Here is a 54,385-nt window from a genome sequence, read left to right as displayed (position 1 = left end):
GGCCGCCTGCTCGGCGAGGGCACGGGCTTCGAACTGGTGCTGCCCGACGCGGCCCAGCGCCGCACCCTCGATGCCGCGATCTTCGGGCCGCTGGCACGCGGCGAGGCCGGCCGCGACGAGGGCCTGATGGTCTCGACCTTGTGCAACGCGCTGGTGGCGCGCGGCGCCGAGGGCGTGGTACTGGGCTGCTCCGAACTGAGCTACGCCAGGCCGTGGCTGCGCTGCTGCGCACCGATCTTCGATGCGACCGAGATCCATGCGCGCGCCATCGTGCGCGAGATGCTGTGCGCCTGATTTTTTTCTTCCCTTCGTTCATTCCATCGCCAGAAAGAGAGACACTGCATGCAGACCGCCGAGTTCCCGCTGCCCTTCGTCAATGCACCGTACAGCCGCGCGATGTTCGACGACGACTGGATCTTCGTGTCGGGCACCATCGGCATGGACTACGACACGCAGCAGCTCGCCGAGAGCGCCGAGGACCAGACCCGGCTGATGATGCGCAACATCGAGCGCTACCTCGCGGCGTGTGGCGGACGGCTCGACCAGATCGTCAACTACACCTTGATCATCGCGGGCGCCGAGCACCTGGGCGCGGTGGTGCGTACGTTGTCCGAGGTGCTGCCGACCAAGCCCACCGGTACCGCGATGCTGGCCGGCATCGCGGTGCCCAAGGCCTGGGTCGAGATGCAGGTGATCGCGCGCAAGAGCCACGGCGCCGGCGGAGGCGTGCGGTGAAGGGGACGCTGCTGCGTGCGCTGGCATGCGGTGCCGTGGTGGCAGGCGCGATCGTGGCCTGCGGTGGTGACGGGGGCGGCGGCGGTTTTCTGCCCGGCCCCGTCGGCGGCAATCCGCCCGCAACGCCGGACAAGTACAGCGCGGAGGTTCGCTGGACGCAGTACGGCCTGCCGCACGTGAAGGCCGCCGACTACGCCGGTCTCGGCTATGGCTACGGTTATGCGGTCGCGCGCGACCACCTGTGCCTGTTGGCCGACCGCGTGGTCACGCTGCGTGGCGAGCGTTCGGAACGCTTCGGGCCCGACGGGGCATCGCTGGTTGCCTTCCTGCAGACCTCGAACCTCAACAGCGACCTGTTCTACCGCGTGCAACTGTCCGACGAAGAAGTCGATGCCGCATGGCGCGATCTCTCGGCCGATGCGCGCGGCCTCGCCGAGGGCTATGCGGCCGGTTTCAACCGCCGGCTGCGCGACATCGGCGCCGAGGCCGCCACCACTGCCTGCCAGGGCGCGGCGCCGCCGCAGATGCGCGCCAGCGACGTGGTGCGCGCCACCATGCAGGTCAACTCGCTGTGGAAGGCGCTGGCCGTCGCGCCCTATGCCGCCGCCTCGACCTGGGACCAGCTGGGCGCCCCGGCCGTTGCCAAGGCCGCCGAAGACCGTCCGCCCGCGCAGCGCATGGCGAGCAATGCCTGGGCCTACGGTTCCGAAGCCACGGGCACGGGCGCGTCGATCATGGTCGCGAATCCGCACACGCTGTGGCAGGGCCACTGGCTGCTGATGCACCAGATGCACCTGAGCATCCCCGGCGAGATCGACGTGATGGGCGCCGACTTCCTCGGCCTGCCGTTGCCGCTCTCGGGTTTCACGCAGCACCTGGCGTGGAGCATCGAGGCGCCGTCGACCGTGACCTATCCGTTGCTGATCGCGCTCGACGTGCGCAACGGCGGCAAGCCCTCGTACACGGTCGACGGCCAGCGCCGCGAACTGAGCACGAAGCGCGTGGCGCTGCGCGTGCGCCAGGCCGACGGCAGCGTGGCCACGCAACAGCACGAGTTGCCCGTGTCGCACCTGGGCCCGCTGTACCGATTGCCGGCCGAGGGCGATCGCGCCGCGGGCTGGTATGCGATCACCGACCCGAGCGTCGCGAACGCGCGCGCGCTCGACCAGATCCTCGCGGTCGCGAAGGCGCGCGACATCGCGGGCTTCGAGCAGGCGGTGGCCGGCCACCGCGGCATCACCGCCCACCTGATCGCGGGCGACAGCCAGGGCCGCGCGATGTACATCGAGTCGGGGCCGCTGCTGGACATCGCCGACGCGGCACTGCGCGACTGCGCGACCGTGCCGCCGCCCGACGACATGACGGTGCCGGCCGCGCTCGATGGCCGCCGCGGCGCCTGCGCCGTGCGCGATGCGCAGGGCCGGCCGAAGCTCGCGCCCGCGAGCCGCATTCCCGCGCTCGCCACGCGCGGCATCGTGCAGAACGCGAACGACAGCTACAGCCTGTCGCTGGTGGGGCAGCAGCTCGACGGCTATTCGCTGCTGCTCGGCAGCCCGAAGGCACCGCCCGGCATGCGCACGCTGATGTCGCAGCGCCAGATCCATGAGGGCCTGCGCGACGGCCGCATCGACAGCGCCGAGGCGCTCGGCATGGTGTTCGACAACCGCAACTACCTGGCGGAAACCACGCTCGACGCGGTGCTCGGGGCCTGCGCGGGCGCGAAGGGCGATGCGCAAGTGCAGGCGGCCTGCGCCATCCTCTCGGCCTGGGACCGGCGGCATGACGTGGAGAGTCGCGGCGCACTCCTATTCCATGAGCTGGGCCCGCGGCTCGCCTCGGTGCCCGGTCTCTACGCCGAGCCCTATGACAGCGCGCGGCCCTACCGCGTGCGGGCGGTCTCCACCGCGCCGGCCGTGAGCGCGGCCCTCGTCGCCGCAGTGCGCGACACGGCGCAGGCGCTGGCGGCGCTGGGCCTGCGTGGCGACGAGCGCTGGGGCGACATGCTCGCGCGTCCCACGCCGCAAGGCCGCGTGCCGCTGCACGGCGGTTCGGGCGAGCAGGGCGTGCTCAACGCGCTCGACGGCGCGCCGCTCGGTCGCGAGGGCTTCGGCGACATCATCGCCGGCACCTCCTACGTGCACCTCGTGACCTGGGACCAGGGCCGGCTGGTGGCCAGGCTGATGATGGCGGCCGGCCAGTCCACCGACCCGGCCTCGCCGCACCACGACGACCAGCTGCCGCTGTTCTCGCGCAAGCAGCTCGTGACGCCGCCGTTCACCGAGGCGGAGATCGCGGCTGATCCGAAGCTCGAGCGGCTGGTGCTGCGCGAGTGAGGCGTCGTTAGACTGGCGGGCGTCGTCTCTTCGTTTCGATCGCCCCGCCCATGGCAGCACCCCGCCCCGAGAACATCTTCGATCTGCTGCAGGTGGCGCAAGCCGGCCTGAAGGAAGCGCGCGCCGACGACGCCGCGCTGCTGCTGATGCATTTCGCGTTCCGCGGCCTGGTCGCGAAGGCCGACGTGTTCCTGGCCGGCCATGGCCTGTCGCGCGTCCATCACCGCATGCTCTATGCGATCGCGCGCACCGACGGCATCGCGGTCGGCCAGCTGATCGCGCTGCTGGGCGTGTCGAAGCAGGCGATGCATCGGCCGCTCAAGCATCTGCAGGAACAGGGGCTGGTGCTGGCCGAACGCAGCCCGCACGAGCATCGCAGCAAGCTGCTGCGGCTCACGCGCGAGGGCGCGCGCATCGAGCGCCAGGCTTCCGCGCACGAGGCGGCGGCGATGGAGCGCGCGCTGAAGTCGGTCGGCGAAAGCGAACGCCAGGCCTGGCGCACGGTCATGCTCGAATTGGCGCGGCAGATCTAGGCCTTTCTTTCAGCCCTTCACCATCAGCGTGGCGGAAGCCATCGCATGCAGCTTGCCATCCGCACCGCGCAGCTCGGCATTGCAGATGCCCAGCGAGCGCGTGCGCTCGACCAGCGTGGCGCTGGCCAGGTACTCGGTGTGCGGTGCCAGCGGCCGCAGGTATTTCACGCTGAGGTCGACGGTGGAATAGGCCGTGCCCGCGTCGAGTGCCGAATACAGCGCGAGCGCCGCGGCGCCGTCGAGGCAGGTGGCCGCGAAGCCACCGTGCACCATGCCCGCGGGATTGAGATGCCGCTCGTCGGGCGTGACGCGCATGCTGACCTTGCCGGCCTCGATCGCCGAGAGCTGCATCGGCATGGTGTGGGCGATGCCCGAGCGCTCGATGCGTCCGTCCATCATGGCTTGCAGGACGTCGAGGCCCTTGGCGGGCGAGGAAGGGGCCGATGCGGGTGGATTTGTCATGTCAACATTATTGACCTAAATTCGCGGCTTCGCGAACAAGCTCAAAGGCGTTGCGGTGCAATCCACGGTCTGGACAGTTCTTCTGCTGCTCAATGCCGCCTGGTTCGCGCTGGGCGCGCGCTTCTTCTGCCTCGACTCGCTGCGCGCCGCGCGATTGCTGGTGGCGAAGACGGACCGTGCATCGCCGCTGCTGCCCGCGATCGCCGGCGCCGTGCGTTTTCTCGGTGCGATGAACCTGGCCTGGTTGGCGTTGTGCCTCATGCTGCTGGCGGGGCACGGCCTGTTCGAGACGCCGGCGCAACGCGCGTCGATGGCCGCCGTGCTCGCGCTGGTGCATGCGGGGCAGTTCGCGGTCAATGCCCACATGGTGGGCCAGCATCGTCGCGGCAGGCCCGGCAGCTGGGTGGTGCTGCGCGGGCCGATGCGGCTCATCTTCTTCGTCGACCTGGCGTTCGCGCTGGCGGATGCGGCGTTCGTGGTCTGGGTGCTCGGTTGAGCGGACTGCGTGTGTGTCGGTTGTCGGGCATCGGCGCCATGCCGGGCATGGAGCGGCTGTGCACGTGGGCTCGCCTCGTCTGTCCCGCGAGGTGCTGTCAATCCCTCACGCTTTTCGGATTTTTCTCTCTCATCGTGGCTTGAACATCGAACTTCGCCCGCCGATTCTTGCGGTGCGCCCGGGAATCGGGTTTTCTGGGAGGAACCATCATGGGAAGAATCAAGCGCATCGGGTCCACCCCGGACACGTCAGGACCATCCGCGCTGCTGGGCGACATCCGGACTCTGATCGAGATGGCGCGGCAACGCACCGTCTCGGCAGTGAACAGCGAACTGACGACGCTTTATTGGCGCATCGGCCAGCGGATCCATACGCAGGTCCTGGAGGGGCGGCGAGCCGACTACGGCGAGGAGGTGCTGCCCAATCTGGCGGCGCAACTGGTGCGGGACTACGGCGGCAGTTTCTCGGTCAAGAACCTGCGCCGCATGGTGCAGTTTGCCGTCACCTTCCCGGACGAGCAGATTGTCGTATCGCTGATACGACAATTGAGCTGGACGCACTTCATCGCCCTGATCCCGCTGAAAGACCCGTTCCAGCGCGACTACTACGCGCAGATGGCCAGCGCCGAGTGCTGGAGCGTGCGGACGCTGCGCGAGCGCATCGACTCGATGCTGTACGAGCGCACGGCGCTATCTAAGCAACCGGAAGCGTTGATCGCACAGGAGTTGGCGGCGCTGCAGGGCGCGGAGCGCATGTCGCCGGCGCTGGTCATGCGCGATCCCTACATCCTCGACTTCCTGGGGTTGCGCGACACCTGGCAGGAGAGCGATCTCGAGGCGGCCATCATTCGGGAAATGGAGTCCTTCCTGCTGGAATTGGGTGCGGGCTTCACCTTCGTCGCCCGGCAAAAGCGCATCCAGATCGACGGCGACGATTTCCATCTCGATCTGCTGTTCTACAACCGCAAGCTGCGGCGCCTGGTGGCGGTGGAGCTGAAAGTCGGTGAGTTCAACGCGGCATACAAGGGGCAGATGGAGTTGTATCTGCGCTGGCTCGACAGATACGAGAGGGAGCCCGAGGAGGCTTCGCCACTGGGGATCATTCTCTGTACCGGCAAGAAGTCCGAACAGATCGAACTGCTGGAGCTGAACAAGTCCGGTATCCATGTTGCCGAGTACCTCACCACCCTGCCTCCGCGCGCGGTGCTGATGGAGCGGCTGCACCAGGCGGCCCGGCGGGCGCAGTTGCAGATCGAACAACGCAAGGCGGATGGGGCTTCGGCCTGAGAGCGAGGAATGCACTAGCCCCCGTCCGACCTCAGCTTCACCGGCGCAAACCGATACACCGAACGTATCGCCCGACACAGACACGGTATTTCACGCCCGCCCTCCATCTCCCTAGCATCGTCCCAACGACGAAAAGGGGATTCCATGGAGACCAGCCCGGCGCCTGCGCGCCCCCGCGCTTCCTTGCGCACCGATGAACGAACGGCCCGCGAGGCCGGCCGATGAGCGGCCCGCTGGAGGGGGTGCGCATCGTCGACATGACGTCGGTGCTGATGGGGCCGTACGCGACCCAGATCCTTGGCGACCTCGGCGCCGACGTGATCAAGATCGAGCCGCCCGGCGGCGACACGGTGCGCGGCATCGGCCCCGCGCGCCATGCCGGCATGGGCGGCATCTTCCTGCACGCCAACCGCAGCAAGCGCAGCGTGGTGCTCGACCTCAAGCAGCCCGCCGGGCGCGAGGCGCTGCTGCGGCTCGCGGCCGAGGCCGACGTGCTGATCTACAACGTGCGGCCGCAGGCCATGGCGCGGCTCGGGCTCGGCCATGCCGAGGTCGCGGCGGTCAACCCGCGGATCCTGTACGTGGGCGTGTACGGCTACGGGCAGGACGGGCCCTATGCGGCCAAGCCGGCCTACGACGACCTGATTCAGGGCGCGGTGGCGATCCCCACGCTGGGCGTGCGCGCGGGCGCGCCGGTGCCGCGCTATGTGCCGAGCGCGATGGTCGACCGCATCGTCGGCATGAGCGCCGCCAACGCGGTGTCGGCCGGGCTGTTCCACCGCGAGCGCACGGGCCGCGGGCAGGCCATCGACGTGCCGATGTTCGAGACCATGGCGCAGTTCGTGCTCGGCGATCACATGGGCGGCCAGACCTTCGAGCCGCCGCTGGGCCCGGCCGGCTACGCGCGCCTGCTCAACGAGCAGCGCCGGCCCTACGCGACGCGCGACGGCCACCTGTGCGTGCTGATCTACAACGACAAGCAGTGGAAGACCTTCTTCGGCCTGATCGGCCGCGCGCAGGCGATGGAGGACGACCCGCGCTTCAGCTCGATCGGTGCGCGCACCGAGCACATCGGCGAGCTCTACCAGCTCGTGGGCGAGGCGATGCGCACGCGCACCTCGGCCGAATGGACGGCGCTGCTCGAGGCCGCCGACATCCCGGTGATGCCGATGCACACGCTGGAATCGCTGATGGACGACCCGCACCTGGCGGCCGTGGGTTTCTTCGAGACGGTGGAACACCCGAGCGAGGGGCACATGCGCTCGATGGCGATCCCGACGCGCTGGTCGGGCTCGCCGCCTTCGGTGTCGCGCCACGCGCCGCGGCTCGGCGAGCACAGTGCCGAGGTGCTGGCCGAGGCCGGCTACAGCATGGCGCAGATCGCGGCGATGGCGGCGCAGGGCGCGACCCTGCTGCCGGCCGAAACCTGCACCGAGGCGGGCTGAGCCATGGCGCTGGAACTCTCCCCCGGGCATCGCGAGATCCGCGAGGCGATCCTCAGGACCTGCGCGCGCTTCGATGCCGACTACTGGCTCGAGAAGGACCGCGTGGGCGGCTTCCCCGTCGAGCTGCACCGCGCGCTCGCGCAGGAGGGCTGGCTGGGCATCTGCATTCCGCAGGCCTACGGTGGCTCGGGCCTGGGCATCGCGGAGGCCGCGGTGATGATGCAGGCGATCGCGGAGTCGGGCGCGGGCATGAGCGGCGCCTCGGCCGTGCACATGAACATCTTCGGGCTGAACCCGGTGGTCGCCTTCGGCACCGAGGCGCAGAAGCAGCGCATGCTGCCGCCGCTGATCGCGGGCGAGGAGCGCGCCTGCTTCGCGGTGACCGAGCCCGACACCGGCCTCAACACCACGCAACTGAGGACGCGCGCGCAGCGCGAGGGCGACCACTACCGCGTGCACGGCACCAAGACCTTCATCTCCACCGCGAGCAGCGTCGAGAAGATGCTGCTGCTGGCGCGCACCACGCCGCTCGAGCAGGTCAGGAGCCGCAGCGAGGGACTGAGCCTGTTCTACACCACCATCGACCGCGCCTGCGTGGAGACCCGCGAGATCGACAAGATGGGCCGCAAGGCGGTGGACACCAACCAGGTCTTCATCGACGGGCTGCGGGTGCCGGTGGAGGACCGCATCGGCGAGGAGGGCCGCGGCTTCCACTACATCCTGCACGGCATGAATGCCGAGCGCATCCTGGTCGGCGCCGAAGCGGTGGGGCTGGGCCGCGCGGCGCTGGCGCGCGCCACGCAGTACGCGCGCGAGCGCATCGTGTTCGACCGTCCCATCGGCCAGAACCAGGCGATCCAGCATCCGCTGGCCGAGTGCTGGATGGCGCTGGAGGCGGCCAACCTCATGGTGTTCCATGCCGCCGAGCGTTTCGACCGCGGCGAGCCCTGCGGCGCCGAGGCCAATGCCGCCAAGTACCTGGCGGCCGAGGCCGGCTACAAGGCCTGCGAGACCGCGGTGATGACGCACGGCGGCTATGGCTACGCGAAGGAATACCACGTCGAACGCTACCTGCGCGAATCGCTGATCCCGCGCATCGCGCCGATCAGCCCGCAGCTGATCCTGTGCTTCATCGCCGAGAAGGTGCTCGGCCTGCCCAAATCGTACTGATCCTCGTACTGATCCGAACGGAGTGCCTCCTTGATCCAGCTGAACACCGGCTTTCATTTCGACGACCTGCCCCTCGGCACGCGCTTTCGCTCGCGCGCGCGCACCGTGACCGAGGCCGACCTCGTGAGCTTCATCAACCTGAGCTGGCTCCACGAGGAACTGTTCACCGACACCAGCGACCGCACGCACATGGCGATCCCGGGCCGGGTGGTGCCGGGCGCGCTGGTCCATGCCTTCGCCGAGGGCCTGATCACGCCGTCGATGCAGGGCACGGGGCTCGCGTTCCTGCATGCCGAACTCGACATCGCGGCGCCGACCTTCGTGGGCGACACCATTCATGTCGAATGCGAGGTGATCGAGCAGCGGGCCACCTCCAAGCCCGGCCGCGGCCTCGTGCGCACGCGCAACGTCGTGCACAACCAGCACGGCAAGGCCGTGCTGAGCTACACGCCGCTGCGCATGATGCGCATGCGCGACGGCGGGAAGGACTGAGATGCAGGACTTCCTCCAGGTCGAACGCGAGGGCGCGATCGCCATCGTGACCATGAACCGGCCGCAGACGCGCAACGCGCTGTCCGACCCCGATGCCATCGAGGCCCTGCTCGCGCTGTGCGAGGCCGTGAACCGCGACCTGTCGGTGCGCGTGCTGGTGCTGACCGGCGCGGGCCCGGCGTTCTCGTCGGGCGGCAACCTGAAGACCCTGCGCGACAGCGTGGGCAGCGGCCTCGGCGAGCCGGCGCACAGCCGCTACGCCTACCGCGACGGCATCCAGCGCCTGCCGCTGGCGCTGTGCAATCTCGAGGTGCCGACCATCGCCGCCGTCAACGGCCCGGCCCATGGCGCGGGCAACGACCTGGCCTGCATGTGCGACATCCGCATCGCCTCGCGCCATGCCGTGTTCGCCGAGAGCTTCGTCAAGCTCGGCCTGATCCCGGGCGACGGCGGCGCCTGGCTGCTGCCGCGCGCCATCGGCATGTCGCGCGCCTGCGAGATGGCCTTCACCGGCGAGGCCATCGATGCCGCGCAGGCGCTGCAATGGGGGTTGGTGTCCGAGGTGGTCGAGCCCGAGGCGTTGCTGCCCACGGCGCTCGGGCTCGCGCGCCGCATCGCCGCCAACCCGCCGCATGCCTTGCGCATGACCAAGCGGCTGCTGCGCGAGGCACAGCAGTCGCGGCTCGACACCGTGCTCGAGATGTCGGCCGGCTTCCAGGCCCTGGCCCATCACACGGCGGCGCACGAGTCCGCGCTCGACGCCTTCGTCGCGGCGGCCGAGGCCCGTTCCGCCGCGCGCGCATCCGCATCCATCGAACCGGGGAAATGACCATGCCCATGCAACGACGCCACCTGCTGCACGCCGCCGGCGCGCTCGCCATCTCGCCGCTGATGCAGGCCGCGCGCGCGGCCGGCGAGCCCAACGCCTGGCCGCAGAAGCCGATCCGGCTCGTGCTGCCCTATGCGGCCGGCGGTCCCACCGACGTGGTGGCGCGCGCCATCGGCTTTCGGCTGGCGCAGCTGCTCGGGCAGCCGGTGGTGGTCGACAACCGCACCGGCGCCAGCGGCAACATCGCGACCGAGTTCGTCGCGCGCTCGGCGCCCGACGGCTACACCGTGCTCTATCACTCCTCGGGCCTGGCGATCAGTCCCGCGCTGCACCGGCGCCTGCCCTACGACACCTTGCGCGACCTCATGCCGGTGGCGTTGCCGGCGCTGATCCCGACCGTGCTGATGGCCAGCCCGAAGCTGCCGGTCGGCAACGTCGAGGAGTTCGTGCGCTACATGCGCGCCAACCCGGGGCGGCTCAGCTACGGATCGGGCGGCCAGGGCAATGTCACGCACCTGGGCGTGGCGCTGTTCCTGCAAGCGCTGCAGCTCGACGCGGTGCACGTGCCCTACAAGGGAACGGCGCCGGCCATGGCCGACCTGATGAGCGGGCAGACGCAGTTCCTGCTCGATGCGGTGAACTCGTCGCTGCCCTTCATCCGCGACGGCCGGGTGCGCGCGCTGGCGGTGGCCGGCAAGTCGCGCGTGGCGGTGCTGCCGGGCGTGCCCGCGCTCGGCGAATCGCTGATCCCGGGCTTCGATGCGCCGACCTGGCACGGCCTGCTGGTGCCGACGGGCACGCCGCCGGCCGTCGTGCAGGCGCTCAACGAGGCCGTCAACCGCGCGGTGGCCGATCCGGCGCTGCGCGGCCAGTTCGAACCGCAGGGCGTGCTGCTGCAGGCCTCCACGCCGGCCCAGTTCGGCAGCTACCTGCGCGCGGAACTGCAGCGCTGGGCCGGGGCCGTGCAGGCCGCGCGCATCGAGCCCGAGTGAACACGGGCACCATGCCCGTGATACCCGTGACAACAACGACAAGGACACCGAGACATGACCATCCCCCGCTTCCTCCCGCGCTGGCTGCTGGCGCTGCTGCTCGGCTGCGCCGCCACCCTGGCCGCGGCCGACTATCCCGACAAGCCCGTGAAGCTGATCGTCTCGCTGCCGCCCGGCAGCGGCGCCGACACCACCGCGCGCTTTCTCGCGCGGCACCTGAGCGAGAAGTTCGGCCAGCCCTTCCTGGTCGACAACCGCCCCGGCGCCGACAGCTTCATCGCTGCGCGCGCCGTGGCGGCCTCGCCGCCCGACGGCTACACCCTGTTCGTGGCCAGCAACTCGCCGATGGTGACCAACGTGGCCGTGTTCCGGCAACTGCCCTACGACGCGGTGAAGGACTTCCAGCCGCTCGCGCGCATCGCGCGCTTCCCGATGGTGCTGGTGGTGCCGGCCAACTCGCCCTTCAAGACCCTGCAGGACCTGGTGGCCGCGGCGCGCCAGGCGCCGGGCAAGCTCAACTTCGGCAGCGGCACCGCCACCTACCGGGTCGCGCTCGAACTGCTGCACGAACGCAACCAGATCAAGGCCACGGCCGTGCCCTACAAGGGCACCTCGGCCGCCATGACTGACCTGGCCGGCGGCAACATCGACTACACGATGGCCGAGGTTAGCGCCGTGATGCCGCTGGTGCGCGGCGGCCGGGTGCGCGCGCTCGCGGTCGCGGCCGGCGAACGCATCAAGGAACTGCCCGAGGTGCCGACCGTGAGCGAGAGCGGCACCGCCGGCTACGAGTCCTATGCCTGGACCGGGGTGTTCTTCCCGGCCAACGTGCCGCCGCCGGTGCTCGCGCGCATGTCGCAGGCGATCAAGGAACTGATGGAGGGCGACGACGCCAAGGCCTTCATCGCGGCGCAGGGCGGCACCGTGTTCTACGGCGCGCCGCAGCCCTTCGCCGAGTTCCAGCGTGCCGAGATCGAGCGCGCCCGGCGCGTCGTGCGCAGTGCCAACATCGGCTACGAAGATTGAGCCAGCGGCTGGACGGCAGCATGCGCGACCGCAATGAAATTGCGCGCGGCCGGCGTGAGCGCGTCGGCCAGCGTCGCCATCGCGATGCCCACGGTGTACTTCGAGGGCATGTCGGTCAGTGGCAGCAGGCGCACGCCGTTGCTGGCGTAGCGCTGCACCACGGCCGGCACCAGCGCCACGCCGAGCCCGCTTTCCACCAGGCCGAGGATGGTCTGGACCTGCACCGCCTCCTGCGCGATGCGCGGCCGCACGCCGGCATCCTGGAACACCTGCATCGTCAGCACGTGCATGGCGGGCACGAGGGTGCGCGAGTAGGCGATGAAGGGCTCGGCCGCGAGGTCGGCGATGGCGACCTTGCCGCGCTGCGCGAGCGCCGAATCGGCGCTCACCGCGAGCACCAGGTGATCGAGCTGCAGCACCGTGAGCAGCGCGGTGGTGGGCGACAGCACCGGGTGGCGCACCAGCGCGATGTCGAGCGAATGGTCCTCGATGCGGCGCAGCAGCTCGGTGGTGGTCGACTCCTCGATCACCAGGTCGACGCGCGGGTACTGGCGGTGAAAGCCGCGCACGATCTGCGGCATCAGCGAGTAGGTGGCCGAACCGACGAAGCCGATGCGCAGCAGCCCCTGCTCGCCGGCCATGCCTTCGCGCGCGGCGCGGCGGATCTCGTCGGCATAGAACAGCGCGCGCTTGGCGTTCTGCAGCACGGCCTCGCCCGCGGGCGTGAGCTGCAGCCCGGTCGACAGGCGCTCGAACAGCAGCACGCCGAGCTCTTCCTCGAGCTTCTTGATCGACGTCGACAGCGGCGGTTGCGCCATGTGCAGCCGTTCGGCCGCGCGATGGAAGTTGAGCGTTTCGGACAGGACGAGGACCTGCCGCAGCTGGCGAAGCTCCATGGATGTGAATGTCTCGGTGATGGCGGCAGCCCGCCGATTATGTCGACCGCGCGCGCTCCGCGCAGCGGGGCAAAACCCCATGCCATCTCGAGGAGGGCGTCCCGATGAACCCGTTGCAATCCTTCGCGCTCGCCGCGATCCCCGCGCAGGACGAGGCGCTGCGCGCACCGGTGCGCGACTTCCTGCGCGCGGCGCTGCAGGGCGTGCCCGACGCCGTGCGCGCGCGCTCGTGGATGGGCTTCGATGCCGAGTTCAGCCGTGCCCTCGGCGCGCGCGGCTGGATCGGCCTCACGCTGCCGACGGCCTATGGCGGCGGCGGGCGCAGCAGCTTCGCGCGCTTCGTGCTGCTCGAGGAACTGCTCGCGGCCGGCGCGCCGGTCTCGGCCCACTGGATCGCCGACCGCCAGACCGCGCCGCTGATCCTGCGCTACGGCACGCCCGCGCAGCGCGCCTTCTTCATTCCGCGCATCGTGCGCGGCGAGCTCTTCACGAGCATCGGCATGAGCGAGCCCGACACCGGTTCGGACCTCGCGGGCGTGCGTTCGCGCGCGGTGCCCACGGCCGGCGACGGCTGGCGCCTGAACGGGCGCAAGATCTGGACAACCAATGCGCACCGTGCCCACTACCTGTGCGCGCTGGTGCGAACCTCGGGCGCGCACGAGGACCGGCACCGGGGCCTGTCGCAGCTGCTGATCGACCTCTCGCTGCCGGGCATCATGGTGCGGCCGATCCGCGACCTCAGTGGCGATGGCCATTTCTGCGAGGTGCTGTTCGAGGACGTCGAGCTGCCGGCCGATGCGCTGGTCGGCGAGGAAGGTGCGGGCTGGCAGCAGGTGACGGCCGAGCTGGCCTTCGAACGCAGCGGACCCGAGCGCATCCATTCGAGCCTGGTGCTGGCCGAGGCCTGGCTGGCGGAACTGCGCCGCGCGCCGCGGGTGCCGGACGGCGCGCTGGCCGCGGCCGGGCGCATCGCGGGGCGCATGGCGGTGCTGCGCGCGATGTCGCTGAGCGTGGCGCGGCAGCTGGGGCAGGACCTCGACCCGGCCTTCGAGGCCGCGCTCGTGAAGGACCTGGGCACCGAGTTCGAGCAGGCCCTGCCGGGCTGGATCGAGGAGGCCTTCGATGCGCCCGGGCATCCCGCGCCCTCCGATGGGTTGCGGCAGACGCTGGCCTATGTGACGCAACTGGCGCCGAGCTTCTCGCTGCGCGGCGGCACGCGCCAAATCATGCGCGGCATCATCGCGCGTGGCCTGGGCGTTCGGTAGGAGGAGAACGAGATGAACGACGACATGCTGCTCGACGACTTCGAGCGTCCGCTGGCCGACCTGTGCACCGACGACACGCTGCGCGCCATCGAGGCCGGGGCTTCCGCCGAGGCGCTGTGGCGGGCCATCGACGGCCTCGGCTTCACCGACGCGCTGCTGCCCGAGGCGCGGGGCGGCGCGGGCCTGTCGCTGCGCGAGCTGTTCGCGCCGGCTTTCGCCGCGGGCCGCGCGGGGCTCGCGCTGCCGTTCGCCGAGACCGCCGTGGCGCGCGCCCTGCTGGCCGCGGCCGGCCAGCGCGAAGCGGGCGGCGACGGGCCGATCGCCATCGCACCGGCTGCGGCGCACGAAGGCGATGCCATCGTCTGCCGCGACGTGCCCGGTGGTGCGCTGGCGCAATGGGTGCTGGTCGGCTCGCAAGGCCACTGGCTGCTGCTGCCGCGCGAACGCGCCGCGGCGCAGCCCGGTGCCTGGCGCCCGCGGGTTTCGGCCAGCCTGCACTGGGACGCGCCCGCGCTCGCCGTGGCGCGCTTCGAGAGGGACGATACCGATGCCACGGCGCTGTGCAATGCGCTGCATGCCGCGGGCATGGCGGGCGCGATGGCGCGCGTGCTGGAACTCGCCACGGCCTATGCGCAGGACCGGCGGCAGTTCGGCCGCCCGATCGCGCAGTTCCAGGCCATCCAGCAGGAGCTCGCGGTGCTGGCCGAGCAGGCGCATTCGGCCACGCTGGCTGCGCGCCTGGGCTGCTGCGCCGAGGGCTGGCAGCCCGATGCGTTGCTGGCCGCCGTCGCCAAGCTGCGCGCCTGCGAGGCCGCGCGCAGCGTCGCTGCCATCGCCCATGCCGTGTTCGGTGCCATCGGCATCACCGAGGAGCATGTGCTGGGCCTCTACACGCGGCGCCTGCACGAATGGCGCCAGGCACCGGGCACCGAGGCGCAGTGCGCGCGCCTGCTTGGCGAAGCCGTGCTGGCACGGCCCGAGGGGCTGCTCGATGCCGTCCGGCTGCGGCTGGTGGCGGCGGTGCACGGCTGAATCATCCAACGATCCGAAAGCGCGAATGACCGAACCGACTTCTCCCCCGACCCGCCAGGGTCCGCTCGCCGGCGTGAAGGTGATCGAACTCGCGGGCATCGGCCCGGGCCCGATGGGCGCGATGCTGCTCGCCGACATGGGCGCCGAGGTGCTGCGCATCGATCGGCAGACGCCGGCCGACCTCGGCGTCAAGCGGCCGCTGCAATACAACCTGCTGATGCGCAACCGCCGCTCGATCGCGCTCGACCTCAAGGACCCCGAGGCGGTGGCGCTGGTGCTCGAACTGATCGAAGGGGCCGATGCGTTGATCGAGGGCTTCCGCCCCGGCGTCACCGAACGGCTGGGCCTCGGGCCCGAGGCCTGCCTGGCGCGCAACCCGCGCCTGGTCTACGGCCGCATCACGGGCTGGGGCCAGGACGGGCCGCTGGCGCAGGCCGCGGGCCACGACCTCAACTACATCGCGCTGACCGGCGTGCTGCATGCCATCGGCCGCAAGGACCAGCCGCCGTCGATCCCGCTGGCGGTGGTCGGCGACTTCGGCGGCGGCGCGCTCTATCTGGCGATGGGCGTGCTGGCCGGCATCATCGAGGCGCGGAGTTCTGGTCGTGGCCAGGTGGTCGATGCCGCAGTGGTCGACGGCGTGGCCCACATGGCCACGGCCTTCTTCGGCATGCGCGCGGCCGGCCAGTGGCGCGACGAGCGCGGCAGCAACGTGCTCGATTCGGGCGCGCCCTTCTACGAGGTGTACGAATGCGCCGACGGCCTGTGGATCTCGATCGGCCCGATCGAGGCGCGCTTCCATGCCGAGCTGCTGCAGCGGCTGGGCATCGCGCCCGAGGCTGTCGGCACGCAGCTCGATCCGAGCGACTGGCCGCGCGCGCGCGCCGTCTTCGCCGCGGCCTTCCGCACGCGCACGCGCCAGGCCTGGTGCGAGCTGCTCGAGGGCAGCGACGTCTGCTTCGCTCCGGTGTTGTCCTTCGGCGAGGCGCCCGCGCATCCGCACCTGCGGGCGCGCGGCAGCTTCGTCGAGATCGAGGGCGTGACGCAACCGGCACCGGCGCCGCGTTTCAGCCGCACGCCCTCGGGCCGGCCCACCGCGCCGCAAGCGCCGAGCGACGACGGCCTCGAAGGCTGGCTCGCGCCGGCGCGCATCGAGGCCTGGCGCCGCGCGGGCGTGATGGGCGTCTTGCTCGCTCAGCCCCAGTCGTAGAGCGGTGGCTGGCGGTTCGCGAAGCGCGCCGCGGCCTCCGCATGGAAGGCCGTGGTCAACGCCACCGCCTGCTGGTGCGCCTCGATCTCGCCCATGGTCTGGTAGTCGACATCGAAGCTGCGGTTGAGCGAGCTCTTGATCATGCCGAGCGCCTCGCGCGGACCCCGTGCCAGCCGCGCGGCCAGCGCATGCGCGGCCGGCAGCAGATCGTCCGGTGCATGCACCGCGTGCACCATGCCCATGGCCCGGGCCTCCTCGGCGCCGAAGCGGCGCGCCGTCATCGCGAGTTCCTTCGCGCGCGCCAGGCCGAGCAGCCGCGGCAGCATGTAGAAGGCGCCGAAGTCGGGCACCGCACCGATGCGTGCGAAGGCGCAGCAGAAATCGGCGCGCGTGGAGGCGAGCACGAAGTCGGCCATCAGCGACAGCGACAGGCCCGCGCCGTAGGCGGCGCCGTCGACCGCCGCGATCACCGGCACGTCGAGCGAACGCAGCCGGTCGAGCCAGCCGCGGTGCACCGCCAGCAGGCGCTGGCGCGTGGCGGCCGCCACGCCGGGTTCGCTGGCGCGCGACAGCATGGCCTTCACGTCGCCGCCGGCGCAGAAGCTGCCGCCCGAGCCGGTGAGGATCAGCACGCGCACTTCGGGCGTGCGCTCGACCAGCTCGAGCACCTCGATGTAGTCGGCGCGCAACTCGAGCGACATCACGTTGCGCACCGCGGGCCGCTGGTGCGAGAGCTCGGCGATGCCGTCGCGCACGCGCAGGCACGATTCGCGCAGCGTGCGCTCCAGGGGCACCGCGCCCTCGGGGGTGTCAGCGGATCTCATCGCCGACCAGCTTCGCGAGTTCGCGGTAGCGCACCGCCTCGTCGGCGATCAGCTGCGTGAATTCCTTGCGGCCGGTGCCCACCACCTCGCCACCGCTCTGCTGCGCGAGCTGCGCGCGCACGGCTGGGTCGGCCATCACCCTGCGCATCATCTCCTCGAGCTTGCGCGCCACCGGCGCCGGCGTCTTGGCGTGGATCGCGAAGCCGATGAAGGTGTAGAGGGTGTAGCCCGGATAGCCGGCCTCCTGCACCGTGGCCACCTCGGGCAGCAGCGGATGGCGCGTGGCACCCGCCACGGCCAGCGCGCGCACCTTGCCCGCGTTCACCAGCGGCGCGGCGCCCGCGATGTCCATCAGCGCGAGGTCGACCGCGCCGCCGACCACGTCGGTCACCGCCTGCGAGGCGCCCTTGTAGGGCACGTGGTTGAACGCGATGCCGGCGCGCTGGCCGAGGTCGAGCGCGCCCAGGCGGTAGGTGTTGCCGTAGGTGCCGAGGCTGACGCCGCCCTTGTCGCGCCGCGCGGCGGTGACCACGTCGGCCAGGCTCTTGTAGCGCGAGTCGGGCGAGGTGATGAGCACGGCCACGTGGCGCGTCATGTTGAGCACCGGCAGCAGGTCCTCGGGGCGGTAGGGCAGGTTCTTCACGAACAGCGGATTGATCACGGTCGCGCTCGGGCTCACCAGCACCACCGTGTAGCCGTCGGCCGGCGCGCTCAGCGCGGCCTGCGTGCCGAGCGTGAGGTCGGCGCCGGGCTTGTTCTCCACCACTGCGGGCTGGCCCGCGACCTCGCGGAAGTGCTCGGCGAAGGTGCGGGTCATGGTGTCGCCGCTGCTGCCGGGCCCGATGGGCACGATGAAGCGGATCGGCCGCGACGGATAGTCGGCGGCCTGCGCGCGGGCCGGCGGCGTCGCCGTCAGCAGCGAGGCGCAGGCGAAGGCGGCCGCGATCCACGCGATCCTGGCGTTGGGCATGGTCTTGTCTCCTGTGGTTCTTGTCGCGTTCCACGATAGCGACAGGATCTCGCGCAAGCCATGCGGAATGGGGCAATCAGCTATGCGCGATCCGGGCACCGGGCCGCGCCGGACGTACTCAGGCCGGCTGCGTCTCGCGCGCCTGCAGCAGCCGCAGCACGCGCTCGTGGTGGTCGCGCAGCACCGACACCACGCAGCGCTCGACCGCGAGGCTCGCGCGGTTGATGCGGTGCTTGGCGCCGGTGGCGCAGAAGGTGTGCAGCGTCAGCGCGGGGCTCACGATGCGCGCGCTGGCGAGGTCGCGCTCGTCCTTCGACAGGTAGTCGACCACGCGGTGCACCTGGATGATGGCGTAGCGCCCGCTGTGGCGCACCACGTCGCGGATCATCGCGCCCGAGTTGATCTCGAGGTCGGCGCGCAGGTCGAGATCCATGCCCTTGGCCATCTCGCGCACCACGGCCTCGACCGGGTTCGGCGTCGGCGGTATGACGAGCGGAATACCGCTGAGCGCCGACAGCGGCAGCGTGGGCTGGCGCATCAGCGGCGAGTCGCGGCGGCCCAGCAGCACCAGGTCGGACGAGAACAGCAGCTGGGCCTGCGCGGGCGGCTCGGCATGGCAGCTGTTGAACACGCCCACGTCGAGCTTGCCGGCGGCCAGCCGGTCCATCACGTCGCGGCTGTAGCTCTCGTGGATCACCAGCCGGATCTTCGGGAACTGCTCGGTGATGTGGTTCACCAGCGTCGACACCGGCCCTTCGGCGGCCCAGCGCGGCAGCGCGATCTCGACCGTGCCCGAGGGCTGTTCGTTGGTGGAGGAGGCGAGCTCGAGGAAGCCGGTGGCGCCGTCGAGCAGGCCGTGCGCCACGGGCAGCAACGAGGAGCCGAGCTCGGTCAGCAGCACGCCGCGGCCGGTGCGGTTGAAGAGCCGGCCGCCCACCAGCTCCTCGAGTTCGAGCACGCGCCGGCTCAGCATGGACTGCGAGCATCCGCGCAGCAGGGCGGCTTGCGAGAAGCTGCCCGATTCGGCCGTGGCGACGAAGGCCGAGACGTTTTCGATCTTCAGATCGTCGGCCGCGCGAACCAGCAACTTCACTTTCTGTCTCCTCCCGGCAGCAGGACTTGCGGCCTGCAATTTTCACATAGCAGGCATGCGCGGTGCAGGGCTGCGAGGCCGCTTCGCGGGTTCTAGAGTCCGGGTATTTACCCTAGAGCGGCGGTTCGCGTCGCGTGTGCGATGACGACTTCCGACGCTTCCCTTTCCTCGCCCGCGCGGCGCCTGCTCCACACGCGCGAAGTGCTCTGCCAGGGCTACGAGCGCGACGACGGCCTGTGGGACATCGAGGCGCGCATGAGCGACGTCAAGACCCATCCGATGCACCACGACGACGGCCGCGTTCGCCTGCCCGCGGGCCGCTTCATGCACCGCATGGGCCTGTGCCTCACGGTGGACGAGGGCCTGCGCATCGTCGCGGCGCGCGCCTGGACCGAGCATGCGCCCAATGCCGAGTGCATGGACATCGGGGCGTCCTACGAGGCCTTGGTCGGCCTCTCGATCGGGCCGGGCTTCACCTCGCGCGTGAAGGAGCGCTTCGGCGGCGCGGCCGGCTGCACGCACCTGACCGAGCTGCTCGGTCCCGTGGCCACCACCGCGTTCCAGACGCTGTTCCCGGTGTTCGAGCAGCGCCGCCGCGCGCGCTTGCTGAGCGACCCCGAAGGCGCGGCGCGCACGCGGCCGCCGCTGCTCGACAGCTGCTTCGCGCTGCGCGCCGAGGGCGAGGTCGCGCGCGGGCGCTGGCCGGCCTTCGCCAAACCTGCATAGCTGCCATCCGCATCGCGTGGGTACGCCGCGCGGCCTCGCTGCCTACATTGAACGCATCCCGTTCGTTGTTGAACCGGATCGAACATTCACAGGAGACGAAATGGCAGGAGTTCTGGAAGGAAAGGTCGTGCTCGTGACCGGCGCGGGCCGGGGCGTGGGACGCGAGATCGCGCTGCTGGCGGCGCGGCAGGGTGCGAGCGTGTTGGTCAACGACCTCGGCGGCGCGTCCGACGGCGAAGGCGAGGGCACGATCGATCCCGCTTCGGAGGTGGTGAACCTGATCCGCGCCGAGGGCGGCAAGGCGGTGGCCAACGGCGACAGCGTGTCGAATGCCGACGCCGCGGCGCGCATGGTGCAGGCCGCGATCGACAACTTCGGCCGGCTCGACGGGGTGGTCAACAACGCGGGCATCCTGCGCGACCGCATGTTCCACAAGATGAGCACGCTCGACTGGCAGCAGGTGATCGACGTGCACCTGCAGGGCACCTATCACGTGAGCCGCGCGGCCGCGATGCTGTTCCGCGAGCAGCAGTCGGGCGCCTACGTGCACATGACCTCGGCCGCGGGGCTGGTCGGCAACATCGGCCAGGCCAACTACTCGGCTGCCAAGCTCGGCATCGTCGGCATCTCGCGCTCGATCGCGCTCGAGATGGCGCGCTGCCACGTGCGCTCCAACTGCGTCTCGCCCTGGGCCTGGAGCCGCCTGATCGGCACCCTGCCCGCGGAGACCGAGGAGCAGAAGCGCCGGCTCGAGCGCTTCAAGCAGATGACGGCCGACAAGATCGCGCCGATGGTCGTGTACCTGCTGTCGGACCTCGCCGCGGCGGTGAGCGGCCAGATCTTCGGCGTGCGCAAGAACGAGATCATGCTGTTCAGCCAGCCGCGGCCGCTGCGCACCGTACACCGCTCGGAGGGCTGGACCGTCGAGAGCATCGCCGAGCACGCCATGCCCGCGATGCAATCCAGCCTGGTGCCGATGGAAAGCGCGCGCGAGGCCTTCGCATGGACGCCGGTGTGAGTCGCGCGATGGCCTTCGATCCCGACAAGCTGCTGCAGCGCCGATTCGCGCCGGTGGCGCAGAGCTACACCGCCAAGGACTCGATCCTCTACGCGCTGGGCCTGGGCTTCGGCCGCGACCCGCTCGATGCGCGCGAGCTGCCCTTCGTCTACGAGGAACGGCAGCAGGCCGTGCCGACCCAGGCCGCCGTGCTCGGCTATCCGGGCTTCTGGATGAAGGAGCCCGACACCGGCATCGACTGGCGCAAGGTGCTGCATGCCAGCCAGTCGGTGCAGCTGCACCGGCCGCTCGCGCCGGCCGCCACCGTGATCGGGCGCACGCGCGTCAAGGCGATCCTCGACAAGGGGCCCGAGGTGGGGGCGCTGTTCTTCGTCGAGCGCACGCTCGAGGACAGCGACGGCGAATTGCTGGCCACGGTGGAGCAGGCCGTGATGGCGCGCGGCAACGGTGGCTTCGGCGGCGCGAGCGGCCCCTCGCCCGCCGCGGCCAAGGTGCCCGACACGCCGCCCGACCACGTGTGCGACCTGCCGACCTCGCCCTCGCAGGCGCTGCTGTACCGGCTCTCGGGCGACCTGAATCCGCTGCATGCCGACCCCGAGGTGGCGCGCGTCGGCGGCTTCGAGCGGCCGATCCTGCACGGCCTGTGCACCTACGGCATCGCCTGCCATGCGCTGCTGCGCACGCTGTGCGGCTACGTGCCGCAGCGGCTGCGGCGCATCGACACGCGCTTCACCTCGCCGGTGTATCCGGGCGAGACGATTCGCGTCGAGATCTGGGGCTCGCAGGGCGAGGTGCGCTTTCGCGCGACCGCGCTCGAGCGCCAGGTCATGGTGCTGAACAACGGCCTGGCCGTGATCGACGCGGCCGCGGGAGGCCCGCGATGAACGGCATCGTGGCTTTCGGTGCCTACGTTCCGCGGCTGCGCCTGCAGCGCGAGGCCGTGGTGCGCGCCAATGCCTGGTTCGACGGGTCGCTGGCGGCGCACCGCGCGGGCGAACGCGCCATGTGCAACTTCGACGAGGACGCGGTCACGATGGCGGTGGAGGCCGCGCGCGACTGCCTCGGCACGCTCGATGCGGCGAAGGTCGACGACCTGCAGCTGGCCTCGACCTCGCTGCCCTATGCGAGCCGCCTGAACGCGAGCATCGTCGCGCAGGCGCTGAACCTCGGCGAGGAGGTCGGCGCGATCGACGTCACCGGTTCGCAGCGCGGCGCCACCTCGGCGCTGATGCAGGCCCTGCGTGGCGGCGCGGGCCGCCGCACCCTGGTGGTCGCGAGCGACCGGCGCAAGGCCAAGGTGGCCAGCGCGCAGGAACTGCTCTACGGGGATGCGGCCGCGGCGGTACTGGTCGGCGACGGCGAGGTCATCGCGCAGCCGCTGGCCATGGTGAGCCGCACGGTCGACATGGCCGACCACTACCGCGGTGCCGGCGCCGCCACCGACACCTACTGGGAGGAGCGCTGGATTCGCGAGGAGGGCCATCTGCGGCAGGTGCCGCCGGCCATCGCGGATGCGCTCGCGCAGGCCGGGCTGACGGCGGCGCAGGTCGACCGGCTGTGCATCGCGCTGCCGCACAAGGGCGTGCCGCAGCGCCTGGCCAAGCTCGCGGGCATCGCCCCCGAGCGCCTGCACGACACGCTCGCCGCAAGCGTCGGCAATGCCGGCGCGGCCCATCCGCTGCTGATGCTCGCGCATGCGCTGGGCGAGGCGACGCCGGGCCAGGTGCTGGTGCTGGTGGCCTTCGGGCAGGGCGTGGACGTGCTGGTGTTGCGCACCACCGAGGCGCTGCGCGCGCGGTCGCCGCGCACCGGGGCGCAGGGCTGGCTGGCGCGCGGCAGCGCCGAGCACAACTACATGAAGTTCCTGGTCTTCAACGACCTGCTGCCGCTGGAGCGCGGCATGCGCGCCGAGAACGACAAGCTCACGCCGCTGAGCGTGGAGTACCGCCACCGCAAGACGGTGCACGGCTTCGTCGGCGGCCGCTGCGGCGCCTGCGGCACTGCGCAGTGGCCGCGCACCGACATCTGCGTCAACCCGGCCTGCGGTGCTACCGGCACGCAGCAGGACCTGCCGTTCGCCGACACGCCGGCGCGCGTCATGACCTACACCGCCGACCGGCTGGCCTATTCGCCGAGTCCGCCGGCCTGCTACGGCATGGTGCAGTTCGAGGGCGGGGGCCGGCTGATGATGGATTTCACCGACGTGGACGAACAGCAGCTCGCCGTCGGCCTGCCGATGCGCATGAGCTTCCGCATCAAGGCCGTCGACACCGCCCGCGGCTACGTCCGCTATTTCTGGAAGGCGGCCGTCGCAGGTCCGCAGGAGAACACGCATGGCAACGGGAATTCGTGACAAGGTCGTCATCCTCGGCATGGGCTGCTCGCGCTTCGGCGAGCGCTGGGACTGCAGCGCCGAGAACCTCGCGGTGGAGGCCTTCACCGAATGCCTGGCCGACGCGGGCATCGGCAAGGAGCAGCTGCAGGCCGCCTGGCTCGGCATGGGCATCGAGACCCAGCACCTGGGCAGCGGCGGCGTGCCGCTGGGCGTGACCTTGCGGCTGCCGAACATCCCGGTGTCGCGCGTGGAGAACTTCTGCGCCTCGGGCTCGGAGGCATTGCGCGGCGCGGCCTATGCGGTGGCATCGGGCGCCTGCGACTTCGCGCTGGCCTTCGGCATCGAGAAGCTCAAGGACACCGGCTATGGCGGCCTGCCGCAGCGCCCGCGCGGCCCGTTCAACGACATGGTGTGGCCCAACATCAGCGCGCCGGGCTCGTTCGCGCAGCTGGCCAGCGCCTACCGCGCCAAGCACCGCATCGACGCGAAGGACCTCAAGCGCGCGATCGCCCACGTGTCGGTGAAGAGCCATGCCAACGCGGGCCGCAATCCCAAGGCCCACCTGCGCAACCCGATCACCATGGACGACGTCATCCACTCGCCGATGATCGCCGAGCCGCTGGGCCTGTACGACTGCTGCGGCGTGTCCGACGGCGCGGCCTGCGCCATCCTGACCACGCCCGACATCGCGCGCGGCCTGGGCAAGAAGGACCTGGTGGCGCTGAAGGCACTGCAGCTCGCGGTCTCCAGCGGCAGCGAGGCCTCGTTCGACGACTGGGACGGCAGCTACTTCCAGACCACGCGCGTGGCCTCGGCGCGCGCCTACGAGGAAGCCGGCATCCGCCGCCCGCGCGAGCAGATCGACCTGCTCGAGGTGCACGACTGCTTTTCCATCACCGAGCTGGTGACCATGGAGGACATGCACATCTCGCCCGAGGGCCGCGCCTCGCACGACGTGCTCGACGGCTTCTACGACGCCGACGGCACCATGCCCTGCCAGATCGACGGCGGCCTCAAGTGCTTCGGCCATCCGATCGGCGCGACGGGCCTGCGCATGGCCTACGAGATGTACCTGCAGATGCAGGGCCGCGCCGGTGCCCGCCAGCGCAGCGACGACCCGTCCCTCGGCGTGATCCACAACCTGGGCGGCTTCCCCTGGCAGAACGTGTGCAGCGTGTCGGTGCTGGGCAAGTACGGCGCCTGACGCGGCGCCGGACGACAAACACGAAGGAGACATACCGTGCTGATGGACGAATACCGATCGCCCTGGCGAACGCCCGAGGTCGAGCAGTTCCAGGAAACCGCGCGCCGCTTCTGGACGGCCGAGCTGATCCCCCACGTGGAACGCTGGGAAGCCCAGGGCCACATCGACCGCGGCGTGTGGAAGCGCCTGGGCGAGATGGGCTTCCTGCTGGCCGACCTGCCCTCCGGCTACGGTGGCGGCGATGGCGACTACGCGCACCTGGCCGCGCTGGTGGAGACCAGCGCCGCGTGCGGCTTCGGCCCGGGCTTCGGCCCGCACTACATCGTGGGCCACTATCTGCACCACTACGGCAGCGAGGCGCAGAAGCGGCGCTGGCTGCCGGGCATGGCCAGCGGCGACATCGTGGCCTCGATCGGCATGTCCGAGCCCGGCGCGGGCTCCGACCTGCAGGGCATCCGCACGCGGGCGCGGCGCGATGGCGAGCACTACGTGATCGACGGCTCGAAGACCTTCAACACCAACGGCCACCATGCCGACCTGGTGATGCTGGCGGTGAAGACCGACACGGCGCTGGGCGCGAAGGGCGTGTCGCTGCTGATGGTCGAGACGCGCGATCTCGCGGGTTTCCGCCGCGGCGCGCCGCTCGACAAGATCGGCCTGAAGGCGCAGGACACGGTGGAGCTGTTCTTCGACCAGGTGCGGGTGCCGGTGTCGAGCCTGCTGGGCACGGCCGAGGGGCAGGGCTTCGCGCAGATGATGTCGCAGCTGCCCTACGAGCGCATGCTGATCGGCATCCGGGCCGTCTGCAACATGGAGCGCGCGCTCGAGCTCACGCTGGCGCACGTGCACCAGCGCCAGGCCTTCGGGCAGCCGCTGTTCAAGCTGCAGAACACGCGCTTCGAGCTGGCCGAGATGAAGACCGAGGCCACGCTGGCGCGGCTGTTCGTCGACCAGTGCATCGGCTGGCAGCAGGAGGGGCGGCTCGACGCGGCCACCGCCGCGATGGCGAAGTGGTGGGGCACGCAGAAGGAGTGCGAGACCATCGACCGCTGCCTGCAGCTGTTCGGCGGCTACGGCTTCATGCGCGAGTATCCGATCGGGCGCATGTTCGTCGACTCGCGCGGCCAGAAGATCTACGGCGGCGCCAACGAGGTGATGAAGGAGATCATCGCCCGCCAGCTGGTGCCCCGATGAGCGCCGAGAACCACACCGGGAGCGGCCCGCTCGCGGGCCTGCGGGTGCTCGACATCGCGACCGTGCTGGCCGGCCCCTTCGCCGCCACCCTGCTGGCGGACTACGGCGCCGACGTGCTCAAGCTCGAGCTGCCCGGCAAGGGCGACGGCATGCGCGCCTTCCCGCCCTTCAAGGACGGCAAGAGCATCTGGTGGAAGGCGGCGCAGCGCGGCAAGCGCTTCGGCACGCTCGACCTGCGCCGGCCCCAGGGGCTCGCGCTCTTCAAGCAGCTGCTGCCGCAGTTCGACGTGTTGATCGAGAACTTCCGCCCCGGCACGCTCGACCGCTGGGGCCTGGGCAAGGAGGTGCTGTGGGCGCTGAAGCCGAACCTCGTGATCCTGCGCGTCACCGGCTTCGGCCAGACCGGGCCCTATTCGGAGCGGCCCGGCTTCGCGCGCATCTTCGAAGCGATGGGCGGGCTGACCACGGTCACCGGCCACGCGGACGGCGAGCCGATGCATGCGGGCGTGCCGCTGGGCGACTCGATCGGCGGGCTGTTCGGCGCCATCGGCATCCTGACCGCGCTGTGGCCGCGCGCGCGCGATCCCTCGCTGCCGGGCGAGGAGATCGACCTGTCGCTGACCGAGTGCATCACGCGGCTGCTGGACTTCATGCCCGGCGTCTACGAGCAGCTCGGCACCGTGCCCACGCGCAGCGGCAACCGCAGCCCCTATTCGGCGCCCTCGGCCGTCTACCGCACGCGCGACGACCGCTGGGTGTCGATGGCGGGCTCGATCAACTCGATGTTCGCGAACAACTGCTGCGCCATCGGCCGTCCCGAGCTGATCGACGACCCGCGCTTCGCCGACAACGCGAGCCGCGTGGTGCACGAGCAGGAGCTCAACCGCATCTTCATCGACTGGTGCGCGGCGCGCGATCTCGAGGAGGTGCTGGCCGCCTTCGCGCAGGCCGGCGGCACGCTGGCGCCGATCTACGGCATCGACCAGGTGGTGAGCGACCCGCAGGTGCGCGCACGGCGCTCGATCGTGCCGGTGCCCGACCGCGACTTCGGCAGCCTCCAGATGCCGGCGGTGGTGCCGCGCTTCGCCGGCAGCCCGAGCGTGCCGCGCCATGCGGGCGCGGCGCTCGGGCAGGACAACGCGCAGGTGTACCGCGAGCTGCTCGGCCTGCCCGACGACACGCTCGCGCAGTTGCGTGCCGACGGCGTGATCTGACCCCCTCACGAGAACGAACGGAGACAGGACATGAAATCACTCACGCGCCTGCGGGCGCTGCTCGGAGGGTTGCTGGCCGCGCTGTGCGCCGGCACCACGGCCTGGGCCGCCCCTTACCCGGAACACCCCGTGCGCCTCGTCGTGCCCTACCCGGCGGGTGGCGCCACCGACGGCGCGATCCGGGTGCTGGCCGAGCGGCTCGGTGCCGCCTGGGGCCAGCCCGTCATCGTGGACAACCGGGCCGGCGCCTCGGGCCGGCTGGGCCTCGCGCTGGTGGCGAAGAGCCCGCACAGCTACAACTTCGTGGCCGCCACCAACTCGACCATCAGCGACGAGCTGACGCGCGGCGGCGATGGTTCCTTCCTGCTGGCGCGCGACCTGGTGCCCGTGGTCACCATCTTCACGACGCCGGTCGCGCTGCTGGTGCACACCGGCACGGGCGTCGACAGCATGGCGCAGTACATCGCGCTGGCGCAGCGGCGCCCGGGCGCCGTGAGCTTCGGCTCCAGCGGCGAGGGCACCAGCACCCACTTCTACGGCGAGCTGCTCAAGCGCGAGAGCCGCATCGACATCACGCACATTCCCTTCGCGGGCGAGGGGCCCAACCTCACGGAGCTGCTGGGCGGGCACATCCAGAGCGCCTTCCTCAGCGCCTCGGGCGCGAAGAAGGCGCAGCAGACCGGCAAGACCAGGATCCTCGCGATCACCACGCCCGGCGGCTCGATGCTGCTGCCCGGCGTTCCCAGCTTCACGCAGCTGGGCATCGCGGGGCTCGACCGCGATTCGTGGGTCGGCCTGTTCGCGCCGCTGGGCACGCCGCAGGCGGTGCGCGACGAGGTGGCGCGCGAGGTCCGCAAGGCCTTCGCCGTGCCCGAGGTGCGCGAGCGCTACGTGCAGCTCGGCCTGATCGCCGAGGGCGGAACGCCGCAGGAGCTCGAGCAGCGCGTGCAGGCCGACCGGGCCTACTGGACGCGCGTGGTGCAGGAGACGGGCATCAAGCTCAAGTAGCGCCGCGCCCGCACGGGCCTACCAGCGGTAGGTCGCCGTCGCCAACACCTTGCGCGGCTCCCCGTAGTAGCAGCTGCCCGAGCTGCAGTTCGCCACGTAGTTGCGGTTGCCCAGGTTGCGCAGGTTCAGCGCGAGGCTCCAGCGCTCGAAGTCGTAGCCCAGCAGCGCGTCGAACACGGTGTACGAGGGCACGGGCACCGGCGTGCTCTGCTGGTAGCCGCGGTTCGAGCCCATGAAGCGCGCGCCCAGGCCGAGCTTCACGCCGTTGGCGAAGCGGTAGTCGGCCCACACCGAGAGCTGGTTGCGCGACACCGCCTGCATCTGCTTGCCGATCTCGCTGGGCGTGCTGCTGGCCGTGACCTCGGCCTTGGGCGTGTAGGTGTAGGCGGCCGTCACGTTCATGCGCGGCAGGGGCTCGAACGAGGCCTCGAGCTCGAGGCCGCGCACCAGGATCTCGCCGGTCTGGCGCGGCGTGTAGTCGGCGTCGTAGGTGATGTAGTTCTGGCGCCGCAGGTCGAACACGGCGGCGCTGTACTTGTCCTTGCGGCCCGCGGGCTGGTAGCGCACGCCCACCTCGTACTGGCGGCCGGTCTCTGGCTTCAGCGGCTGGTTGGTCTGCGGATCGACCGTGACCGTGGGCGAGAACGACTCCGAGTAGCTGAAGTAGGGCGCCCAGCCGCTCGGATGCAGGTAGACCAGGCCCGCGCGGCTGGTGAACTTGTGGTCGTCGATGCGCGTGGTCGAGCCGTCGATGTGGCTGAAGGACACGGCGCGCGCGCTGTCGAAGCGGCCGCCCAGCGTGGCCACCCAGTCGCCCCACTTGATCTGGTCCTGCAGGTAGAAGCCGGTCTGCGACAGCGTGGTGCGGGCATCGAACCACGGGTCGGCGGTGGTGGTGAGGCCGGTGCTCACCGGCAGGTAGCCGTCGATGTCGCTCACGGTGCCGCTATTGGAAGTGCGCTGGTCGTTGCGCGAGCGCTGGTAGTCGAGGCCGACCAGCAGCGTGTGCTGCCAGTCGCCCCAGCGCAGCTTCGCCTGCAGCTGGTTGTCGATCGAGGCGATGCGCGCGGCCTCCTTGCTCGCGAACGGGAAGCGGCTCAGCACGCGGTAGTTGGCGGGGCTGGCCGGGTTGTCGGCATCGACGGTGACGAAGCTGGGCTGGTTGTAGACCTGCCCGTAGTCGACCTTGATCGAGCCGTAGCGCGCGTTCTGGCGAAAGCTCAGCGTGTCGTTCAGGCGATGCTCGAACAGGTAGCCGACCATCCACTGGTCCTGGTTGAAGCGGTCGAAGTTCGGGTCGCCGACGTAGGTCTTGCGCGAGAACTGGCCGTTGGGATTGGGCAGCAGGGTGCCGACCTCGGGGAAGCTGCCGTAGGAGCTGCCGTCGCGGATGCGCAGGTAGTGCGACAGCAGGGTCAGCGAGGTGTCGCCCGAGGGCTTCCAGGTCAGCGAGGGCGCGATGAAGCTGCGGTCGTTCGGCAGGCCGCTGGCCGGCAGGCTGGCATCGCGCAGCAGGCCCGTGAGGCGGTAGAGCAGCTTGCCCTCGGCATCGAGCGGACCCGAGAAATCGCCCGCGATCTGCCGCCGCGCGTTGTCGCCGAACTGCAGTTGCAGTTCGCGCAGCGGCTGCGCGGTGGGGCGCTTGCTGACCACGTTGATCATGCCGCCCGGGCCGTTCTGCCCGTAGAGCACCGAGCTCGGGCCGCGCAGCACCTCCACGCGCTCGGTGCCGTAGCTCTCGGTCTGCCAGATGGCCCAGCCGTTGTTGTTGCGCAGCTGCAGGCCGTCGAGGTAGTAGCCGGGCGCCTGCGCGTCGAAGCCGCGCAGGATGGTCCAGTCGAAACGCGAGTCGGCGCCCCAGGGCGAGACGTTGATGCCCGGCGTGTAGGCCAGCGATTCCTTGAGCCGGGTGGCGCCCGTGGCCTCGATGAAGTCGGAGGTGACGACCGAGATCGATTGCGGCGTCTCGATGATCGGCGTGTCGGTCTTGCTGCCGGCGGTGGCGCGCCGCGCGCTGTAGCCGGGAACATGGCCGGTGGCGGTTTCCTCGGCGCCGGCCGTGACCACGATCGGCGGCAGCGCGCCGGTGTCGCCGGCCGAGGCGCGCACCACGGTGAAGGCCGCGTCGCCGTTGCGCACGTAGCCCAGGCCGCTGCCCGCGAGCACGCGCTCGAGCGCCTGCTGCAGCGTGACGGCGCCGCGCACCGCGGGCGCGGTGCGGCCCTCGAGCAGCGAGCTCTCGCCGCCGATGGCGATGCCGTACTGGCGCGACAGCACGCCCAGGCTCTGGGCCAGCGGCTGGGCCGGCAGTGCGAGCTGCAAGGTGGCGGACGATGCCGCCGGCGCGCCCTGCGCATGCGCGGGGCCGCCCATCGCGAGCAGGGCCGAGGCGATGGCGCAGGCGAGGGCTGCGGCCTGGAGGGAATCGATGCGGGGGCGCCGCGGGGTCTGCTGGTTCATGTCCGAAGGTCCTGGAGCTGGTTTGCTACAGAAGACCAGCGAGATGCCGCGTACCCCCCAAAAATAATCAAAACTTTTTTTCAGGGCCGCCGCGCCGTGCCGGCGGCATGGCCCACGATCCGCGTGCCGCCGTCGGCCAGGCGCTGCGTGCGCACCGGCAGCATCACCGGCAGCGCGCCCACGAAGGCCTGCGGATCGCGCAGCCGGTAGCTGCCGGTCACGCGCAGCTCGCGCAGTGCGGGGTCGTCGGCCAGCTGCAGCGGCTGGCGCAGGTAGTCGTTCCAGCGCGCCACGGCCTCGGGCAGGCGCGTGTTGCGGAACACCAGCCAGCCCTGTCGCCAGTCGGCCACCTCGCCGACGTCGACGCTGCTGCGCGGGCCCAGCCCGCGCGCATCGGCCTCGATGGCCTCGCCGGCCTGCAGCACGGTGCTGGGGGCGTCCGCCTCATCCTGCCCGGCCCCCCAGACCGCGACCCGGCCCTCGGCCACCGCGAGGCGCATGCGGCCCTCGCGCACCGACACCGTGAACACGGTGCCGAGCACGCGCACGCGGCCCCAGTCGGTGCTCACGGTGAAGGGGCGCTCGGCATCGCGCGCGACCGCGAAGCGCGCCTCGCCGCGCGCCAGGTGCACCGTGCGGCGGTCGCGGTAGAGCGCGACACGCAGCGCCGTGTTGGCCGCCAGGTCGAGCGTGCTGCCGTCCGGCAGCGCATGGGCCAGGGTCTGGGCCTGGCCGGTGCTCGGGGCGGCCTCATAAACCGGCTGCTGCCAGTACCAGCGTCCGCCGGCACTGGCCAGCGCGGCCAGGCCGGCCACGCCCAGCAGGCCGATGGTGCGGCGCCGCGCACGCCGTTCCTGCGCGGCGCTCGGCGGCATCGGCAACTGGCCGCGCAGCGCGCCGTCGTCGACCGCGTTCCAGATGCGGTGCGCGGTCGCCGCGGCATCGGCGTTGGCGGGCGACAGCGCGCGCCAGCGGCCCAGCTCGGCCTGCGCGGCGTCGGCGGCCTCGGGGCTGCCGCGGTGGATGCGGCCGATCAGCGTCAGCGCATGCTCGACCAGCGCGCGCGGCGCGCGCCGTTCGTCGGCGCCGAGCAGGGGCTGTGCGCGCGCGGCCATGGTCAGTCCGTTCCTCCGCCGTAGCCCGCGCAGTCGAGCAGGGCGCGCGTCATGTGGTGCTCGACCGCCTTCTCGCTGATCTCCATGTGGGCCGCGGTCTGCGCATAGCTGAGGCCGTGGATGCGAACGAGGATGAAGGCATGGCGGCGCTTGCGCGGCATGGCCTCGAGCAGCGCGACCAGCCGTTGCAACTGCTGCCGCGCCGCCACGTGGCGTTCCACCGAGGGCGCGCTGTCGGGCGCGACCAGCGCCAGCGTGTCGAGCATGCGCAGTTCGGCGGCGCGGCGCGCGGCCTGGGTGGCGAGCAGGTTGCGGCCGGTCTGGTAGAGCAGCGCGCGCGGTTCGAGCACCAGGCCGCCCGCGTCCTGGTGGCCGAGCACGCGTGCGTAGGCTTCCTGCACGAGGTCGGCGGCGGTGTCGCCATCGCCGGCCTTGCGGGTGAAATAGCGCAGCAATTCTCTGTGGTAGCGCTCGAGCACGGTACACCTCAGCCGGTGTGGAAACAGGGAACTCCCGTCTTGGCTGAGATGTGGCGGCGGCTGATCCGTGGCGCGGGAGAGGGAGCCGAAATTATAGGGAGCGGCCGTGTCAGCCCGTCTTGCGCTGCATCTTGCGCGCCGTCTCCACCACCACCGCGCGCAGCGACTGCACCATCGGCTGCCCCTCCAGTTCCTTCAGCGTGAAGAAGCTCACCGGCGGCAGGTTCCAGCTCAGCCGGTAGGGCAGCGCGGCCCAGTGGCCGGCCTGTTCCATCTCGGCCACCACGTCGCGCGCGAGGATGGCGATGGCGTTGGGCTCGGTGCGCAGCACGGTTTCCATGCTGCGGATGGCGGTGGTCTCGAGCATCGGCACCGGCGGCTGCACGCCGGCGCCGACGAAGATCGCGTTGTAGGTGCGGCGCATCGGCGTGTTCGGCGGCGGCAGGATCCAGTCGAGCTGCGCGAGCCGGGCCCAGTCGAGCGGCCCGCGCGAGAGCCGCTTCGCGCTCTTGGCCGACACCACCAGGCAGGGCTCCTGCTGGTGGATCGCCTCCTGCACCAGGCCGGTGGCGTCGCCATCGTACGAACGGCCGATCGCGCAGTCGAGCTCGCGCGCGAGCAGGCCGGCCACCAGTTCGTCGGTGGTGCCCTCGCGCGTCATCACCGCCATGCGCGGCGTGCGGTCGAGCAGGTGCGCGAGCGCGGCCGACAGCAGTTGCTGCGGCACCTGCTGCGTGAGGCCCAGGCGCAGCCGGCCGCCGCGGCCCGCCTCGAGCGAGGTCAGCACGCGCGTGGTGGCCTCGAGCTCGGCGAGCCAGCGCCGCGCGTAGTGCAGCACCGCCTCGCCGGCCGCGGTGGGCACCAGGCCGCGGCTGCTGCGCTCGAACAGCCGGTTGCCGAAGATGTCCTCGGTTTCGCGCAGCGCCTTGGTGATCGCGGGCTGGCTCAGCCGCATCTCGGCGGCCACGCGGCCCAGCGTGCGGTGCCGGTCGATGGCCTGCAGCAGCGAGAGCTGGCGCAGCTTGAGGCGCGAGAGCAGCGCGTGCTGCAGGTCGGCGGCGGGGTCGCGGGCGGTCGGGGAGGACATAACCGTCAGGTTATCGCTCGATCAGAATTTAGTCCACTTTGGTGAATCGCGAGGCCTAGACTTTTCTCCATGCCCGCAGCCACCGCCACGACGCTCATGGCCACCTTGGCCGATCTCCTCGACGCGCTCGACACAGCGCGCGATGCCGACGAGGCGCTGCGCCGGATCGATCGCTGCCGGCGCGAGCTCGTACCCGGCAGCATCTTCAGCATCCAGCAGAACGTGACGACCGAAGACGACCCGGCCGGCGAGATCCGGCTGCGCCGCTTCTATTCGTCGGAGGCGCACCGCTACCCGGTCAATGGCGCCAAGCGCAAGACGCACACCTCCTGGACCGACCGCCTGTTCCGCCAGAGCCGCGTGTTCGTGGGCGAGGGCGCGCAAGTGCTGGCGCGCCACTTCGACGACTTCGAGCAGATGCGGCCCGCGGGCCTGTGCAGCGTGGTCAACGTGCCGCTGCTGCAAGGCGCGCTGTGCTTCGCCACCTTCAACGTGTTCGGTATCCGCGAGCGCTGGCAGCCCGACGAGTTGCTCGGTATCCGCCTGCTGGCGCTGGCCGCCGCGCGCTGGGTGCCGGTCGCGCCGGGCCTCGCCTACCGCTTCGCCACCGACGCGGTGCCGATCGATCTCCCCGCTCTCTCTCCTGAAGTGAAGGCCTGACCATGCAATCCCAGAACCTCGTCGTGATCGTCGGTGGCGGCCCCGTGGGCCTGTCGATGGCGATCCTGCTACAGCGCTTCGGCGTCGACTTCGTGCTGCTCGAGCGCAGCCCGACCACCACCGACCATCCGAAGGCGCGCGGCACCTACACGCGCACGATGGAGATCTTTAGGCAGTGGGGCATCGACGGCCTGATGAAGCGCCATGCGTTGCCCGACGGCGCCGACTTCTTCGCCTTCTGCGAATCGATGACCGGCCACGAATGGGGCCGCACCACCCCCGAACCGAACCTCGGGCACTCGCCGTGCTGGAAGATCATCCAGTCGCAGGACACGGTGGAGCAGGAGCTGCTCGCCCATGCCAAGAAGAGCGAGGTCGGCCGCTTCCTGTTCGGCCACGAGTTCCTGCACTACGCCGAGAGCGCCGACGGCATTGCCGTGACGGGGCGCCGGCTCGACACCGGCGAGACCCTGACCTGGCAGGCCCGATACCTGATCGCGGCCGACGGCGCCGCGAGCTCGGTGCGGCGCCAGGCCGACATCGAGATGCGCGGGCCGGCCACGCTGGCCGTGATGGCCAACGAGTTCTGGCAGGCCGATCTCTCGCAGGTGCGCGACTCGGCCACCTGTGCCGGCTGGCGCGTCTATGCCAAAGACTCGCCGTACCCGATCACCACCGTGCTCAACACCAACGGAAAGGACCGCTGGCTCAACCTGCTGCCCGTGGGCCGCGAGACCGACGAGCGCACCGGCGCGCGCAGCGACGCCGAGGTGGTGCAGCTCGCGCGCACCGTGTCGGGCGTGCCCAACCTCGAGGTGAAGGTCATCAACCGCTCGGTGTGGCGCATGAGCCGCCAGGTGGCCGCGAACTTCCGGCGCGGCCGCGTGCTGCTGGTCGGCGATTCGGCGCACCGCTTTCCGCCCAATGGCGGCTACGGCATGAACTCGGGCATCCAGGACGCGCACAACCTGGCCTGGAAGCTGGCCTTCGTGCTCAGCGGGCGCGCCAGCGCGCGGCTGCTCGACAGCTACGAGAGCGAGCGCCGGCCGATCGCCGAATCGAACGCCGACTTCAGCCTGCACAACGCGATGCGCTTCAACCATTGCGACGAGGCGCTGCGCTCGGGCAACCGCGAGCGCATCGAGTTCTGGATCCGCGACAGCGACAACCACATCCACAGCATCGGCCAGTCGCTGGGCTTCTGCTACGAGGACGGCGCCGTGATCCCCGACGGCACCGGCCGCCACGTGATGCGCGCGCGCTGGTACGAGCCGGCCGACAAGCCCGGCATGCGCTTTCCGCACCTGTGGCTGGACCTCGCGCGACGCCACACCACGCTCGACTGGTTCGACCGCGAGTTCGTGCTCGTGGCCGGTCCGCGCGCCGATGCCTGGATGGAGGCGGCGCGCCAGGTGTCGGGCCGCAACGGCCGCGTGGTGCAGGCGCGCCAGCTCGAGGACGCGCACGAGAAGGACGGCCTGCTGCTGGGCCAGCACGGCGCGGTGCTGGTACGGCCCGACGGCCACGTCGCTTTCCGCATGCCATGGACGCCGACGGATCCGGCCGCCGAGCTGTCGGCCGTGCTGTCGAAGCTGCTGGACTGACGCCATGCCCGTCACCGCGCTGCACCACTTCACGATCCGCTGCACGCCCGCGGAGCTGCCGCCGCTGCTGGACTTCTACACGCGCGTGCTGCGCCTGGAAGCCGGCGCCCGGCCCGAGATTCCCGCGCCCGGCGCCTGGCTCTATGCCGAAGGCCAGCCCATCGTGCACCTGTTCGCCCATCTCGCGACGGCCGACGTGCCGCCGCAGCCGCCCACGGGCCATGTCGACCACATCTCGTTCCGCGCCCACGGCCTGCGCGAGATGCGAGCGCACCTGCGCGCGCTCGGCGTGCCCTTTGCCGAGGCGCCGATCCCGGGCTGGGACATCCACCAGCTCTTTCTGCACGACCCGCGTGGACTGAAGATCGAGATGACTTTCTGGCTGGACCGCGGGGAAGAACCGTGGGAGGACGCGGCATGACCGAATTCGTGCAGGCCGGCGAGGTCCGCATCGCCTTCGACCGCGCGGGCCAGGGCCCGGCGCTGCTGCTGATGCATGGCGCGGAAGCCTCGCGCCAGATGTTCGCCGCGCTGGTGCCGCATCTGGCGAAGCAGTTCACCGTGATCGCCTACGACCAGCGCGACTGCGGCGAGACCGAGGCGCCCGAGCGCGCCGCCACGCTCGCGGACCTCGCGAACGACGCGCAGCAGCTCGTGAAGGCGCTGGGCCTCAAGCGCGCTCATGTGTTCGGCTCCTCTTTCGGCGGACGCGTGGCGCAGGCGCTGGCGCTGCTGCATCCGCGCGCGGTCGACCGGCTCGTGCTCGGCAGCACCTGGCCGCTGCCACGGCCCTACGAGGAGCTGTGCCCCGATGCACGCCGCCTGGCCGAGCTGCGCCGCGGCCTGCCGGGCACGGCCGAGGAGCTCGCGACCTGGTTCTTTCCCGAGGCCTTTCTCGCGCAGCGCCCCGAGCTGCGCCGCGTGTTCGCGGCCGCGCGGCCCGAGACCGCGCGCTCGGCGCGGCGCATGGCGACCGTCGCCACCACCTTGCCGCAGGGCGTGGCCGACATCGTCGCGCCGACGCTGGTGCTCGCCGGCGAGCTTGACCGCGTGGTGCCGCCGACCGTGACGCTCGCGATGGCCGGCCGCATCCGCGGCGCCGACGCCGTGCTGCTGCCGGCCATCGGCCACGTGACCGCGATGCAGGCGCCCGAGGTGCTCGCGCGCCACATGGTCCGTTTCCTGAACCCCGAAGGAGTCCACGCATGAATGCCGTCCTGGAGCCCGAGACCGTCCCCGCCGCACCCGCCGGCAAGGAGGACTACATCCGCGTCGAGGGCCTGTCGAAGACCTTCGGCGGCGGTAGCGAAGGCGTGCTCGCACTGAAGCAGATCGACTTCGGCATCCGCCAGGGTTCCTTCGTCACCATCGTCGGCCCGAGCGGCTGCGGCAAGAGCACGCTGCTGCGCATCCTGGCCGGCCTGCTCGACTACGAGGTCGGCACCGTGCTGCTCGACGGCCAGCCGATCCGCGGCACGCGGCGCGACGTGGGCGTGGTGTTCCAGAGCTCGATCCTGCTGCCCTGGCGCAGCATCCTCGAGAACGTGATGCTGCCGGCCGAGGTGCTGGGCCTCGACAAGGCGAAGGCGCGCGAGCGCGCGATGCAGCTGCTCGCGATGGTGCGGCTCGAGGGCTTCGAGCACAAGCTGCCGCGCCAGCTCAGCGGCGGCATGCAGCAGCGCGCTTCCATCGCGCGGGCGCTGCTGCACGACCCCAAGATCCTCTTGATGGACGAGCCCTTCGGTGCGCTCGACGCGATGACGCGCGAGCGCATGAACCTCGAGCTGCAGCGCATCTGGATGGAGAGCGGCAAGACCGTGGTGCTGATCACGCACTCCATTCCCGAGGCCGTGTTCCTCGGCGACCGCGTGTTCGTGATGTCGCCGCGCCCCGGCATGCTCGAGCGCGTGTTGCCCATCGACCTGCCGCGCCCGCGCGGCATGGAGGCGATGTCGCATCCGGCCTTCGCGGCCGCGGCCGCCTCGATCCGCGAGCGCTTCTCGCATGCCGCTTCCTTCGATTGAGAGAAAGGCCGACGCCATGACCACCGCCCTGTTGAGTTCCGAGGCCGCGCCGCTGGCGGCCAAGCCACCGCGCCCGCGCCGCACCAACCCGCTGGCGTCGCCGCGCGTGCAGTCGATCCTCTTGCTGATCACGCTGCTCGGTTCGTGGGAAGGGGCCGTGCGCCTGTTCAAGGTGCCCAGGCACCTGGTGCCGCCGGTCAGCGACATCGCGATCGCGCTGTGGCGCGGCCTCGCCACCGGGCCGTTCGCGAAGGACGGCTTCTGGTACCACGGCGGCATCACGCTGGCCGAGATCCTGCTGGGCTTCTTCGTCGGCGGCGGCATCGGGCTGGCGATCGGCATCGTGGTCTCGCAGATGCCGCGGCTCGAGCGCCTGCTCGAGCCCTACGTGGCCGCGTTGCAGAGTGTGCCCAAGGTGGCGGTGGCGCCGATCATCGTGGTCTGGCTGGGCTTCGGCATCAGCTCCAAGGTGATGATCATCTGCCTGCTGACCTTCTTCCCGGTGCTGGTGACCAGCATCGCGGGCTTCAAGGCCGTGGACCCGGACCGCATCGACCTGCTGCGCTCGCTGTCGGCCACGCCGTGGCAAATCTTCCGCAAGGCCAAGTTTCCGAGCGCGCTGCCCTACATCTTCGCGGGCCTCAACATGGCCGCGGCCTTCAGCGTGGTCGGCGCCGTGGTGGGCGAGTTCGTCGGTGCCCAGGCCGGGCTCGGCGTGCTGATCCTGCAGATGGAAGCCCAGGCCGACAGCGGCGGCAGCTTCGCCGTCTGCGTCGTGCTCTCGGTGATCGGCATCGCGCTGACCAGTGCCCTGCGCCGCGTGCAGCAGCGCGTGCTGCACTGGATGCCGGCCGATGCCTCGCAGCGCACGGTCAACGTCTGATCCCTTCCTTCCCCTTTTTTCTCTTGCCATCTCGAAACGTCCGGCGCAACGCCGGTGAGGAGCGAACCATGTGGACACGACGCGATTTCGGCCTGGGCCTCGGCGCCCTGGGATTGACGGGCAGCCTGCCGGCGCTGGCGCAGAAGCTGCGCGTGATGAAGGTGGCGAACACGGCGGGCGTCAACGATCCGCAGCAGTGCTTCGTGACCTCGGGCCGGCATCCGCGGCTGAACTTCTACAAGCCCGAGGGCGTGGACGTCGAGTACGTCAACATGTCGAGCATGACGCAGGCGCTGCAGAGCCTGCGTGCCGGCCACGTCGACTACGGGCCGGCCGTGCCCGGCATCCTGCTGCCCGCGATGGCCAAGGACCCGGGGCTCGATCTCGTGAGCGTCTACAAGTGGCTGCCGCGCAATGCCAACGTCGTCGTCGTGAAGCCCGGCAGCCCGATCCGCTCGGTGGCCGACCTCGCGGGCAAGCGCATCGGCGTGCGCAGCCAGGGCGACACCGGCATCGTCGTCACCCGCACCATGCTGGCCGAGCTGGGCCTGAAGGACGACCGATGCGAGTACATCGCCATCGGCGACGGCGCGCCGGCCGGCGCGGCGATCGACAACGACCGCGTCGATGCGATGGTGGCCTTCGACACCGCGGCCGCGCGCGTCGAGCTCGTCGGCACCAGGCTGCGCTATGTGCCGCTCACGCCGAAGTTCGCGCAGTTCGGCTCGGGCTGGCTGTGCGTGCCGCGCGAACTGCTGAAGAAGGAACGCAAGGCCTTGGTGGGCCTGTTCCGTGGCATGGCCAAGTCCACCCTGTTCGCGCACCACAACCTCGAGGCCGGCATCGACCTGCACTGGGCCGTGTATCCCGAGAGCCGGCCCAAGGGGCGCAGCGAGGGCGAGGCGCGCAAGGAGCTGGCCTTCATCCTCAAGGACCGCCGCAACAGCTGGATGCGTCGGCCCGACGATCCCGATCAGCGCATCGGTGCCTCGTCGCTGGCCGAGTGGAAGTCCAACATCGAGATGGCCGTGGACGGCAGCCGAAACCCGAAGCTGGCCGACGAACTCGGCGACCCGAACCGGCTGTTCACCAACGAGCTGATCGACGAGGTCAATGCCTTCGACAGGCAGGCGGTGGTGGAGATGGCGAAGACGTTCAAGCTGTAGCCTCGCCGCTCAATTCATGTACCCGAGGTCGCGGATGTCCGCGCGCACCGATTCGCGGTCGGAGCCGTACAGTGGCAGGCTGGCCAGCAGCTCGAGGCGCCGCCGCAGCGAATAGAGGATCTGCAGCGCCTTGTGCGCCGCCTCCTCGGGATCGTCGATGACGGCGGTGTCGGGATAGGCCCACAGCGCGGTGTGCGGCTGGCCGGGCCAGGCAGGCTGGAGGCGATCGATGTCGGCGTCGAGCGTGATCACGAACTCGGCCTCGAAGCCGCGCGCGGGCACGAACTCGTTCCAGCCTCGCGGCTTGATCTCGGGTAAGGGAATACCCGCGGTGCGCAGCGCCGACACGGCCGCCGGATCCACCGCCGCGCCGACGCGCAGGGGCTGGCCGCAGGAGCGGGCGTGGAAGCGTTTCTCGGCGATGTGGGTGAGGCAGGCCTGCGCCATGACGCTGCGCAGCGTGTTTCGTCGGGAGACGAAGAGCACGTTGATTTTTCTGTGCATGACCGCCGAATGTAGCGCGCCTCGCGCCGGTCCGTCGGCGGGCATTCATGGGCTTGACGCGGTGCTCGGGTATATCGGTTGCATGACGAGATCGAGACTTCCGGCCCTGGCGACGTGGGCTGCGGCCGCGCGGCGTGCCACCCTGCCGATTGCCATGGGTCTTGCCCTGTGCGGACCCGCGGGCGCGCAGGAGGCCCCGTTCAGGATCGGGGGCAAGGCGGCGGAGCCGGTCCGTGCCGTCTGCGCGCCCATGCGCGACGAGATCTCGCGCCGCGGCCTCGAGGACCTGCAGCGCGGCATCCTCCCGCCGGGCGTTCCCACGCTCCCGATGGCGAAGGCCTTGCTGGAGCTGCGCATCGGCGCCGCCGAAGCCGACCCGGCCTATCTCCGGCGCGCGATCGATTACTTCCAGCAGACGCCGTCCGAGGAAAGCATGTACCGCGTCACATGGTTCGCGCAGCTGCTGCTCGCGACCTACGCGCGCGATCTCGAGCTGCATGCGGCCGCGCGCCGGCAATACGCGAAGTCCTTGCCGCCCGATACCAACCGAAGCAGTCCTTCGCAACTGAGCCTGCGGGCGACGCTCGTGGCCGCCGCGCACCGAGAGGCCGACGGCCTCGGCGGCGAGGCCGGACGCGCGCTGTTGCGCGAGACGGTGGCGCGGTCGAGCGAACTGCTGCGCTCGGCGGGCACGGTCGAGCAGGGCGAGGGGCTGCGCTCGATGGAGCGCTTTCATCGCCAGCTGGTGGCGCAGCTCGCGCTGTTGGAGCGCGATGGCGCCACCTTGAGGGCGCAGGTCGCGAGCCAGCGCACGGCGGCGGATGCGAGCGCGACGCCGGAGATCCAGCAGGCCGATCTGCAGGCCCTGACGAAGATGCTCTACGACCTCGCGACCCTCGTGCGCGGCGAGGAGGGCCTGCAGGCGATAGCGTTGCTGCGCCAGGGCTTCGACCGCCAGGCCGAGCTCATCGCCTTGCCCGCGAACCGGGGCATCGGCCTGCCCGAGGTCATCTACCGCGGGCTCGAAACCTCGCGTGGCCAATGGCAGATCCACGGCGTCGAGGGCGATCGCCTCTGCCTGCTGCGCACGAACCTCGATCGGCAGCGCGCGATGGTCGACGTGCTCGAGCAGTCGCTGCGCGCCGACACGGGCGTGCCCGACACGGCGCGGCTCGACACCGCCATCGCTGCACTGCAGCGCGCCGGCGCCGCGCTCTCGCTCCAGCCGCTGCCCCTGCTGGCACCCACGCTCGAACTGACGCTGGGCACGGCCTACCGGCTGCAGGCCGTGGCGAGCCCGGCCGGCCCGCTGCGTTCGCAGCGCATCGACCGGGCGCGGGCGCAGTTCGGCGCCAGCGAGCAGCGCCTGCGCCAGTGTTTCTGCCGCTGGTTCGAGGAGGAACTGGCGCGCGAGCGCGCGGCGCTCGACGCACTGTCGTAGCGCGCCGGCTCAATCCGCCTGCCGCAGCCAGTCGGTGAACTGCCCGAGCGCCGGCAAGCCCGCACTGTGCTCCGGATAGCACAGCTGATACGACCGCCCCGTCGCCGACTCGATGGCCGACAGCGCCACCAGCTGCCCCCCATCGAGCGCCGCCCGAACCATGAAGGCCGGCAGCAACGCCACCCCGATGCCCGCGATCGCCGCATGCAGCGACATCGACAGCAGGTCGTAGCTCGGGCCCGCATGCAACTCGGGCAGGACCTCGTCCGCCCCCGCGGCCTGCCGCAGCCACAGCGCCCACGCACCGGGCAGCGAGCTGTTGTGGATCAGCGTGAGGTCGGGCGGCGCCTGCCGCAGCACGGTGGCGAAATCGTCGCCGCTCCAGCGCGCCGCCAGGCCAGGACTGGCATAGGGCCGCACGGTCAGGTCGAGCACGGGGATGGCATGCAGGCCCGGCACCGGCGCGCCCACCACCATGATGGCCGCGTCGATCCGGCTCGCGGTGAAATCGACCGGACCGAGGTAGGTCGAGAGGTCGAGCGTGATGTGCGGATGCGCGTTCACGAAACCCGACAGCCGCGGCGCGAGCCAGTAGTTGCAGAACGAGGAAGGGGCGGAGAGCTGCAGGCGGCCGCCGCGGCCCTGGTGCAGCGCGATGTCGGTGGTGGCGCGCTCGAGCCGCAGCAGCAGGGGCCGGACCTCGGCCAGGTAGGCTTGCCCCGCGGGCGTGGCCACCAGCGATTCGCGCCGGCGCTCGAGCAGTTGCGCGCCGAGCCGCTGCTCGAGGCCGATGACCTGGCGGCTGATCGCGCCCTGCGTGAGGTTGAGCGCCTTGGCTGCGCGCGTGAAGCTGCCCAGCCTTTCACTGGCTTCCAGGCACTGCAGCGCGATGGTGGAGGGGAGGCGAAGCGGCATCAGCTTTTTGCATGCGAGCAGGAGTTATTTTCGATTGTGGCGCTCGCCGCGGGCGTCGATCCTCGGGCATCGTGCTTTCTGGAAGGATGCAGGCCATGTTGGAGACCGGGATCGATCGCGGCCGGCTCCGCGCGCTGCTGTCGGCGGCCGCGCTGGCGGCCGGGCCTTGGCGCAGCGCGCGCGCCGCCGCCTACCCCGAGCGGCCGCTGCGCTTCGTCGTACCCGGCGGGGCGGGTGGCGCGCCCGACCTGCTGTGCCGCGTGATGGGCGCGGCGCTGGCCAAGGGACTCGGGCAGGCGGTGGTGATCGAGAACCGGCCGGGCGCGGGCGGCATCGTCGGCATCTCCGAGGTGGCGCGCGCGGCGCCCGACGGCTACACGATCGGCTATGCCAACGTGGGCACGCTCGCGATCAACAAGTCGCTCTACGCGAGGCTGCCCTACGACCCCGATCGCCAGCTCGCGCCGGTCGCGATGACCGGCTTCGTGCAGAACGCGCTGGTGGTGCGCAACGAGCTGCCGGTGAAGACCGTGGCGGAACTGATCGCCCACCTGCGCGCGCATCCTGGCAAGCTGACGCTGGCCTCGGCCGGCAACGGCACCACCAGCCACCTGGGCGGCGAACTGTTCAAGAGCATGACCGGCACCTTCATGCTGCACGTGCCCTTCCGCGGCAGCCTGGCGGCGATCCAGGACCTGATCGGCGGCGGGGTCGACGTGATGTTCGACAACCTGTCCTCGATCAGCCCCTTCATCGCCTCGGGCCGGGTGCGCGCGCTGGCGGTCACGGGGGCTCATCGCTCGCCGCTCTTTCCGGCGCTGCCGACGGTGCAGGAGGCCGGCGTGCCGGGATACGAGAGCGTGGCCTGGGGCGGCGTGGTGGTGCCGGCGGGCACGCCCGCAGAGGTGGTGGCGCGGCTCAATGTCGAGTTCAACGCAATGATGAACGACGCCGAGGTGCGCGAGCGGCTCGCGCGGCTGTCGCTCGAGACCGCGAGCGGGCCGCCCGAGCGGCTGTTCGAGCTGGCGCGGCGCGAGACGCCGGTGTGGGCCGCGGTGATCCGGCGCGCGAACGCCCGCGTCGACTGATGCCGCCGCTCGACCTGGTCATCGAGGGCGGCGACGTCATCGATGGCAGCGCGGCGCCGCGCGTGCGGCAGGACGTGGGCGTGCGCGGTGGCGTGATCGAGCGCCTGGGCGACCTGCGCGCCGTGCCCGCGCACCGGCGCATCGATGCGCGCGGCCGCATCGTCGCACCCGGCTTCATCGATGCGCATGCGCACGACGACCGGCTGCTGCTCGAGCCGCCCGCCGATCGCCATCCGAAGCTGATGCAGGGCGTGACCACCGTGGTGGCCGGCAACTGCGGCTGGAGCCTGGCGCCGCTGCGCATTCCCTTCGAGCGGGTGCCGCCGCCGCTGCGCGAATTCATCGGGCGCGACGACCGCCGCTTTGCGCGCTTCGGCGACTACCTCGCGGCGGTGCGCGGGATCGGTCCCGCGACCAATGCCGCGTTCCTGGTCGGACACACCACGCTGCGTGCGCAGCATGTGCGAGACCTGGATCGCGCCGCCACGCCCGCCGAGACCGCGGCCATGGCGCGCGAGGTCGAGGAGGCGCTCGAGGCAGGCGCGATCGGCCTGTCGACCGGCGTCTTCTATGCGCCCGCGCGCGCCGCCACGGCGCATGAGATGACGGCGGTGGGCGAGCCGCTGCGCGCGCGCGGCGGCCTGATCGCGATGCACATCCGCGACGAGTCCGATGCGATCGACGAAGCGCTGCACGAGGCGCTCGGCGTGGGCCGCGCGCTCGGCGTGCCGCTCGTGATCTCGCACCACAAGCTCACGGGCCTGGCGAGCCACGGGCGTTCCGCGTCCACGCTGCACCTGCTCGCGCGGGCCGCTCAGGGGCAACCGGTGTGCATCGACTGCTATCCCTATGCCGCCTCCTCGACTCTGCTGATTCCGGCGCGCGTGGGCCAGTCGGCGCGCGTGCGCATCACCTGGTCCGAGCCGATGCCGCAGCACACCGGGCGCGAGCTCGCGGACATCGCCGCCGAGATGGGTCTGGGCCTCGAGCAGGCCGCGCAGCGCCTCTGCCCGGCCGGCGCGGTCTACTTCTCGATGGACGAGGCCGACGTGCAGCGCATTCTCGCGGCGCCCGGCACCATGGTCGGATCGGACGGCCTGCCGAACGACGTGCAGCCGCACCCGCGGCTGTGGGGCGCCTTTCCGCGCGTGCTGGGCCACTATGCACGCGACCTGAAGCTGTTCGCGCTCGAGACCGCGGTGCACAAGATGACCGGCCTGCCGGCCGCGCGCTTCGGCCTCGCGGGCCGCGGCCGCATCGCGGCGGGCTGCGCGGCCGACCTCGTGGTCTTCGATGCCGCGCGCATCGCCGACCGCGCGAGCTACGACGATCCGCTGGCCGCGCCCGTGGGCATCGACGCCGTGCTGGTCAACGGCCGCGTGGCCGTCGCGCACGGCGTGCTGAAGGACGCGCACGCGGGCACGGTGCTGCGCCGCGGCTGAAGCGCGGGGCCGCGGCCCCGCCCTCCGGCCGCGTGCCACCTCAGTGGTGGTGGTCATGCCCATAGCCGCTGGCAACCTCGCCGCATTCGTGCGGCGCGGTCCGGCACAGGCGCTGGTAGGCCAGCACCGTCCTGCGCCGCTCGGCCAGCGCGGCCGGGGTGCGGAACGGCGCGAGGATCTCCGCGAGCGAGTAGCTCACGCCGTTCTTCACCACGTAGCGCACGTCGGCCGCGGCCTTCAAGTCCTGCAGCGGGTTGCCGCGCACGATGGCCAGGTCGGCCAGCTTGCCCACCTCCACCGTGCCCAGGTCCTTGTCGACCAGGCTCATGCGCGCGGCATTGACCGTCACGTCCTGCAGCACCTGCAGGTTCGAGTTGGTCAGCGCGGCGGCGCGCATGTTGTTGTGCAGCGCGATGCCCGGCGGCACCAGCGGGGAGTCGGTGCCGATGGCGATCATGGCGCCGGCCGTGCGCAGCTTGCTCACCTGGTCCTCCTGCAGCCGCGCGCTGGCCACCGCCGCCTCGGTCGGCGGCTGCGGGTTGCCGCGCAGCACATCGAGGAAGTTCGGCGAGGTCAGCAGCTCGAAGCGGTCGCCGCCGGTCAGGTCCGCGCCGACGAAGGGATAGGCGAACAGGGCGGTGTGGATCAGGCGGAAGTCGCCCTTGCCATGCAGGTCGTAGGCGTCCTGGTAGGTGGTGCCGCCGGCCGAGCGCGACCAGCCGTAGCCCAGGCGCTGCGGTGCCGAGAGGTGCGTGGTCTCGGCCAGGCCCGAGGCCGCGCCCGGCGACAGGTTGTGCGTGCCGCTCGGGATGCCGATGTCGAGCGCCGCCTGCGCGATCTTGTGCATCAGCGGGATCGGTGCGCGCATGTAGGCCTTGAGGTAGTCCACGCCGAGCGTGCGCACCTTCGCGATCTCGAGGTCGGCCGCCTCGGGCGTGCGCACGCTGCGCGCGAAGCTCCAGGTGATGCGGTTGCCGTCCCACAGCGGCGGCGAGACGAACAGGCGCGGACCCAGCAGGTTCCCGGCCTCGAGCGCCTCGCGCATCTCGATGCTCTGGTGCAGCGGACCGCCGACCGATTGCGTCGAGGTGACGCCGTAGGCCAGCATCGAGGCCGAGCCCTGGCCGTACTGGCCGCCCTGGTAGAGCGTCAGCGGATGCGAGTGGGCATCCCACAGGCCGGGCATCACCGTGAGGCCCGAGGCATCGACGTACTTGTCCGCGGCCTTGGCCACCGCCTCGTCGTGCGGCTGGATCGCGGTGATGCGGTTGCCCTTGATGACGATGTCGACGTCGTTCTGCAACTGGCCGTCCTTGCCGCTCCAGAGCTGGCCCGCGCGCACCACGGTCGTGCCCTGGGACGCCGCCTGCTTCCACGTCAGGCTCACGGGCACCTCGGTCGCGCCCGCGCCGTCGGCGCCGATGGTCTTGAGCTTGTCCGCGGCCTTGTAGAGCAGGGTGCGCGAGTCGCCGGCCCACGAGGGCAGGTCGGCGGCCTCGGTGGTGATGGCCTTGGCCGGGCCGTCGGGCGAACCGTCGGCCTTCAGCGGCATCACGTGCAGCACCGAGTCCATCACGAAGGCCACCTTGCTGCCGTCGGGCGAGACCACGGCCGCGCCTTCCTCGCGGTCCGAGATCTGGCGCGGCGCGTCGCCCACCGGGTAGAAGGTGCCGCTCTTCGTGCCGAGGTCGATCACGCGCAGCTTGTTGTAGCCCTCGAAGGAACGGCTGCTGACCGAGTCGTTGTCGACCACCACGATTCTCTTGCCGTCGGGCGTCCACTGCGGCGTGCTGATCTGCGAGCCCACCGCCTCGACCACCTTCTGCGCGGTCTTCGAGGCGATGTCCCAGACCTCGAGCGTGCCCGAGCCCGTGGTGTAGGCGATGCGGTCGCCCGCGGGCGACATCTTCGGCATCACCATCGACTTGCCGGTCTGCGCGCCGAGCCGCGTGCGCGCGCGGCTCGCAATGTCGATGCGGTCGATCGCGAGCGCACCGCCGTTGCCCTTCTCGGTCGAGAAGTAGACCGCGCTGCCGTCGGGCGTGAACTGCGGATTGCCGTCGCGGTCCTTGTCGTTGGTCAGGCGCACGGGCGTGCCGCCGATCGGCATCACCCAGATGTCGTTGAGCGCGACGAAGGCGATGCGGCGGCCGTCGGGCGAGATCACCGGGCTGCTGATGCCGCGCACCGGCTGGTCGCCGAGCACGCCGAAACCGCGCTCGCGCGACTTGGCGAACACCGGACGGCGCACCTCGAGCGTGGCGCTGAACGGCACTTCGGCGAGGCCGTCGCCGCCCGCGTTGCGGATCTTGATCTTGCCGTCGGCCGTGTAGAGGAAACGCCCGCCGGGCAGCCAGCGCGGCGGGAAAGCGAACATGTCCTCGTTGGGCGCCACCACCTCCTTGCCGGCGACCACGATCGACTTGGTCGTGCCCTGGTAGGCCAGGCCCGAGCTGTCGGGCAGCCACACCGGCAGCACGCCGGCACCGACGAGTTTCGGTGCTTCGGTGCTGCCCATCGGCTGCGTGAAGATGCGCCGCGCGCTGACGAACGCGAGCTGCGTGCCGTCGGGCGAGACCACCGGATTGCTCTCGGTGCCCGCGCCCTGCGTGAGCGCCGAGTACTTGCGCGAGCCGAGCTCCACCTGCCAGATCTTGTACTGGCGGTCCTGGCTGCGGTCGGAGGCGAAGACCAGCGTGCGGCCATCGGGCGTCCAGGCCGGCTCGCGGTCGTCGAACGGGCCGCTGGTGATGCGCGTGAGGTCCGCGCCATTGGGCCGCACGGTCCAGATGTGGAAATTGCCTTCGGCATCGTAGTTCTGGAACGCGATGCTGCTGCCGTCGGGCGACCACACCGGCGAGGTCGGCTCCATGTCCCAGCCCGTGATGCGCGTGGCCTTGCCGCCGGCGATCGGCACCACCCACAGCACGCCCTGCGCGGTGAAGGCCACGCGCTGGCCGTCGGGCGAGGGCGCGGCCGCCATGTTGGTGCCCTCGTGGAACTCGATCGCGACGTCCTTGGTGCTGCCCTGCAGCGTGCTCAGTGCCTGAATCTTCACGGGCGGTTCGTTGTTGCCGCCATCGCCGCCGCCCGGGCCGCCGCCCACGATCGGCAGGAAGCCGCCACCGCCACCACCCCCGCCGCCGCAGGCCGTGGCGAGCAACGCGGCCACGGCAACGGCCGCCAGCGCATGGCGCCGCGGTCGCGATGAAGAGGGATGCGAAAACGACGGGCGTGACGAAGCCAACGCTGCATGGCGCTTGTTCATGGTCTGTCTCCAATGAGGTGTTATTGCGGTCCGCGGATGCGGCCGATCTGCACATCGGCGCGATCGCCAATGTCGAAACCAGTGTTGGAAATCTTCCTTACCGATTACTTACCCTGGCCCTCTGTACAGGCGTGCATCGGCCTTGGCGCGGGTCGATTTTTTTGCATGGCGCCATGAGGGTTTGGCATTCGCGAAGGGCGTTGCCAATTGAGATCGATGAATTGCGCGCAGCGATGCTGCAATGGCGCAATGAATGGGCGCGATGACGCGCGCCAATTCAAGGAGAGGGCGGAATCAAAGCGGAGCCGCCACGCCCATCCACTCGCGCAGCACCTCGTCGGTGTGCTCGCCCAGGCGCGGCGCCATCGCGCCGGCGGCCAGCGGGGTGCGCGTCCATTGCACGGTCGGCGACAGGCCCCGGTACCAGCGGCCTTCGGCATCCTGGTAACGATGCACGACGCCGCGTTCGGCGTTCTCCAGCGAATCGATCAGCTCGCCGAGTTCGGGGCAGGCGGCCACGGGAATGTCCGCGTTCGCCAGCAATTGCAGCCAGGTTGCGGTGCTGCGCGTGGCGAGCCGGCTCTCTACATACGCATACACGGCGTCGATGTGCTTCGTGCGGTTCGCCATGCTGCGAAAGCGCGCATCGCGGTCCCAGAGTTCGCCGTCGCCCACCAGGCGCATGAACGACTCCCAGTGGCGGTCGGTGTAGACGATGGTGCAGATCCAGCCGTCGACCGTCCGGTAGGGCCGGCGGTAGGCCGACAGCAGGCGCGGGTTGCCGGCCAGCGCGGCATCGTTGGCCGCGAAGGTGGCGGCGCCCAGGTGGTCGCTGAGCATGAAGGAGGCCATGGTCTCGTACATCGGCACCTCGATGTACTGGCCTTGCTCGGTCCGGCGCTGCTGCAGCAGCGCGGCGAGCACCGTCTGCACCACGTACAGGCCCACCGTCTTGTCGGCGATGTTGAGCGGCAGGTAGCGCGGGCGTCCGTCCGCCGCGCGGGCCACCAGGCCCGGCAGTCCGACCATGCCCTGGATCAGGTCGTCGTAGGCCGGCTTGCCCGCGTCGGGGCCGTGCTCGGCGAAGCCGGCCAGGAAGACGTAGACCAGCCGCGGGTTGTGGCGGCGCAGGGTGTCCCAGTCCAGCCCCAGTTTGGCGAGCGCCTTCTTGCGCATGTTGGTGACGAACACGTCGCTGGCCTGCGCGGCACGCGCGATCACCTCGCGCGATTCGGGCTGCTTGAGGTCCAGGCAGACGCTGCGCTTGCCGCGGTTGAGGTTCAGGTAGACCGGCCCCATGCCCGGCTCGAGGTGCGGGCCCATCTCGCGCATGATGTCGCCCTCGGGCGGCTCGAGCTTGACCACGTCGGCGCCGTACTCCGCCAGCATCTGGGTCGCGAACGGACCCATGATGACGCTGGTGAGGTCGAGGATCCGGATGCCGGACAGCGGCAGTCCGGCGTTGCGCGTCGCGGCGGTCGTCATTGGGCCTCGATGCCGGCTTTCTTGACGATGTCGCCCCACTTGCGGATCTCGCTCGCCACGTAGCGCCGCGTTGCGGCCACGTCCATGGTGCCCGGCGTGGTCGCCTGCTCGTCGAGCGTCTTGCGGAAGCCGGGCTCGCCCATCGATTGCAGCGCCAGCGCATTGAGCTTCTCGAGGATGGCCGGCGGCGTGCCCGCGGGCGCGTAGAGCCCGATCCAGATCTCGGTCTCGTAGCCGGGCACGCCCTGCTCGGCGATGGTCGGCACCTCGGCCAGCGCGGGATTGCGTTCGCGCGTCGAGACGCCGATGGCGCGCAGGCTGCCGGCCTTCACGTACTTCAGCGCGCTCAGGCCGTCGACGAAGGAGGCCTGGATCTGGCCGCCGAGCAGGTCGTTCACCGCGAGCGCCGTGCCCTTGTAGGGCACGTGGATCAGCGGCGCACCGGTGCGGCTCGCGAGCAGCTCGCCCGACAGGTGCGTGGTGCCGCCCGTGCCCGAGGAGCCGTAGGTGACGCCCTTGTTCTTGCGCGCGTAGTCCAGCAACTCGGGCACCGTCGTCACCGGCAGCGACGGGTTCACCAGCAGCACGTTGGGCGTGCGCGCCAGCATGGCGATGGGCGCGAAGTCCTTCTCGGTGTCGTAGGGCAGGTTCTTGGTGATCGAGGGGTTCACCACGTGCGCCGTGGTGGTGATCAGCAGCGTGTAGCCGTCGGGCCTGGCGCGCGCGCCCCGGGGCGCGCCGATCACGCCGCCGGCACCGGGCTTGTTGTCGACGATGGCGGTCTGCCGCAGCTTCTCCTGCACCGTCTTCGCGAACTGCCGGGCCAGGATGTCGGTCATGCCGCCGGCCGCGAAGGGCACCACCAGCGTGAGCGGTTGCGAGGGATAGTCGTCGGCATGCGCGGCGCCGAGGGCGAAGGGCAGCGCGAACAGGGCGCACAGGGCGCGGCGCAGGGGCTTGAATTTCATGGTGTCTCCTTGGATGTCTCGTGGGCTCGCCGGTGCCGTCTCAGCGGCGCTTGCGGTTCGCGAGGAAGGCTTCCATGTAGCGCTTGGGCTCGTCGCTCTCGTAGGCGCTCACGAGGCCGGCGATGCCGACGTTGATGGCTTCCTGCAGCGGCATGCGCTCCCAATCGCGGATCAGCTTCTTCTGGATGCGCATCGCGAGCGGGCCGTTGGCCTCGATCTCGGCCTGCCAGTGCGCGAGGGCGGCATCGAGGCCGTCGTCGCCCGCGACGTCGGTGATCAGGCCCCAGTCGAGCGCCAGCGCGGCCGGGATGATGCGTCCGCTGAGCAGCAGGTCGCGCGTGCGCGTGGCGCCGATCATGCCGGGCAGCATCGCGCCGTGGATCACCGAGGGCACGCCGAGCTTGACCTCGGGCATGCCGAACCTGGCGTCGCGCGCGGCCAGCTTGATGTCGCAGACGGCGGCCACCTCCATGCCGGCGCCCAGGCAGTAGCCCGAGATCACCGACATCGTGGCGAAGGGGATGTCGCGGATGGTCTCGCACAGTCGCCACACGCTGCGGATGTAGGCATCGATGTCGCGCCTGGAAGCGTCCTTCAGGAACTTGATGTCGGCGCCGCCGAGGAAGGCGCTGTCGCCGCCTCGGATCACGAGCAGCTTCGTGGTCTCGTCGGCGGCCAGTTCCTGCAGCGTGTCGGCGTAGATGTGGGCGGCGTCCCCGGTCAGCAGGTTCAGCCGGCCGTTGTCGAAACGGACCGTGACGACGCCTTCGGCGGTGCGGGCGACATGGCATTGGGGACGGGTGTCGGAGGGATGCATGGGATGTCTCTGGTCTGTGTGAGCCGGCGCATCTTGCGCGGCGAAGTCCCATGCCACAATGGAATTTTTCTACTGCATTCAGTAGAAGATGGAATGAATATCTCCTTTCGCCAGTTGCAGGTCTTCCTCGCCGTCTACGAGGCCGGCAGCTTCACCGTGGCGGCGAACGGCCTGCACATCTCGCAGTCCGCGGCGAGCAAGATGGTCGCCGAGCTCGAGAACCAGCTCGGCATGCCCCTGTTCGAGCGCACCACGCGCACCGTGGTGCCCAACGATGCGGCGCGCGAGTTCTTCGAGTTCGCCCAGGACGTGACGGCCACCATGGCGACCGCCAAGCGCAGCATCACCGAGCTGATCACGCTGGAGCGCGGCAAGGTCAGCGTGGCCGCCTCGCCGCTGATGCACTACGGCCTGCTCGCGGGGCCGATCGCGAGCTACCGCCAGCGCTATCCCGGCATCGACTTCGAGATCCACGAATGCTCGACCGACGAGACGCTCGACCGCGTGCGTTCGGGCGTGGTGGACATCGGCTTCTGCGCCACGGATTCCGAGATCAGCGGCCTCGAGGCCACCGTGGCGATCGAGGACGCGATGTATGCCATCGTCGACGATGCGCATCCGCTCGCGCGCCGGCGTTCGATCCGGGCCGCGGAGCTGCTGCCCTACAACTACATCTCGCTGCGCGATTCCTACAGCATCCGCCGCACGCTCGACCAGATCTTCGCGCGCACGCAGCTGCGCTTCGAGAACCACATCGAGGTCGGTTCGCTCACGGCGGCGCTGGGCTTCGCGCGGCAGGGCGCCGGCTTCCTGATCGTGCCGGGCTATGCCGCCGACATCGCGCAGCAGTGGGGCATGCGGCGGATCGCGATCTCCGACCTCGCGAGCTTCCGCCACCGGATCTCGCTGATTCGTCGCCGCACCACGCGGCTGTCGGTGGCCGCGCGGCATTGGCTCGCGGTGTTGCCGCAGAGCTTTCCGTTGCTGAAGTGAGCGGGCGCTCGCGCGCTTCCATGCCGCCGGTGTCAGGTGTCTGTTTATAATAATAGTTCTCATTTGCATCGTAGGGCCCTCGCGCCCTCTCTTGTGTAGACACCGTCGCCATGGGCCCGCGCGCCACTCCAATGCAAGCCGTCGAGGCCTTCTATGCCGACCACCACGGCTGGCTCCAGGCCCTGCTGCGCAGGAAGCTCGGCGACATCCACCATGCGGCCGACCTGGCGCACGACACCTTCCTCGCGCTGGTCGTCGCGCCCTCGAAGGCGCAGCAGCTGCACGAGCCGCGCGCCTACCTGCGCACCGTCGCGCACGGGCTGCTGGTCGATCACTTCCGCCGCCGCGCGCTCGAGCAGGCCTACCTCGAGCAACTGGCCGCCATGCCCGAGCCGCTGGCGCCCTCGCCCGAGGACCGCCTGCTCGTGATCGAGGCGCTGCACCGCATCGACGCCATGCTCGATGCCTTGCCCGCGCGCACGCGCACCGTGTTCCTGCTGTCGCAGCTCGAAGGCCTGGGCTACGAGGAGATCGCGCAGCGGCTCGAGGTGTCGGTGCGTACCGTCAAGCGCGACATGCGCGCGGGTTTTGCCCAATGCATCGCCTCGATGCTTTGAACGCCACGCGCCCGCGCAGCGCCGACCCGGTGGTGCTGCAGGCCGCGGACTGGCTCGTGAAGCTGCATGCCGGCGAGATGGACGAGGCCGGGCACCGCGCCCTGCATGCCTGGCGCGCGCAGGCGCCCGAGCACGAACGCGCCTGGCAGGCCGCCGACGAACTGGCGCGCACCTTCGGTCGCGTGCCGACAGGACTCGGCGTGCCCACGCTCGAGAGCGCGCGCCGCCTGCGCCGCCGCGTGCTGCTGCGTTCCACGGTGCTGCTGGCCACCGGCGCGCCGGCCGCCTGGCTGGCCTGGCGCACCTGGGGCGTCGAGCTCGCCGCCGAGTACCGCACGGCCGTCGGCGAACGGCGCGGCTTCGTGCTGGCCGATGGCACCCGGCTGCTGCTCGACACCGGCAGCGCGGCCGACGTGGTGTTCGACGAGCGCGAGCGGCTGGTGCTGCTGCGCGCGGGCCGGATCCTGGTCGAGACCGGCCATGCCGCCGGGCCGCCTGCGCGGCCGTTCTTCGTGCAGACCGGGCAGGGCCGGGTGCGCGCGCTCGGCACGCGCTTCACGGTGCGCGGCGGCGACGAGCGCACGCGCGTGGCGGTGCTCGAGCACGCGGTCGAGATCGCGCCGCGCGCAACCGACGCGACCCGCGTCGTCGTGCGCGCCGGCCAGGAGGTCGACTTCACGCGCGACGCCGCCGGCACGCCGCGCGCCATCGCGGCCGGCGCCGATGCCTGGTCGCAGGGCGCGCTGGTGGCCGACCGGCAGCGGCTCGAGGATTTCCTCGCCGAGCTCTCGCGCTACCGCCCCGGCGTGCTGCATTGCGCGCCCGAGGTCGCGAACCTGCGCATCTCGGGCGTGTTCCAGGTCGCCGACACCGACCAAGTGCTCGCCACCCTGGCGCAGACGCTGCCGGTGCAGGTCCGAACGCGCACGCGCTACTGGGTCACGGTCGGGGCGCGCGCACCGGGGTAAGGGCGGCGCGCGCGCATCGCGGCGCTGCGTGTCCCTTTTTCTGCGCTCGTTCGACAAGTCAGAAAGCAACACCTTTTCACCGACTTGTCGACCGGACCCGCCATGCCTTCCTCCTTCGCTTCGCGCCATCGCTTCACCGCCATCGCCTTCGCCGCGGCGCTCGCCGCCGCGCTGCCGCCCGCCATCGCCCGGGCCGCCGACGCGCCATCCACCCAGGCCATCGCGCCCGGGCCATTGAGCCAGGCGCTCTACGGCTTCGCGAGCGCGAACGGCATCACGCTGTCCTTCGATCCCGCGCTGACCGAGGGCCTGCGCTCGCCCGGCCTCGAAGGCGGCCAGGGCATCGAGCAGGGCCTGCGGCGCCTGCTGGCCGGCAGCGGCCTCGAGGCGGTGCCGGTCGCGCCCGGCAACTACCGCCTGCGCAAGGCGGCCACCGATGGCGCCGCGGCATCGGGCGACGGCGGCCTCGCCCCCGTGGTGGTGACCGCGCGCGGCGAGCGCAGCGCGCTCACCGAAGGCAGCGGCTCCTATGCCGCCCGCGCCGTGACCGTGGCCGGCAAGACGCCCACGCCGTGGAAGGACGTGCCGAACTCGGTCTCGGTCATCACGCGCC

General features: G+C 70.9%; 52 protein-coding genes (2 of these 52 cut by a window edge). 37 read left to right on the top strand and 15 right to left on the bottom strand.

Translation table 11 applies throughout. The features are described from left to right. The 4 genes in view from ACEN9J_RS36360 to ACEN9J_RS36345 are tightly spaced (at most 50 nt apart) and all read left to right on the top strand, a layout consistent with a single transcriptional unit that may run on beyond the window. On the top strand, positions 1 to 294 hold the 3' portion of the coding sequence (locus ACEN9J_RS36360; protein ID WP_413764789.1) for an aspartate/glutamate racemase family protein. Its footprint begins 408 nt before the window's first position; the window shows 294 of its 702 coding nt (coding positions 409–702); its start codon lies off the left edge, out of view; the stop codon is at positions 292 to 294. A 48-nt stretch (positions 295 to 342) separates the two neighbouring features. Next, positions 343 to 735 (top strand): Rid family hydrolase, encoded by a 393-nt coding sequence (locus ACEN9J_RS36355; RefSeq protein WP_057590009.1) that lies wholly within the window; start codon positions 343 to 345, stop codon positions 733 to 735. Then, on the top strand, positions 732 to 3,068 hold the full coding sequence (locus ACEN9J_RS36350) for a penicillin acylase family protein (RefSeq protein ID WP_413764788.1): 2,337 nt from the start codon (positions 732 to 734) through the stop codon (positions 3,066 to 3,068). The genes ACEN9J_RS36355 and ACEN9J_RS36350 overlap by 4 nt, the downstream gene beginning before the upstream one ends. A 50-nt stretch (positions 3,069 to 3,118) precedes the next feature. Next, positions 3,119 to 3,601: a MarR family winged helix-turn-helix transcriptional regulator gene (locus ACEN9J_RS36345; RefSeq protein WP_413764787.1), complete on the top strand. Its 483-nt coding sequence runs from the start codon at positions 3,119 to 3,121 to the stop codon at positions 3,599 to 3,601. A 9-nt stretch (positions 3,602 to 3,610) separates the two neighbouring features. Here ACEN9J_RS36345 and ACEN9J_RS36340 read toward each other — a convergent pair whose 3' ends face one another. Continuing rightward, positions 3,611 to 4,063 (bottom strand): PaaI family thioesterase, encoded by a 453-nt coding sequence (locus ACEN9J_RS36340; RefSeq protein WP_057590007.1) that lies wholly within the window; start codon positions 4,061 to 4,063, stop codon positions 3,611 to 3,613. A gap of 55 nt (positions 4,064 to 4,118) precedes the next feature. Here ACEN9J_RS36340 and ACEN9J_RS36335 point away from each other — a divergent pair, with 55 nt between their 5' ends. The 8 genes from ACEN9J_RS36335 (at position 4,119) to ACEN9J_RS36300 (ending at position 11,799) form a co-directional block, all read left to right on the top strand. After that, positions 4,119 to 4,559, top strand: a complete 441-nt coding sequence (locus ACEN9J_RS36335; protein WP_413764786.1) for a hypothetical protein — start codon at positions 4,119 to 4,121, stop codon at positions 4,557 to 4,559. 209 nt (positions 4,560 to 4,768) lie between these two features. Further along, positions 4,769 to 5,845 (top strand): PDDEXK nuclease domain-containing protein, encoded by a 1,077-nt coding sequence (locus ACEN9J_RS36330; protein WP_413764785.1) that lies wholly within the window; start codon positions 4,769 to 4,771, stop codon positions 5,843 to 5,845. A gap of 221 nt (positions 5,846 to 6,066) precedes the next feature. Further along, on the top strand, positions 6,067 to 7,290 hold the full coding sequence (locus ACEN9J_RS36325; RefSeq protein ID WP_413764784.1) for a CaiB/BaiF CoA transferase family protein: 1,224 nt from the start codon (positions 6,067 to 6,069) through the stop codon (positions 7,288 to 7,290). Positions 7,291 to 7,293: 3 nt separating this feature from the next. Beyond that, entirely contained in the window at positions 7,294 to 8,460 is a 1,167-nt protein-coding gene (locus ACEN9J_RS36320) for an acyl-CoA dehydrogenase family protein (protein ID WP_413764783.1), read from the top strand. A gap of 30 nt (positions 8,461 to 8,490) precedes the next feature. Further along, the gene (locus ACEN9J_RS36315) at positions 8,491 to 8,952 is read left to right on the top strand and encodes a MaoC family dehydratase (protein ID WP_413764782.1); all 462 of its coding nucleotides are present in this window, start codon (positions 8,491 to 8,493) and stop codon (positions 8,950 to 8,952) included. 1 nt (position 8,953) lies between these two features. Then, positions 8,954 to 9,781 (top strand): crotonase/enoyl-CoA hydratase family protein, encoded by an 828-nt coding sequence (locus ACEN9J_RS36310; RefSeq protein WP_296786901.1) that lies wholly within the window; start codon positions 8,954 to 8,956, stop codon positions 9,779 to 9,781. A gap of 2 nt (positions 9,782 to 9,783) precedes the next feature. Beyond that, positions 9,784 to 10,773 (top strand): Bug family tripartite tricarboxylate transporter substrate binding protein, encoded by a 990-nt coding sequence (locus ACEN9J_RS36305; protein ID WP_413764781.1) that lies wholly within the window; start codon positions 9,784 to 9,786, stop codon positions 10,771 to 10,773. A gap of 54 nt (positions 10,774 to 10,827) precedes the next feature. After that, complete coding sequence (locus tag ACEN9J_RS36300; RefSeq protein ID WP_203206606.1) at positions 10,828 to 11,799, top strand: Bug family tripartite tricarboxylate transporter substrate binding protein; 972 nt, start codon at positions 10,828 to 10,830, stop codon at positions 11,797 to 11,799. Here the strand turns inward: ACEN9J_RS36300 and ACEN9J_RS36295 are convergent. After that, positions 11,787 to 12,695 carry a LysR family transcriptional regulator gene (locus ACEN9J_RS36295; protein WP_093346256.1) on the bottom strand — a complete coding sequence of 303 codons (909 nt, stop codon included), beginning with the start codon at positions 12,693 to 12,695 and terminating at the stop codon, positions 11,787 to 11,789. The two genes, ACEN9J_RS36300 and ACEN9J_RS36295, sit on opposite strands and share 13 nt — an antisense overlap. A gap of 104 nt (positions 12,696 to 12,799) precedes the next feature. Here ACEN9J_RS36295 and ACEN9J_RS36290 point away from each other — a divergent pair, with 104 nt between their 5' ends. Genes ACEN9J_RS36290 through ACEN9J_RS36280 form a run of 3 tightly spaced genes read left to right on the top strand, consistent with a single transcriptional unit; the run spans position 12,800 to position 16,202 of the window. Then, positions 12,800 to 13,960, top strand: a complete 1,161-nt coding sequence (locus tag ACEN9J_RS36290; protein ID WP_413764780.1) for an acyl-CoA dehydrogenase family protein — start codon at positions 12,800 to 12,802, stop codon at positions 13,958 to 13,960. 12 nt (positions 13,961 to 13,972) lie between these two features. Beyond that, on the top strand, positions 13,973 to 14,992 hold the full coding sequence (locus ACEN9J_RS36285) for an acyl-CoA dehydrogenase family protein (protein ID WP_413764779.1): 1,020 nt from the start codon (positions 13,973 to 13,975) through the stop codon (positions 14,990 to 14,992). Positions 14,993 to 15,017: 25 nt separating this feature from the next. Further along, positions 15,018 to 16,202: a CaiB/BaiF CoA transferase family protein gene (locus ACEN9J_RS36280; protein WP_413764778.1), complete on the top strand. Its 1,185-nt coding sequence runs from the start codon at positions 15,018 to 15,020 to the stop codon at positions 16,200 to 16,202. On the opposite strand, the gene ACEN9J_RS36275 is transcribed toward ACEN9J_RS36280, so the two are convergent. From ACEN9J_RS36275 to ACEN9J_RS36265, 3 genes are all read right to left on the bottom strand, one after another. Then, positions 16,187 to 17,026, bottom strand: a complete 840-nt coding sequence (locus ACEN9J_RS36275; RefSeq protein ID WP_413764777.1) for an enoyl-CoA hydratase/isomerase family protein — start codon at positions 17,024 to 17,026, stop codon at positions 16,187 to 16,189. The two genes, ACEN9J_RS36280 and ACEN9J_RS36275, sit on opposite strands and share 16 nt — an antisense overlap. Next, the gene (locus tag ACEN9J_RS36270) at positions 17,013 to 17,996 is read right to left on the bottom strand and encodes a tripartite tricarboxylate transporter substrate binding protein (RefSeq protein WP_413764776.1); all 984 of its coding nucleotides are present in this window, start codon (positions 17,994 to 17,996) and stop codon (positions 17,013 to 17,015) included. The genes ACEN9J_RS36275 and ACEN9J_RS36270 overlap by 14 nt, the downstream gene beginning before the upstream one ends. A 118-nt stretch (positions 17,997 to 18,114) precedes the next feature. Then, entirely contained in the window at positions 18,115 to 19,089 is a 975-nt protein-coding gene (locus ACEN9J_RS36265) for a LysR family transcriptional regulator (RefSeq protein ID WP_177239409.1), read from the bottom strand. Between the two features lie 141 nt (positions 19,090 to 19,230). Between ACEN9J_RS36265 and ACEN9J_RS36260 the strand changes: the two genes are divergently transcribed. From ACEN9J_RS36260 to ACEN9J_RS36225, 8 genes are all read left to right on the top strand, one after another. Next, positions 19,231 to 19,815, top strand: a complete 585-nt coding sequence (locus ACEN9J_RS36260) for a DUF2889 domain-containing protein (RefSeq protein WP_413764775.1) — start codon at positions 19,231 to 19,233, stop codon at positions 19,813 to 19,815. A 100-nt stretch (positions 19,816 to 19,915) separates the two neighbouring features. Further along, the gene (locus ACEN9J_RS36255) at positions 19,916 to 20,833 is read left to right on the top strand and encodes an SDR family NAD(P)-dependent oxidoreductase (protein WP_413764774.1); all 918 of its coding nucleotides are present in this window, start codon (positions 19,916 to 19,918) and stop codon (positions 20,831 to 20,833) included. Between the two features lie 8 nt (positions 20,834 to 20,841). Next, positions 20,842 to 21,717: a MaoC/PaaZ C-terminal domain-containing protein gene (locus ACEN9J_RS36250; protein ID WP_413764773.1), complete on the top strand. Its 876-nt coding sequence runs from the start codon at positions 20,842 to 20,844 to the stop codon at positions 21,715 to 21,717. Further along, positions 21,714 to 23,186, top strand: coding sequence for a 3-oxoacyl-[acyl-carrier-protein] synthase III C-terminal domain-containing protein (locus tag ACEN9J_RS36245; RefSeq protein WP_413764772.1), 1,473 nt, complete (start codon positions 21,714 to 21,716; stop codon positions 23,184 to 23,186). Before ACEN9J_RS36250 ends, ACEN9J_RS36245 begins: the two co-directional genes overlap by 4 nt. Then, a complete protein-coding gene (locus tag ACEN9J_RS36240) occupies positions 23,167 to 24,372 on the top strand; it encodes an acetyl-CoA acetyltransferase (RefSeq protein ID WP_093346284.1) in 1,206 nt (401 codons plus the stop codon). Before ACEN9J_RS36245 ends, ACEN9J_RS36240 begins: the two co-directional genes overlap by 20 nt. A gap of 42 nt (positions 24,373 to 24,414) precedes the next feature. Further along, complete coding sequence (locus ACEN9J_RS36235) at positions 24,415 to 25,566, top strand: acyl-CoA dehydrogenase family protein (RefSeq protein ID WP_413765702.1); 1,152 nt, start codon at positions 24,415 to 24,417, stop codon at positions 25,564 to 25,566. After that, complete coding sequence (locus tag ACEN9J_RS36230; protein ID WP_093346289.1) at positions 25,563 to 26,780, top strand: CaiB/BaiF CoA transferase family protein; 1,218 nt, start codon at positions 25,563 to 25,565, stop codon at positions 26,778 to 26,780. Before ACEN9J_RS36235 ends, ACEN9J_RS36230 begins: the two co-directional genes overlap by 4 nt. Before the next feature lie 30 nt (positions 26,781 to 26,810). Then, on the top strand, positions 26,811 to 27,788 hold the full coding sequence (locus tag ACEN9J_RS36225; RefSeq protein WP_413764771.1) for a Bug family tripartite tricarboxylate transporter substrate binding protein: 978 nt from the start codon (positions 26,811 to 26,813) through the stop codon (positions 27,786 to 27,788). Positions 27,789 to 27,806: 18 nt separating this feature from the next. Here ACEN9J_RS36225 and ACEN9J_RS36220 read toward each other — a convergent pair whose 3' ends face one another. From ACEN9J_RS36220 to ACEN9J_RS36205, 4 genes are all read right to left on the bottom strand, one after another. Beyond that, positions 27,807 to 30,248: a TonB-dependent siderophore receptor gene (locus ACEN9J_RS36220; RefSeq protein ID WP_413764770.1), complete on the bottom strand. Its 2,442-nt coding sequence runs from the start codon at positions 30,246 to 30,248 to the stop codon at positions 27,807 to 27,809. 80 nt (positions 30,249 to 30,328) lie between these two features. Beyond that, positions 30,329 to 31,363, bottom strand: coding sequence for a FecR family protein (locus ACEN9J_RS36215; protein ID WP_413764769.1), 1,035 nt, complete (start codon positions 31,361 to 31,363; stop codon positions 30,329 to 30,331). A gap of 2 nt (positions 31,364 to 31,365) precedes the next feature. After that, positions 31,366 to 31,842, bottom strand: a complete 477-nt coding sequence (locus ACEN9J_RS36210; RefSeq protein WP_261206277.1) for an RNA polymerase sigma factor — start codon at positions 31,840 to 31,842, stop codon at positions 31,366 to 31,368. A gap of 109 nt (positions 31,843 to 31,951) precedes the next feature. Continuing rightward, on the bottom strand, positions 31,952 to 32,929 hold the full coding sequence (locus tag ACEN9J_RS36205; protein ID WP_413764768.1) for a LysR family transcriptional regulator: 978 nt from the start codon (positions 32,927 to 32,929) through the stop codon (positions 31,952 to 31,954). A 69-nt stretch (positions 32,930 to 32,998) separates the two neighbouring features. On the opposite strand from ACEN9J_RS36205, the gene ACEN9J_RS36200 reads away from it, so the two are divergent. From ACEN9J_RS36200 to ACEN9J_RS36170, 7 genes are all read left to right on the top strand, one after another. After that, complete coding sequence (locus ACEN9J_RS36200) at positions 32,999 to 33,589, top strand: GAF domain-containing protein (protein WP_413764767.1); 591 nt, start codon at positions 32,999 to 33,001, stop codon at positions 33,587 to 33,589. 2 nt (positions 33,590 to 33,591) lie between these two features. Then, the gene (locus tag ACEN9J_RS36195; RefSeq protein ID WP_413764766.1) at positions 33,592 to 35,193 is read left to right on the top strand and encodes an FAD-dependent monooxygenase; all 1,602 of its coding nucleotides are present in this window, start codon (positions 33,592 to 33,594) and stop codon (positions 35,191 to 35,193) included. A 4-nt stretch (positions 35,194 to 35,197) separates the two neighbouring features. Further along, on the top strand, positions 35,198 to 35,614 hold the full coding sequence (locus tag ACEN9J_RS36190) for a VOC family protein (RefSeq protein WP_413764765.1): 417 nt from the start codon (positions 35,198 to 35,200) through the stop codon (positions 35,612 to 35,614). Beyond that, complete coding sequence (locus ACEN9J_RS36185; RefSeq protein WP_057598542.1) at positions 35,611 to 36,402, top strand: alpha/beta fold hydrolase; 792 nt, start codon at positions 35,611 to 35,613, stop codon at positions 36,400 to 36,402. The genes ACEN9J_RS36190 and ACEN9J_RS36185 overlap by 4 nt, the downstream gene beginning before the upstream one ends. Continuing rightward, positions 36,399 to 37,217 (top strand): ABC transporter ATP-binding protein, encoded by an 819-nt coding sequence (locus ACEN9J_RS36180; protein ID WP_261206264.1) that lies wholly within the window; start codon positions 36,399 to 36,401, stop codon positions 37,215 to 37,217. Before ACEN9J_RS36185 ends, ACEN9J_RS36180 begins: the two co-directional genes overlap by 4 nt. 16 nt (positions 37,218 to 37,233) lie before the next feature. Beyond that, positions 37,234 to 38,100: an ABC transporter permease gene (locus ACEN9J_RS36175; RefSeq protein ID WP_413764764.1), complete on the top strand. Its 867-nt coding sequence runs from the start codon at positions 37,234 to 37,236 to the stop codon at positions 38,098 to 38,100. Between the two features lie 68 nt (positions 38,101 to 38,168). Next, a complete protein-coding gene (locus ACEN9J_RS36170) occupies positions 38,169 to 39,266 on the top strand; it encodes an ABC transporter substrate-binding protein (RefSeq protein WP_413764763.1) in 1,098 nt (365 codons plus the stop codon). 9 nt (positions 39,267 to 39,275) lie between these two features. On the opposite strand, the gene ACEN9J_RS36165 is transcribed toward ACEN9J_RS36170, so the two are convergent. Further along, positions 39,276 to 39,770: a low molecular weight phosphatase family protein gene (locus tag ACEN9J_RS36165; RefSeq protein ID WP_057589995.1), complete on the bottom strand. Its 495-nt coding sequence runs from the start codon at positions 39,768 to 39,770 to the stop codon at positions 39,276 to 39,278. A gap of 250 nt (positions 39,771 to 40,020) precedes the next feature. Between ACEN9J_RS36165 and ACEN9J_RS36160 the strand changes: the two genes are divergently transcribed. Then, the gene (locus tag ACEN9J_RS36160) at positions 40,021 to 41,211 is read left to right on the top strand and encodes a hypothetical protein (protein WP_413764762.1); all 1,191 of its coding nucleotides are present in this window, start codon (positions 40,021 to 40,023) and stop codon (positions 41,209 to 41,211) included. Positions 41,212 to 41,220: 9 nt separating this feature from the next. On the opposite strand, the gene ACEN9J_RS36155 is transcribed toward ACEN9J_RS36160, so the two are convergent. Further along, positions 41,221 to 42,126, bottom strand: a complete 906-nt coding sequence (locus ACEN9J_RS36155; RefSeq protein ID WP_413764761.1) for a LysR substrate-binding domain-containing protein — start codon at positions 42,124 to 42,126, stop codon at positions 41,221 to 41,223. A 95-nt stretch (positions 42,127 to 42,221) separates the two neighbouring features. Between ACEN9J_RS36155 and ACEN9J_RS36150 the strand changes: the two genes are divergently transcribed. Both ACEN9J_RS36150 and ACEN9J_RS36145 read left to right on the top strand, forming a co-directional pair. After that, positions 42,222 to 43,214, top strand: a complete 993-nt coding sequence (locus ACEN9J_RS36150) for a Bug family tripartite tricarboxylate transporter substrate binding protein (protein ID WP_413764760.1) — start codon at positions 42,222 to 42,224, stop codon at positions 43,212 to 43,214. Then, a complete protein-coding gene (locus ACEN9J_RS36145; RefSeq protein WP_413764759.1) occupies positions 43,214 to 44,656 on the top strand; it encodes an N-acyl-D-amino-acid deacylase family protein in 1,443 nt (480 codons plus the stop codon). The genes ACEN9J_RS36150 and ACEN9J_RS36145 overlap by 1 nt, the downstream gene beginning before the upstream one ends. A gap of 40 nt (positions 44,657 to 44,696) precedes the next feature. Here ACEN9J_RS36145 and ACEN9J_RS36140 read toward each other — a convergent pair whose 3' ends face one another. The 4 genes from ACEN9J_RS36140 to ACEN9J_RS36125 form a co-directional block, all read right to left on the bottom strand. Next, the gene (locus tag ACEN9J_RS36140) at positions 44,697 to 47,924 is read right to left on the bottom strand and encodes an amidohydrolase family protein (RefSeq protein WP_413764758.1); all 3,228 of its coding nucleotides are present in this window, start codon (positions 47,922 to 47,924) and stop codon (positions 44,697 to 44,699) included. A gap of 294 nt (positions 47,925 to 48,218) precedes the next feature. Beyond that, positions 48,219 to 49,409 (bottom strand): CaiB/BaiF CoA transferase family protein, encoded by a 1,191-nt coding sequence (locus ACEN9J_RS36135; protein ID WP_413764757.1) that lies wholly within the window; start codon positions 49,407 to 49,409, stop codon positions 48,219 to 48,221. Continuing rightward, entirely contained in the window at positions 49,406 to 50,377 is a 972-nt protein-coding gene (locus tag ACEN9J_RS36130; protein WP_413764756.1) for a Bug family tripartite tricarboxylate transporter substrate binding protein, read from the bottom strand. Before ACEN9J_RS36130 ends, ACEN9J_RS36135 begins: the two co-directional genes overlap by 4 nt. Before the next feature lie 40 nt (positions 50,378 to 50,417). Then, positions 50,418 to 51,194 (bottom strand): enoyl-CoA hydratase-related protein, encoded by a 777-nt coding sequence (locus ACEN9J_RS36125; RefSeq protein WP_057589989.1) that lies wholly within the window; start codon positions 51,192 to 51,194, stop codon positions 50,418 to 50,420. A gap of 93 nt (positions 51,195 to 51,287) precedes the next feature. Between ACEN9J_RS36125 and ACEN9J_RS36120 the strand changes: the two genes are divergently transcribed. The 4 genes from ACEN9J_RS36120 to ACEN9J_RS36105 all read left to right on the top strand — a co-directional run. Next, positions 51,288 to 52,187 (top strand): LysR family transcriptional regulator, encoded by a 900-nt coding sequence (locus ACEN9J_RS36120; protein WP_057589988.1) that lies wholly within the window; start codon positions 51,288 to 51,290, stop codon positions 52,185 to 52,187. Between the two features lie 131 nt (positions 52,188 to 52,318). Next, positions 52,319 to 52,804 carry a sigma-70 family RNA polymerase sigma factor gene (locus tag ACEN9J_RS36115; RefSeq protein ID WP_413764755.1) on the top strand — a complete coding sequence of 162 codons (486 nt, stop codon included), beginning with the start codon at positions 52,319 to 52,321 and terminating at the stop codon, positions 52,802 to 52,804. Next, positions 52,783 to 53,772, top strand: coding sequence for a FecR domain-containing protein (locus ACEN9J_RS36110; protein ID WP_413764754.1), 990 nt, complete (start codon positions 52,783 to 52,785; stop codon positions 53,770 to 53,772). The genes ACEN9J_RS36115 and ACEN9J_RS36110 overlap by 22 nt, the downstream gene beginning before the upstream one ends. 102 nt (positions 53,773 to 53,874) lie before the next feature. Then, positions 53,875 to 54,385 carry the beginning of a TonB-dependent siderophore receptor gene (locus ACEN9J_RS36105; protein WP_413764753.1) on the top strand. The gene runs 1,865 nt beyond the window's last position, so 511 of the gene's 2,376 nt are visible here — the first part of the coding sequence; it begins with the start codon at positions 53,875 to 53,877; the stop codon falls past the right edge of the window.

This window comes from Variovorax sp. Varisp41 (genome assembly GCF_047325085.1).
GTDB lineage: Bacteria > Pseudomonadota > Gammaproteobacteria > Burkholderiales > Burkholderiaceae_C > Variovorax.
Note: the sequence above shows the minus strand (reverse complement) of the source record. Positions and strands in the feature narration are given on the sequence as shown.

Coding starts and splice junctions, on each gene's coding strand:
- ACEN9J_RS36355 (WP_057590009.1), top strand. CDS start 343: ATGCAGACCGCCGAGTTCCCGCTGCCCTTCGTCAATGCACCGTACAGC.
- ACEN9J_RS36345 (WP_413764787.1), top strand. CDS start 3,119: ATGGCAGCACCCCGCCCCGAGAACATCTTCGATCTGCTGCAGGTGGCG.
- ACEN9J_RS36340 (WP_057590007.1), bottom strand. CDS start 4,063: ATGACAAATCCACCCGCATCGGCCCCTTCCTCGCCCGCCAAGGGCCTC.
- ACEN9J_RS36330 (WP_413764785.1), top strand. CDS start 4,769: ATGGGAAGAATCAAGCGCATCGGGTCCACCCCGGACACGTCAGGACCA.
- ACEN9J_RS36325 (WP_413764784.1), top strand. CDS start 6,067: ATGAGCGGCCCGCTGGAGGGGGTGCGCATCGTCGACATGACGTCGGTG.
- ACEN9J_RS36320 (WP_413764783.1), top strand. CDS start 7,294: ATGGCGCTGGAACTCTCCCCCGGGCATCGCGAGATCCGCGAGGCGATC.
- ACEN9J_RS36310 (WP_296786901.1), top strand. CDS start 8,954: ATGCAGGACTTCCTCCAGGTCGAACGCGAGGGCGCGATCGCCATCGTG.
- ACEN9J_RS36305 (WP_413764781.1), top strand. CDS start 9,784: ATGCCCATGCAACGACGCCACCTGCTGCACGCCGCCGGCGCGCTCGCC.
- ACEN9J_RS36300 (WP_203206606.1), top strand. CDS start 10,828: ATGACCATCCCCCGCTTCCTCCCGCGCTGGCTGCTGGCGCTGCTGCTC.
- ACEN9J_RS36295 (WP_093346256.1), bottom strand. CDS start 12,695: ATGGAGCTTCGCCAGCTGCGGCAGGTCCTCGTCCTGTCCGAAACGCTC.
- ACEN9J_RS36290 (WP_413764780.1), top strand. CDS start 12,800: ATGAACCCGTTGCAATCCTTCGCGCTCGCCGCGATCCCCGCGCAGGAC.
- ACEN9J_RS36285 (WP_413764779.1), top strand. CDS start 13,973: ATGAACGACGACATGCTGCTCGACGACTTCGAGCGTCCGCTGGCCGAC.
- ACEN9J_RS36280 (WP_413764778.1), top strand. CDS start 15,018: ATGACCGAACCGACTTCTCCCCCGACCCGCCAGGGTCCGCTCGCCGGC.
- ACEN9J_RS36275 (WP_413764777.1), bottom strand. CDS start 17,026: ATGAGATCCGCTGACACCCCCGAGGGCGCGGTGCCCCTGGAGCGCACG.
- ACEN9J_RS36270 (WP_413764776.1), bottom strand. CDS start 17,996: ATGCCCAACGCCAGGATCGCGTGGATCGCGGCCGCCTTCGCCTGCGCC.
- ACEN9J_RS36260 (WP_413764775.1), top strand. CDS start 19,231: ATGACGACTTCCGACGCTTCCCTTTCCTCGCCCGCGCGGCGCCTGCTC.
- ACEN9J_RS36255 (WP_413764774.1), top strand. CDS start 19,916: ATGGCAGGAGTTCTGGAAGGAAAGGTCGTGCTCGTGACCGGCGCGGGC.
- ACEN9J_RS36250 (WP_413764773.1), top strand. CDS start 20,842: ATGGCCTTCGATCCCGACAAGCTGCTGCAGCGCCGATTCGCGCCGGTG.
- ACEN9J_RS36245 (WP_413764772.1), top strand. CDS start 21,714: ATGAACGGCATCGTGGCTTTCGGTGCCTACGTTCCGCGGCTGCGCCTG.
- ACEN9J_RS36240 (WP_093346284.1), top strand. CDS start 23,167: ATGGCAACGGGAATTCGTGACAAGGTCGTCATCCTCGGCATGGGCTGC.
- ACEN9J_RS36235 (WP_413765702.1), top strand. CDS start 24,415: ATGGACGAATACCGATCGCCCTGGCGAACGCCCGAGGTCGAGCAGTTC.
- ACEN9J_RS36230 (WP_093346289.1), top strand. CDS start 25,563: ATGAGCGCCGAGAACCACACCGGGAGCGGCCCGCTCGCGGGCCTGCGG.
- ACEN9J_RS36225 (WP_413764771.1), top strand. CDS start 26,811: ATGAAATCACTCACGCGCCTGCGGGCGCTGCTCGGAGGGTTGCTGGCC.
- ACEN9J_RS36220 (WP_413764770.1), bottom strand. CDS start 30,248: ATGAACCAGCAGACCCCGCGGCGCCCCCGCATCGATTCCCTCCAGGCC.
- ACEN9J_RS36215 (WP_413764769.1), bottom strand. CDS start 31,363: ATGGCCGCGCGCGCACAGCCCCTGCTCGGCGCCGACGAACGGCGCGCG.
- ACEN9J_RS36205 (WP_413764768.1), bottom strand. CDS start 32,929: ATGTCCTCCCCGACCGCCCGCGACCCCGCCGCCGACCTGCAGCACGCG.
- ACEN9J_RS36200 (WP_413764767.1), top strand. CDS start 32,999: ATGCCCGCAGCCACCGCCACGACGCTCATGGCCACCTTGGCCGATCTC.
- ACEN9J_RS36195 (WP_413764766.1), top strand. CDS start 33,592: ATGCAATCCCAGAACCTCGTCGTGATCGTCGGTGGCGGCCCCGTGGGC.
- ACEN9J_RS36190 (WP_413764765.1), top strand. CDS start 35,198: ATGCCCGTCACCGCGCTGCACCACTTCACGATCCGCTGCACGCCCGCG.
- ACEN9J_RS36185 (WP_057598542.1), top strand. CDS start 35,611: ATGACCGAATTCGTGCAGGCCGGCGAGGTCCGCATCGCCTTCGACCGC.
- ACEN9J_RS36180 (WP_261206264.1), top strand. CDS start 36,399: ATGAATGCCGTCCTGGAGCCCGAGACCGTCCCCGCCGCACCCGCCGGC.
- ACEN9J_RS36175 (WP_413764764.1), top strand. CDS start 37,234: ATGACCACCGCCCTGTTGAGTTCCGAGGCCGCGCCGCTGGCGGCCAAG.
- ACEN9J_RS36170 (WP_413764763.1), top strand. CDS start 38,169: ATGTGGACACGACGCGATTTCGGCCTGGGCCTCGGCGCCCTGGGATTG.
- ACEN9J_RS36165 (WP_057589995.1), bottom strand. CDS start 39,770: ATGCACAGAAAAATCAACGTGCTCTTCGTCTCCCGACGAAACACGCTG.
- ACEN9J_RS36160 (WP_413764762.1), top strand. CDS start 40,021: ATGCGCGACGAGATCTCGCGCCGCGGCCTCGAGGACCTGCAGCGCGGC.
- ACEN9J_RS36155 (WP_413764761.1), bottom strand. CDS start 42,126: ATGCCGCTTCGCCTCCCCTCCACCATCGCGCTGCAGTGCCTGGAAGCC.
- ACEN9J_RS36150 (WP_413764760.1), top strand. CDS start 42,222: ATGTTGGAGACCGGGATCGATCGCGGCCGGCTCCGCGCGCTGCTGTCG.
- ACEN9J_RS36145 (WP_413764759.1), top strand. CDS start 43,214: ATGCCGCCGCTCGACCTGGTCATCGAGGGCGGCGACGTCATCGATGGC.
- ACEN9J_RS36140 (WP_413764758.1), bottom strand. CDS start 47,924: ATGAACAAGCGCCATGCAGCGTTGGCTTCGTCACGCCCGTCGTTTTCG.
- ACEN9J_RS36135 (WP_413764757.1), bottom strand. CDS start 49,409: ATGACGACCGCCGCGACGCGCAACGCCGGACTGCCGCTGTCCGGCATC.
- ACEN9J_RS36130 (WP_413764756.1), bottom strand. CDS start 50,377: ATGAAATTCAAGCCCCTGCGCCGCGCCCTGTGCGCCCTGTTCGCGCTG.
- ACEN9J_RS36125 (WP_057589989.1), bottom strand. CDS start 51,194: ATGCATCCCTCCGACACCCGTCCCCAATGCCATGTCGCCCGCACCGCC.
- ACEN9J_RS36120 (WP_057589988.1), top strand. CDS start 51,288: ATGAATATCTCCTTTCGCCAGTTGCAGGTCTTCCTCGCCGTCTACGAG.
- ACEN9J_RS36115 (WP_413764755.1), top strand. CDS start 52,319: ATGCAAGCCGTCGAGGCCTTCTATGCCGACCACCACGGCTGGCTCCAG.
- ACEN9J_RS36110 (WP_413764754.1), top strand. CDS start 52,783: ATGCATCGCCTCGATGCTTTGAACGCCACGCGCCCGCGCAGCGCCGAC.